Origin of the sequence: Spirillospora sp. NPDC047279 (genome assembly GCF_040643285.1) — a bacterium.
Taxonomy (GTDB): domain Bacteria; phylum Actinomycetota; class Actinomycetes; order Streptosporangiales; family Streptosporangiaceae; genus Spirillospora.
Genome location: NZ_JBEYUA010000018.1, coordinates 1 through 57671 on the forward strand (window position 1 = coordinate 1; position 57671 = coordinate 57671).

Consider the following 57671-nt stretch of genomic DNA (forward strand, 5'->3'; position numbering starts at 1 on the left):
ACCGCCCGCGGTGTTCGTGCGATCAGATCTGATCGCACGAACACCGCGGGCGGTGCGGTTTGCGGCCGCCCTCCCGGTTTGCGCTGCCGATTCGGAGGGCGGCCGCAAGCTCGCTCAGCCGGGCCTGGGGCGGCTCAGCTCGCGCGGCGGCCCGCGGCGGCGGCCCCGCGCGTACCGGCCGGGTGGCCGGTCGCATGGGTGGCGCCCGGTGGGCCGGTGCGGCGGACGCCTCCTTGGCCGTCCATCGGGGGGCGGTTCTGTTGCGGAACGTGTACCGGGGGAAGCGGACGGACGAGGCCCATCGCGATGACCTCGTTGGCCAGCCGGGTCCGGCGGTTGGCGCCCTCGGGGATGCGGAACTTCTGGTAGAGGCGCAGCAGGTGCTGCTTGACCGCGGCCTCGGTCACCACGAGGTCGGCGGCTATCTCGCGCGCGGTGGCGGGCGCGACGAAGGCCTCGTCCGAGAGGGCGGGGCGGCAGAGCGAGGTCAGTACGTCGACCTCGCGGCGGGTGAGTTCGGGAGCCACGGCACGCCGCAGCTCGACGTCGGGATCGACCTCCTCGCGGGGGATTCCCCCCATACGGCAGCGCGCCGTGCCGAAGCTCACGACGTCACCGTCCTCCAGTACGCGACGGGCGATCGGCCGGCCATTGACACGGGTGCCGTTCCGCGACAGGCCCATGTCGACCACGTATACGTACGGGCCGCGCCGAACGATCTCTGCGTGCAATCGGGACACACTCGGGTCCTCGAGGCGAATATCGACTCCTCGCCCTCGACCGACCGTCGTGACGTCGGGGCGCAGCGGCATCACCAGCCCGCTGTCCTCGATCCGCATGAACGGCCCCTCCACGGCAGTCCTCCCAGCTAGTTAGCGACCCCTGTCTGCCGGGTTACCCGGGCGCCCCCCGGTCACACCCTCCTACTGGCGAGTAGGGACTGTGACACAAGGCTTTTCGTGTCCATCGGGACACTTCGGATCCCCTCCGTAACGCCTCTGCCGTGAGTCGTTGCCGTCAGGAGCCCTCAGTAAGGGAGGAATGTGCGTCACGGGACGCGTCGTTCGGCTCCGCGGCGGGCTGCCGCTACCGTGGGAGGGAGATCCCGCGACCCGCAGAGCGAGGGCCATGAGCACGGAGTTGCACCGGCGCCGGCGGAAGGCGCCGAAGAGGCGCGGAGCCACGCCGCACTGGCTGGGCCAGCTGCCCTATGTGATCGTGCTGTGCGGGGTCGCGGGCGGACTGGTGTTGTGCTCGTTCAACTATTTCCGCAAGGGTTCGGCTCTCATCGCCGCCGCGGTGCTCTTCGGGGCCCTGGCGCGGCTGGTGCTTCCCCCGAGTCAGGTCGGGATGCTCGAGACCCGCAAGAAATGGGTGGACGTGGTCACCATGACGATCTTCGCGACGGCGATCGCCGTGGTGGCCTGGGTCGTTCCCGACTGACAAGTAACACCGGTCAGTAACAAAGTGTCCAGCACGTTTGGCGCCACCTCTTTGTCATGGGCCGATGAATCACCAGATATCTTGATATCGAGCAATGGCGCATCGTGAATAGAGGGAGTGTCCCGGGTGACCGACTCGACCATCATCTACACGCACACCGACGAGGCCCCGGCCCTCGCCACCTATTCGTTCCTGCCGATCATCCAGGCGTACGCGTCGACCGCCGGGGTCACGGTGGAGACCCGCGACATCTCGCTGGCGGGCCGCATCATCGCCGTCTTCCCCGAGTTCCTGGAGGAGGGCCAGCGCATCGACGACGCCCTCACCGAGCTCGGCCGGCTCTCCGAGACCCCGGACGCCAACATCATCAAGCTGCCGAACGTCTCCGCCTCGATGCCGCAGCTGAAGGCCGCGATCGCCGAGCTGCAGTCCCAGGGGTACGCGCTGCCGGACTACCCCGACGACCCGCAGACCGAGGAGGAGCGCGACATCCGCGCCCGCTACGACAAGGTCAAGGGCAGCGCGGTCAACCCGGTGCTCCGCCAGGGCAACTCCGACCGCCGGGCGCCCGCGTCGGTCAAGGCGTACGCGCGCAACCACCCGCACCGCATGGGGGCCTGGACGACGGAGTCCAAGACCAACGTCGCGACGATGACCGGTGACGACTTCCGTTCCACCGAGACCTCCGCCGTGGTCGCCGCCGACGGCTCCCTGCGCATCGAGCTCGACACGCCCAACGGCGGCGTGACCGTGCTGCGCGAGTCGGTGCCCGTGCTCGCCGGCGAGGTGGTCGACGCGTCGGTGATGCGAGTATCCGAGCTCAACACGTTCCTCAGCGCCCAGGTGGCCCGTGCCAAGGCCGAGGGCGTGCTGTTCTCGGTGCACCTCAAGGCGACCATGATGAAGGTCTCCGACCCGATCATCTTCGGTCACGTGGTCCGCGCGTTCTTCCCCAGGACCTTCGAGGAGCACGGCGCCACCCTCACCGCGGCGGGGCTGTCCCCCAACGACGGCCTCGGCGCCATCCTCGCCGGCCTCGACGACCTCCCCGAGGGCGCCGCGATCAAGGCCTCCTTCGAGGCCGAGCTGGCCGAGGGTCCCGAGCTCGCCATGGTCGACTCCGACCGCGGCATCACCAACCTGCACGTGCCGAGCGACGTGATCGTTGACGCCTCGATGCCGGCGATGATCCGTACCTCCGGCCACATGTGGGGCCCGGACGGGGAGGAGGCCGACACCCTGGCCGTCATCCCCGACTCCAGCTACGCCGGCCTCTACCAGGCCGTCATCGACGACTGCCGGGCCAACGGCGCCTACGACCCGGCCACCATGGGCTCGGTGCCCAACGTCGGCCTGATGGCGCAGAAGGCCGAGGAGTACGGCAGCCACGACAAGACCTTCGAGATCCCCGCCGACGGCACCGTCCGCGTCGTCGACGAGGCCGGTCAGGTCGTCCTGGAGCAGCCGGTCTCGGCCGGCGACATCTTTCGGATGTGCCAGACCAAGGACGCGCCCATCCGCGACTGGGTCAAGCTGGCCGTGGGCCGCGCCCGCGCCACCGGCGACCCGGCCGTGTTCTGGCTCGACGAGAGCCGCGCCCACGACGCCCAGCTGATCGAGAAGGTCAGGGCGTACCTGCCCGAGCACGACACCGAGGGCCTGCGGATCGAGATCCTGGCGCCGGTCGAGGCGACCAAGCTCTCGCTGGAGCGCATCCGCCGCGGCGAGAACACCATCTCGGTCACCGGCAACGTGCTGCGCGACTACCTCACCGACCTCTTCCCGATCCTGGAGCTGGGCACCAGCGCCAAGATGCTCTCGATCGTCCCGCTGATGGCGGGCGGCGGCCTGTTCGAGACCGGCGCCGGCGGTTCCGCGCCCAAGCACGTGCAGCAGCTGGTCAAGGAGAACTACCTCCGCTGGGACAGCCTCGGCGAGTTCTTCGCGCTGGCCGCCAGCTTCGAGCACTTGGCCACGTCCACGGGCAACGCTCGGGCGCAGATCCTCGCCGACACCTTGGATCGTGCCACCGCCACCTTCCTCAACGAGAACAAGTCGCCGACCCGCCGCCTCGGCGGGATCGACAACCGCGGCAGCCACTTCTACCTCGCGCTCTACTGGGCGCAGGAGCTGGCCGCGCAGACCGACGACGCCGAGCTGGCCGCGGCGCTGGCCCCGCTGGCCGCGAGCCTCGCCGAGCAGGAGCAGACCATCGTCGACGAGCTGCTCGCCGTTCAGGGCGCGCCGGTCGACCTGGGCGGCTACTACCAGCCCGACCCGGCCAAGGCTGAGGCGGTCATGCGGCCGTCGGAGACCTTCAACAAGGCCCTCGCGATCCTCGCCTGACCCTTGCCCGGCCCTCGCGCGGGCACCTGACGTCGGAGGCGGTCCCGGTGATCCGGGGCCGCCTCCCGCGTTCCGTGCGATCACCCGGGGACGCGGGCGGCGGGCGCCATGCCGGTCGGCGCACCTGGGGGATGTGGCACGTCGGCCGCGCGATAGCCTGGCAGCTGGAAATATCTCGACAACGAGAGAAACCTCGCGGCGGCTCCGATTTCGGATCTCGAACCCGACCGCCTGAAGGACGGCCGCCTGAGCCCCTCAGGCCACAGCAGGAGATGAAGAAGGCAATGGCTCGCACCCCAGTCAACGTCACCGTCACCGGCGCCGCCGGCCAGATCGGCTACGCGCTGCTGTTCCGCGTCGCGTCCGGTCAGCTCCTCGGCGCGGACACGCCCGTACGCCTGCGCCTGCTGGAGATTCCGCAGGCGGTCAAGGCCGCCGAGGGCACCGCCATGGAGCTGGACGACTGCGCGTTCCCGCTGCTCGACGGCATCGACATCTTCGACGACGCCACCCAGGCGTTCGCGGGCGCCAACGTCGGCCTGCTCGTCGGCGCCCGCCCGCGCACCAAGGGCATGGAGCGCGGCGACCTGCTCGAGGCCAACGGCGGCATCTTCAAGCCGCAGGGCGAGGCGATCAACGCCGGCGCCGCGGACGACATCAAGATCCTCGTCGTGGGCAACCCGGCCAACACCAACGCCCTCATCGCCCAGCAGCACGCGCCGGACGTCCCGGCCGAGCGCTTCACCGCGATGACCCGCCTCGACCACAACCGCGCGCTGGCGCAGCTGTCGAAGAAGGCCGGCGTCTCGGTCTCCGACATCAGGAAGCTGACCATCTGGGGCAACCACTCGGCCACCCAGTACCCGGACCTCTTCCACGCCGAGATCGCCGGCAAGAACGCCGCCGAGACCGTCAACGACCAGGCCTGGCTGGAGAACGACTTCATCCCGACCGTGGCCAAGCGCGGCGCCGCGATCATCGAGGCCCGGGGCGCGTCCTCGGCGGCCTCCGCCGCCTCGGCGGCGATCGACCACGTGCACACCTGGGTCAACGGCACCGCGGACGGTGACTGGACCTCCATGGCGGTCGTCTCCGACGGCTCCTACGGCGTGCCCGAGGGCCTCATCTCGTCCTTCCCGGTCACCACGGCGAACGGCACCTGGCAGATCGTCCAGGGCCTGGAGATCGACGACTTCTCCCGCGCCCGCATCGACGCCTCCGTCGGCGAGCTGGCCGAGGAGCGCGACGCGGTCCGCAAGCTGGGCCTCATCTGATCGCACCGGATCTGATCGCACCGGATCTGATCGCACCGGATCTGATCGCACCGGTCGCCACGAGCCCCGGGTCGCACGACGGCCCGGGGCTCGCGCCGTAATTGCCGGGGATGTCCTGCATGGAGTCGATAAGGTGACTGGTCAGCCACGGGGGCCAATGTCGGAGGGCGAGCGGGTGGAGCAGGCGTTTCAAGTCGATCTTCGTGGCGTGGTGGATCTGCTCAGCCGCCATCTCTACTCCAGCCCCCGGGTCTACCTGCGCGAACTCCTGCAGAACGCGGTCGACGCCATCACGGCGCGCGGCGAGGGACCCGGCACGGTCACGATCGAGACCGGGGACGGGCTGCTGTGCGTCCACGACGACGGGATCGGCCTCACCGAGGACGAGGTGCACCGGCTGCTCGCCACCATCGGCCGCTCGTCCAAGCGCGACGAGCTGGGCTTCGCCCGCCACGACTTCCTCGGCCAGTTCGGGATCGGCCTGCTGTCGGCGTTCCTCGTCGCGGACGAGATCGAGGTCGTGACCCGGTCCGCCAGGGGCGGCCCGGACGCCCGGACCGTCCGCTGGACCGGCTTCGCCGACGGCCGCTACCGCGTCGAGATCCCGGGCCGGGACGACGACGGCTCCGGGGGAGACCCCGCCGCCGGACGCGAGACGCCCGGCACGTCGGTCACGCTGCGGCCCCGTCCGGGCTCGGCCGACCTGCTCGCCCCGGCCACCGTCGCCGAGCTGGCCCGCGCGTACGGCTCGCTGCTGCCGACCGCGCTCACCGTGGACGGCACGCCGATCACCGGCGACGGCCCGCCGTGGCGGGCCGCCCACCCCGATCCGGCGCGCCGCCGCCGCGCGCTCGACGCCTACTGCCGGGAGCTGTACGGGTTCGAGCCGTACGACGTCATCGACCTCGACGTGCCCGAGGCGGGCCTCACCGGCGTCGCGTTCGTCCTGCCGCAGGCGGTCACGCCGAGCGCCCGGAGCGCGCATCGGGTCTACCTCAAGCGGATGTTGCTGGCCGAGAGCGTGGACGGCCTGCTGCCCGAGTGGGCGTTCTTCGTCCGCTGCGTCGTCGACGCGGGCGAGCTGCGGCCGACCGCGAGCCGCGAGGCGCTGTACGAGGACGAGCTGCTGGAGTCGACCCGGCACGCGCTCGGCGAGCAGCTGCGGCAGTGGCTGGTCCGGCTGTCGGAGACCGACCCGGCGCGGCTGCGCGGCTTCCTGCGGCTGCACCAGCTCGGCGTGAAGGCGATGGCCCTGCACGACGACGACATGCTCCGCATCGTCGACCGGTGGCTGGAGTTCGAGACCTCGGCCGGGCCGATGACACTGGCCGAGTTCCGCACGCGCCACTCCGCCGTCCGCTACACCACGAGCGTCGAGGAGTTCCGGCGCCTGTCGGCCGTCTCGTCCGCGCAGGGCGTCGGCCTGGTGAACGGCGGCTACGTCCACGACACCGAGATCATCGAACGGCTGCCCGGCATCGACCCCGACGCCGCGGTGCGCCGGCTGGACCCGGCCGAGCTCACCACCCACTTCGGCGTGGTCGACCCGGCCGCCGAGCTGGCGCTGCGGCCGTTCCTGGCCGCCGCGCAGCGCGCCGTCGACCGGCTCGGCTGCGAGGTCGTGCTCCGCGACTTCGACCCCGCGTCGCTGCCCGCGCTCTACCTGACCAGCCGCGCCGCGCGGCACCAGGCGGAGCTGGAGGAGGCCCGCGAGCTGGCCGACGACCTCTGGAACGACGTGCTCGGCGCGATGAACAGCGAGGTCGAACGGGACCGCCCGCAGCTGGTCCTCAACCACCGCAACCCGCTCACGCGCCGCGTCACCGCCCTGGCCGAGGACGGTCTCGTCGAGCTGGCCGTCCAGGCGCTGTACGGGCAGGCGCTGCTGCTCGGCCACCATCCGCTGCGCGCCGCCGACACCGCCGTCCTCAACCGTTCCTTCATCGGCCTGCTCGACTGGGCCGTCCATGACCCGGGGGCGGCTGACCGGTGACCGGAATGGAGCGCAGCGGAATGCGGGTCGTCGGTCAGCCGGCTTTTGCCGGGGAGGTCTGGGGGGTCGTCCTCCTGGAGGGGGCACAGTGAGCGTTGACGATGTCTATGACCTGATGGCGCGTGCGGGGGAGCTCCCTTACGGGGAGGCGCGGACGGTCCTGGTGGAGGACGCGCTCAGGCAGGCCGAGGCCGCGGCCGAGCCGGAGCTGGCGTTCCGGGTGCGCATGGAGCTGACCACCGCGTACCAGTACGGCGGCGAGCCGGCCAAGGCGTTCACCACGTTCAGCCGCTGCCTGTCCGAGCACGACCGCGAGCCCGGCCGGTACGGCGAGGAGCACCGCCTGCTCTGGCACTTCAAGTGGATGGTGAACTCGCTCACCCTGTTCCCGGAGATCCCGCTCGACCGCACGCACGCCGTCCTCGACGACATGGAGCGGCGCTACCGGCTCGGCGGGCACAGCCTCCAGGCGGTCTTCCACTACCGGCACGTGGTGGCCCGCCACGTCGGCGACGCCGCGGGGGCCGACGAGTGGTACGCGCGCTGGCGCGCCGCGCCGCGCGACGACCTGGCGGACTGCGCGGGGTGCGACCCGACGGGCATGGTGCACCACCTGGCCGTGCTCGGACGGGACGAGGAGGCGCTGGCGATCGCCGCGCCGGTGCTGAGCGCCGAGCTCAACTGCACCGAGCAGCCGCAGGGCATCCTGACCGCGCTGCTGCCGGTCTACCTGCGGTCGGGACGGCTGGACGAGGCGCGCGACGCGCACCGCCGCGCCTACCGGATCATGCGTTCCACCATCGCGGACTTCGCCGACGTCGCCGAGCACGTCGAGTTCTGCGCGCGGACCGGCAACGAGGCCCGCGGGCTGGAGATCGTCCAGCGGCATCTGGGGTGGCTCGACCGTGCGCCCAGCCCGCATTCGGCGATGCGCTTCGCGGCGTCCGCGGCGCTGCTCCTGCGGCGGCTGGAGGAGGCGGGCGCCGGTGCGGAGGTCACCCTCCGCCGCCCCGCGCACGCCGACCGCCCGGCCGCCGAGGTGACCGCCGCCGAACTGCGCGCCGACCTGGAAAGGGCGGCGACCGAGCTCGGGGCGCGGTTCGACGCCCGCAACGGCACGTCCCGGCAGGGTGACCGGGTCCGCGAGATCCTCGCCGCGGAGCCGCTCGTCGATCATCTGCCGCTGACCGCGCACGACCGCCGCCCGCCCCGGGCGACCGCCGCCGAGGCCGTCGCCCAGGCCGGTGGCGCGACCGAGGCCGGACGGAGCCGCCCGGTCGCCGACCACGGCGCCGACGACGACCTGGACGTGCTCCTGGACGCGGCCGACGACCATTGGACGGAGCAGGACGTCGCGTCGGCCTCCGCCGCCTGGCGGCGCTTCGACGAGGTGGCCGAGGCGACCGGCGCGGAGCTCACCACGGCCCAGCGGGCGCGGCGCGGCGACGGCCGCGGCCTCGAACTGTTCATGAACGGCGACCCCGAGGCGGGCCTGGCGGAGTGGCGCCGGGCCGCCGAGCTGTACGCGGAGGCGGGCGACACCGTCCTCCAGCACTCGGTCCTCAGCCGGATCGGCGGCCTCCTCGCCGGGCTCGGCCAGGCCGAGGAGGGGCTGACGCTGCTGACGGAGGCCGTGGCCTTCCTCGACGAGCACGCGCCCGGCACCCGGCGTGCCCGGTCGGCGCGGCTGCGGCTGAGCGGCCACCACCTGGAGTCGGGCCGCCCGGACGAGGCGATCGTGGTGCTGGCGGGCCTGGAGGCGACCGAGCCGCGCGAGATCGGCGACCTGGAGCTGCACCGGGCCCAGGCGCTGGCCCGGATCGGCCGCCACGAGGAGGCGGTCGCGGCCGTCCGGCAGGCGCTCGAGGCGCTGCGCACGCTCGACGACCCGGACGCGCGCGGCCAGGCGGCCTTCCTGCTCGGCCAGCTGCTGTCGCACGCCTCCGGCGGGCCCGAGGTCGTGGCCGAGGCGCTCGCCGCGTTCGACGAGACCCTGGCGCACGCCGGGCAGCCCAGGCTGCGCCTGGCCGCGCACGCCGAGCGCGGCACGCTGCTGCTGTCGGCCGAACGCGCCGCGGACGCCGTGCCCGACCTGGTCGAGGCGGTGGCCGGGATGACCGCGGCCGGCGCGCACGCCCCGGCCGCCCACGCGCGGGTGGAGCTCGCCGCCGCCTACTACACGACCGGGCGCCACTTCGAGGCCGCCGAGGTGGCCGAGGAGGCGATCCCGGTGCTCGCGCGGGACGACGACCCGATGCCCCACCGCCGGGTTCGCTTCATCCTCGCCCACTCCCAGCGCGAGCTGGGCGAGGCGCAGGCCGCCGAGACGTTCGCCGAGCTGGCCGGTGAGGAGGACCACCCCGGCGCCGCCGGTCAGCTGCTGGAGACGGCCGCCGAGCTGCTCACCGCGCTCGACAAGGACGCGCTGGCGGCGGACCGGTTCGCCGAGTCGGCCGCGTCGTTCGCCGCCGCCGAGGACGTCTACGGAGTGGTGCGGACCCGCCGCCGCGGCGCGTTGTGCCTGCTGTGGGCGGGCCGCGGGGACGAGGCGGTGGAGGAGATGTCCCGGGCCAGGGCCGCGCTGGCGGAGCTGCCGGGCGACGGAGCCGACGAGCAGGCCGCCCGCACCTGGGAGACGTCGATGGTCGCCTACGACGAGGCGCGCCTGCTGGCCAACCTCTCGCGCTACGACGAGGCGCTGCGCAGCGTCGGCGAGGCCATCGCGGGCTACACCGCGCTGGGCGAGAACGAGGCCGCCGAGGCGGCCGCCCGCCTCCAGGAGAGCATCAACGACGAGCTCTCCTGACCGCAAAACTCTCCTGACCTGCGAATTCGGCGTGTCAGCCACGATCGATGACACACCGCGTCCAATAGACTCCACTCCGTACACAACAGCAGAGTCGCAGTCGGAGTGGATCTTCCATGCGTCGGGTTCTGGTCGCGCACGGCTCAGCCGGCGCCGCCCTGTTGATCGCGGCCGCCCCCGTCCAGGCCGCCGAACGGACGCCGCCCCCCAGGGCCGACCTGCGCGTCGATCTGACCGGGCCGGAGCGCCGGGTGAAGGCCGGCGACGTCGTCGGTTACCGGGTGCGGCTCCGCAACGCCGGGCCGTCGGCGGCCGGGAGGGCGGTGACCACGATCCGGCTCCCCCGGGGGCTCGCCGTCGTCGCCGTCTCCGACCCCGGCTGCCGCGACCGGGGCCGTGTCCTCCGGTGCCGCACGGCGGCGCTCGCCGCCGGGATGTCGCGCACCCTCCACATCCAGGGGATCGTGAAGCCGGCCGCCCGTGGCGTTCACCGTGCGCGCGCCCGGGTGACCATCACCGGCGCCGTCACTGACCCCGACCTCCACGACAACGCGTCGGTCCTGATCACACGGGTGATGCCGAGCACCGACCTCGCGGTGCGGCTGATCGTGCCGCGCCGGGTTCGCCCGCGCGGTTCGTTCCTGCTCGCCGCGGCCGTCGTCAACCGCGGGCCGCGGGCGGCGCGCGGTGTCACGCTCCACCTGGGCGCGCACGGCGCCCGCATGGCCGTGTCACGGCGTTGCCGGTCGACCGGCGAGCGGGACGGCGGCCACTTCCTGCGGTGCTCGCTCGGCAGGCTGGCGGTCGGTGATCAGCGCACGTTCTACGTGCCGGTGCGCGCGACGGCCGAGCGGGGGACCGCCCAGAGCTTCGCCGTGACCGTCTCGACCGCGCTCGGTGACCGAAGCCCGGCCGACAACACCGCCATCGCGCGGGTACGCGTCACCCGCGGCGGCTGAGACCGCGCCGCCCGTGGCCGCGGCGGCTGAGACCGCGCCGCCTGGAGCCGTGCCGGGTCCGGTCGCGCCGCGACTCAGCTGACGCGGTGGGCGCCGCGCGCCGGGGCCGGCGCCGAGATCACCGGGGCCGTCCAGCCGCGCGCCGCGTAGGCGCCGGTGATCGCGTCGCGGACCGCCGCGGCCCGGTCGGCGGCGACCAGCACGATCACCGAGCCGCCGAACCCGCCGCCGATCATGCGACCGCCCCGGGCGCCGGTCCGCAGCGCCTCCTCGACGGCCACGTCGGCCTCCGGCCACGACACCTCGTACTGGTCGCGCAACGAGAGGTGGGAGGCCGTCAGCATCGATCCCAGCTCCGCGACGGCCCCGGCGCGCAGCAGCCCGGCGGCGGCCTCGACCCGGTGGTTCTCGGTGACGACGTGCTGGACGCGGCGGCGCAGCACCGGATCGGCCAGCGACCCGAGCGCCGCCGCCAGGTCCTTCACGTCGCGCAGGGCGGGCACGCCCAGCAGCCGGGCGGCCTCCTCGCACTCGGCCCGCCGCCGCGCGTACTCGCCGTCGCCCAGGGCGTGCTCGGCGCGCGTGTCGACGACCAGCAGGGTCAGCCCGGCCGCGCCCGGCGCGAACGGCACCTGCCCGGACAGGCCCGAACGGCAGTCGAGGAGCAGCGCGTGGCCGTCCTCGCACAGCAGCGAGGCCGACTGGTCCATGATCCCGCAGGGCACGCCCACGTAGTCGTTCTCGGCCCGCTGGGCCAGCGCGGCCAGCTCCCGGCGGCCGATCTCGACGCCGTACAGCTCGCACAGGGCCAGGGCCGTCGCGCACTCCAGCGCGGCCGAGGACGACAGCCCCGCCCCCGCGGGCAGGTCGGAGTCGATCAGCAGCGAGGCCCCGCGGACGCCGTGCTCGCGCAGCAACGCCGCGACGCCCGCCGGGTAGGCCGCCCAGCCCGGCACCCGGTCGCCGGGCCGGACCTCCACGCCCTCGTCGGCGGCCTGGAGCGACCGGACGTGCAGGACGTCGTCGTCGCGGCGCGCGGCGGCCACCGAGACGCCGAGGCCGATGGCGAAGGGCAGCACGAGGCCGTCGTTGTAGTCGGTGTGCTCACCGATCAGGTTGATCCGGCCGGGCGCGTGCCAGACGCCCTCGGGCGCCCGCCGGTAGGCCTCTTCGAAGGCGGCCGCGGGGTTCACCGGGTGGTCTTGATGAAGGTCCACGCGTCGGTGACCATCGTGCGCAGGTCGCGTTCCGGCTTCCAGCCGAGCGCGGACTGGATCTTGTCGGAGGAGGCCACCAGCACCGCCGGGTCGCCGGCCCGGCGCGGGCCGACCACGGCCGGGATCGCATGCCCGGTCACCTCGCGGCAGACCTCGACGACCTCGCTGACCGAGTAGCCGCTGCCGCTGCCCAGGTTGAAGATCTTGTGCTCGCCCGGGGCGCCGTCCGCGCCCGGCGCGCAGGCGTCCAGCGCCAGCAGGTGCGCCACGCCCAGGTCGACCACGTGCACGTAGTCGCGGACGCAGGTGCCGTCCGGCGTCGGGTAGTCCTCGCCGAACACGTTGACCGACTCGCGCTGACCCAGCGCGACCTTGAGGACGTTGGGGATCAGGTGGGTCTCGACGGTGTGGCGCTCGCCGAACGTCCCGTGCGCCCCGGCCACGTTGAAGTAGCGCAGCGAGACCCCGCCGATGCCGAACAGCCGCGCGTACTCCGCCAGCGCGGTGTCGATCGCCAGCTTGGACGCGCCGTACGGGTTGGTCGGCCGGGTCGGGTCGGTCTCCAGGATCGGCGTCGACTCCGGCTCGCCGTAGGTGGCCGCGGTCGACGAGAAGACGATCTTCGATACGCCGGTCCGGCGCATCGCGTCCAGCAGCGCCAGCGACTCGCCGAGGTTCTTGTCCCAGTAGAGCCCGGGCTTCTCCACCGACTCGCCGACCAGCGACTTGGCCGCGAAGTGCAGCACCGCGTCGAACCCGGCGCCGTCGAGGATCCCGAAGGCCTCGTCGCGCAGCGTCCCCTCGACCAGGGTGGCGCCCTCGGGTACCGCGTCCCCGTGCCCGGTGGACAGGTCGTCCAGCACGACGACCTCGTGGCCGGCCTCCAGGAGCAGCGCGGTGACGACGCTGCCGATGTATCCGGCACCTCCGGTGACGAGCAGCTTCACGGGCGGGTCCTCCTGGAAATTGGGCTCTGGGCGCGGCGGGAATGTCGGTCCAGGCTATCCGTAAGGCCAACCCGGAAAGGCTGAACGAATGGACCTCACGCGGCAGGTCGCGCCGCGCCGGCCCCCTCGGCGGGTCGCGCGGCCGCTGGTCTGGCTGTTGTCGAAGTCGACCGACCTCGCCGTGCGGCTGGGCGGCGGCGACCCCGAGGCGCTGCGCGAGGAGATCACCGCCGAGCGCATGCGCGCCATGGTGGCGAAGAACACCCAGCTCACCGCCGAGGAACGGGCACTGATCGAGGAGGTCTTCGCGGCCGGGGAACGCCCGCTGCGCGAGGTCCTGGTGCCGCGGACCGAGGTGGAGTTCCTGGACGCGGCGCTGCCGCTGGCGGCCGCCGCGCGCGTCGCGGCGGTCAGCCCGCACTCGCGGTTCCCGGTCTGCCGCGTCTCGCACGACGAGGTGATCGGCTTCGTGCACATCCGCGACCTGCTCGTGCCGGAGGTCGCCGACCGGTCCGTGCCGGTGGGCGAGCTGGTCAGGCCGGTGCTCTACCTGCCGCCGTCCCGCCTGGTGCTGCCGGTGCTGTCGGAGATGCGGCGTGAGGGGCACCATCTGGCGATCGTGATGGACGAGTACGGCGGGACGCTGGGGATCGTCACTCTCGAAGACCTGGTCGAGGAGCTCATCGGCGACATCCGCGATGAATATGATGTGAAGGACGCGCAGGCGCGCCGCCTGCACGGCGGGGTGGTCGAGGTGGACGGCCTGCTCAACCTGGACGACTTCGCCGCCGAGACCGGCATCCGGCTTCCCGCCGGGCCGTACGAGACCGTCGCCGGGCACATCATGGCGGCCCTCGGGCGGGTGCCCGCCCAGGGCGACTGGGTGGAGGCCGCCGGCAGCCGTCTCGCGGTCGCCCGCATGGACGGGCGGCGGGTCGAGCGGGTCCGCGTCAGTCCGAACACCCCCGCCCGCGGGGGCGTCCCATCGGAGGGGGAGAGCGGAGACGGCTCCGCCCCAGCCACCGACGACGCCGCCTCGAGCGAGGCCTGAGAGAATCGGTCCGTGCACATGTCCGAAGCGCCCCAGCAGCCCACCGCCGCGCAGCCCAGCGCGCAGCCCGGCACGCAGTCCAGCACGCGGTCCAGCGCCGAGCGGCCCGCCGCCGCGCAGTCCGCGCCGCGCGTGCTGTCCGGGATCCAGCCCACCGCCGACTCGTTCCACCTCGGCAACTACCTGGGCGCGGTCCGGCAGTGGGTCGCGCTGCAGGAGAGCCACGACGCGTTCTACTGCGTCGTCGACCTGCACGCGATCACGGTCCAGCACGACCCGGAGGCGCTGCGCCGCCGCTCCAAGGTCGCGGCCGCCCAGCTGCTGGCCATGGGCCTCGACCCCGAGCGGTGCACGCTGTTCCTGCAGAGCCACGTGCCCGAGCACGCCGAGCTGGCGTGGGTGCTGGGCTGCATCACCGGCTTCGGCGAGGCCGGCCGGATGACGCAGTTCAAGGACAAGTCGGCCAAGCAGGGCACCGCCGCCACCACCGTCGGCCTGTTCACCTACCCGGTGCTGATGGCCGCCGACATCCTGCTCTACACCCCGGACGTCGTCCAGGGCGGGCAGGAGCTCCAGGTCCCCGTCGGCGAGGACCAGCGGCAGCACCTGGAGCTGACCCGGACGCTCGCGCAGCGCTTCAACCAGCGGTTCGGCGAGACGTTCGTGATCCCGGAGGCCTTCATCCCCAAGGCCGCCGCCAAGATCACCGACCTCCAGGAGCCGACGGCCAAGATGAGCAAGTCGGCCTCGTCCCCGCAGGGCATCATCGACGTCCTGGAGGACCCCGGCCCGATGCGCAAAAAGATCATGCGCGCGGTCACCGACACCGGCTCCGAGGTGAGGTTCGACGAGGCGGAGAAGGCCGGCGTGTCCAACCTGCTGCGCATCTTCGGCGCGCTGGAGGGCACCGAGATCGGCGACCTCGAACGGCGCTACGAGGGCGCGGGCTACGGCCAGTTCAAGAAGGACCTCGCCCAGGTCGTCCTCGACACGTTCGAGCCGATCCGCGAGCGCACCCAGAAGCTGCTGAGCGACGAGGACGAGCTCGACCGCATCCTCGCGCGCGGCGCCTCCCGGGCCGGCGCGGTCGCGGCGCGCACCATGGAGGTCGTGCGCGATCGAGTGGGATTCGTGGGACGTGGCCGCTAGGCCCCCGTCGTCTTCGGCCGTCCCGCACGGGGGCGGCGCGCCGGCGCCCGTCCGGGACGGCGCCCGGACGATCGGGGTGGCCATCCCGATCCCCGAGCCCTACGGCTCGGAGCTGCAGCGCCGGCGGGAGTCGTTCGGCGACCCGCTGGCCGCGGCGATCCCCACCCACATCACGCTGCTGCCGCCGACCGAGGTCGCCGCCGGCGGTCTCGCCGTCATCGAGGAGCACCTGCGGACGATCGCCCGGGCCGAGCGCGGCTTCCGCATCCTGCTGCGCGGCACCGGCACGTTCCGGCCGCTGTCGCCCGTGGTGTTCGTCGCGGTCGCCGACGGCATCGCCGGATGCGAACGGGTGCAGCGGCAGGTGTTGTCGGGGCCGCTCGGCCGCGACCTCGACTTCCCCTACCACCCGCACGTCACCGTCGCCCACCACCTTCACGACGAGGCCTTGGACCGTGCCTTCAAGGAGCTGGCGGCCTACGAGGCCGAGTTCGAGGTGGGGGGCTTCGCGCTCTACGAGCACGGAGCGGACGGCGTCTGGCGTCCCCGGCGCCACTTCGTCTTCGGCGCGGCGCCGTCCCGGTGACCTGCCCCTGCACAAAGTGATCACCTGACTGCGCATCGAATCGATGCCAAGGGGTACGTGCTGTGCATGCGCCAGGTGATCGCCCGGGTGCGGCGGTTCTTCGACCACGTGCAGGACACGAGCAAGGAGCGGCTCGGCGGGCTGCGGTCCCGCTGGGCCGCGTTCGACCACGTCGCCCGCGCCTACGAGCGCTACCAGGACCGGCGCGGCGACCGGCTGGCCGCCGCCCTCACCTGCTACGGCTTCCTGTCGTTCTTCCCGCTGCTGGCGCTCGCCTACGCGCTGCTCGGCTACGTGGTGAAGTTCAGCGAGAAGGCGCGCGACTACTTCGTCGAGGCGGTCAACTCGCTGCTGCCGGGGCTGTCCGACCAGCTGCAGCTGGAGCAGATCGTCAACTCCAAGACCGCGGTCGGGCTGATCGGCCTGGTCGGCCTGCTGTTCACCGGTCTGGGCTGGGTGTCGGTGCTGCGCGAGTCGCTCCGCGACATCTGGGGCAACGACCCGGCCGGTGACACCAACTTCATCCTCAAGAAGGTCTACGACGCCGCCGTCCTGCTGTTCCTGGGCATCACGCTGATCCTCTCGGTGGCGGTGTCGACCGTCGCCAACCGCGCCACGCACACCGTGCTCGGCTGGATCGGGATGGAGGAGGTCACGGGCGCGGGCACGGCGCTGCGGCTGCTGTCGCTGGCCATCGCGGTCGCGTTCAACACGCTGATCTTCCTGGTGCTGTTCTCCCGGCTGTCGGGCACGCGCGCCCCGTGGCGCCGCATCATCAGGGGCGCGCTGATCGGCGCCGTCGGGCTCGAGGTGCTCAAGCAGACCGCCTCGCTGCTGCTGTCGCGCACCACCGAGAACCCGTTGTACGCCTCGTTCGCGGTGCTCGTCGGGCTGATGGTGTGGATCAACATCACGTCCCGGTTCATGCTCGTCGTCGCCGCCTGGACCGCCACCCGCAGCGTCGTCCTGGACGCCGACGAGCAGGCGCCGGACGAGCCCGAGCCTGGAGGCCCCGAGCCGGACGGCGGCCCCGGCGCCGCCGACGGCGACACGAGCCGGGACAAGAAGCAGGAGCAGGGACAGGCGGCCTGACGGGCCGCGGGCCAGGGCCGGGCGGGTCAGGGCCGGCGCGGATCAGGGCCGGGCGGGCCGGGACACCGACGGGTCAGGACCAGAAGGCGTCGTCGGCGTACTGGTCCTCGGCGAGGGTGCGGATCTCGGTGATCAGCCCGTGGTCGAGGCTGAAGACGTCGACCGCGCGCGAGTCGAGCACCCGGCCGGGGCGTTCGGCGTACGTCTGGACCAGCGCGACGCCGTGCCCGTCGTCGGCCATGACCGCGTAGGGCTCGGTGCGGAACGTGCCGCCGGACAGCTCGAAGAGCCGGACGTAGAACCCGAGGATCTCCTCAGGGGTGCGGTATTCGCCGCAGAGCGGCCCGCGTCCCGGCACTCGATGGACCACGTCATCGGCCAGGACGCCGCGGATGAAGTCCATGTCTCCCTTGGCGAAGGCGGTGTAGCCGTCGCGCAGCAGGGTCACGTTGGGGTGTTCGGAGGTCGGTGGCGCATAGGAACGGCGATATGACACGACGCTTCCTCCCTGGGCGCCGGTCCGCCGTCCAGCCTGCGGCGCTGCTGACCGGCGTCATCCGCGAGGGTAGCCCCGAGATCCGGGCACGGCCAGTGAGGGAAGCCTTACTGCGCCCCTACCTGCGCCGTGTCGTCACCGGCTCTGATCGTCGTAGTGCGGCGGGTATTCCTCGAGCGTCTCCGACGGGAGGTGGCCGTGCGGGAAGCCGGGCCCGCCGGCGTCGCCAGGACGGCCCGAGCCGCCGGCGGTGGGGGTGGCGTGCGCGGGCGCCTCGTGGCGGCGGCGCCGCAGCACGAACGCCAGGACGCCCGCGGCCAAAACCGCGCCGGCCGCGCCGCCCCCGATCACGGCCCAGTCGCCGCCGGAGTCGTCGCCCGGGAGCACGTTCACGGCGGGGAGCCCCTTGGGACCCGTCTTGGGCGTGGGCTTGGGGGACGGGTCGCCCGGCGCCACGAGGGTGCCGACCGGCTTGACCTTGCCACGCGCCTTGAAGCCCCAGTCGAGCAGCTGCTTGGCGTAGACCGACGGCGGCATGTCGGCGCGCATCAGCGAGATGATGATCGTGTGCCCGCCGCGGCGGGCGGCGGCCACGAAGGTCTGCCGCGCGTTCTCGGTGTAGCCGTTCTTGCCGCCGATCATCCCCGCGTACTCGTTCCGCTGGCCGTCCAGCATGCGGTTGTGCGTGTGGATCGGGTATCCGCCGGTCTTCTTGCCCTTCTTGCGCTGCGCCTTGGTGGGCGGCGCCGGGAACCAGTGGTCGATCTTCTGCGTGTAGCTGCGGAACGCCGGGTTCTTCAGGCCCTCGCGCAGGATCAGCGCCAGGTCGTACGCGGAGGTGTGCTGGGTCTTGACGGTGAGGCCGAGGTCCTTGTCGAGACCGTTCGGCGAGCCGGCCAGCGTGTCGCGGGCGTTGATGCGCCGCGCCTCGGCGTTCATGTCGGCGAGCGTCTTGGCCATGCCGCCGTTGGCCTCGGAGAGGGCCACCGCCGAGTCGTTGGCCGACATCATCATGAGCGCGTAGAACAGGTCGGACACCTTGTACTGCATCTTCGGCGTCATGCCGACCTTGGTGCCCTCGACGTCGCAGGCCTTCTGGCTCGGCCGCACCATCCTGTCGGGGTCGAGCCTGCCGACGAGCGCCAGCGTGGTGAGGGTCTTGAGGGAGCTGGCGGGCAGGTAGTGGCCGTGCGGGTCCTTCGCCGCCAGCACCTCGCCGGTGTCGCCGTCGGCGATGAGCCACGACGAGGCCTTGATCCGCGGCGCCCCGGCCACGCCCGCCTGCGGGTTGAGCACCACCCCGCGGCCGCCCAGCTGCGGTCCGCCCACGGGGTCGGCGGCCAGGTTCGTCTCGCTCGCCGAGGACGTCGACGCGATCCGGGACGCGGTCGCGGCGGCCGCGCTCGCGGCGGCGGCGGGGCCGGCGGGAACGGCGATGACGGACGCCGTGACGAACGGCACGGTGAGCGCGGCGGCGGCGCGGCGACGTCCGCCCATGATTGGTGTGCTCATGATTCCCCGAAGACTAGGCGACAGGTCCCGCGATCGGTACTTGTGCGCGACGTGTCGGACCGGTGTGACGGACGGTCACGATGAGGCACATGTCCCTGGGGGAGCACTGTCACAATGGGTGACCAGTGCACTTTTGGGGCGGGTGGAACTAGTTCGTTCGGGTGGGGCCCAGTCGGGTGGAAGTGACCGAAAAGGGTGACAGGCCGTGATCGGTCGCCGCCCGTACGAGTCAAATGATCCGCAAAGGGCATGGACCCCGGCAGGTGCCGGGCACAGCGCGCCATGATGGAGGGAAACGCCGACCTGGCCCGGCGTTTGTCCAGGCTTAGGGACCCGCTGGCTGAATTGCGCCACGTGCCACGCATCGACCTGCAAAGATTGTGGACGGAGGTTGGCCGTGGCCATTGACTTCAACCCATCCCGCGGAGCGACGCTGGGCGTGGAGTGGGAACTTCAGCTCGTCGACGCGGAGACGATGCACCTTCGGCAGGACGCGCGCGAGGTGCTGGCCGCGCTGCCGTCACTCAGCGAGGGCGGCGACAACCCCAAGATCCGACATGAGCTGATGGAGTCCACCGTCGAGATCGTGACCGATATCAGTCACACCGTCGGCGAGGCGAAGGCCGATCTGGCGGCCACGATCGCCGAGCTGCGCACGGCCGCCGCCGCGCGCGGCATCGCGCTGGCCTGCCAGGGCACCCATCCCATCAGCGACTGGCGCGACGCGGTCATGGCGCCGATCCAGCGCTACGCGGAGCTGATCGAGCAGATGCAGTGGCTCGCCCGGCGGATCCAGACGTTCGGCGTCCACGTCCATGTGGGTGTGCGCAACGTCGACAAGGCGATCCCGATCGTCAACGCGCTCTCCGCGTACCTTCCGCACTTCCTCGCCCTCACCGCCTCCAGCCCGTTCTGGAGCGGCAGCGACACCGGCCTGGCGTCCAGCCGTGCCGTCGTCTTCGGCCAGCTGCCGACGGCCGGTCCACCCCACTTGCTGGACGACTGGGCGGCGTTCGAGGATTACATGGACACCTTGCTGCGCGCCGGCACCATCCGGAGCATCAAGGAGGTGTGGTGGGACATCCGCCCGCATCCCGACTTCGGCACGATCGAGATCAGGATGTTCGACGGCATCCCCACCATGCGGGAGCTCGGCATGGCCGCCGCGCTCTGCCAGAGCCTGGTCACCCTGTTCGACCAGCAGCTCGACCGCGGTTACACACTGCCGCGCCCGGCCGCCTGGGTGGTCCGCGACAACAAGTGGCGCGCCACCCGCTATGGCCTCGACGCCACCGTCATTACCGATGACACTGGAAGCACCGCCCCGCTGCGCGATGATCTCTACGAGCTGATCCGCGAGCTGGAGCCGGTCGCCGACCGCCTCGGCTGCGCGGAGGAGCTGAAGGTGGCCGGGGAGGTCCTCGAACACGGGGCACCGTACGAACGCCAGCGCGCGATCCGCGCCGAGGGCGGCACTTTGGAGCAGGTGGTCGGCGCCGCGATCACGGAATTCGCAGAGGACAGATTTGTCACCCTGGGGGAGGTAGCACATGTCGGGACCTGAGGAACCCTCCGGCGACCCGAAAACCCCCCGCGAAATTCCGGCCGACGGCACGGAATCCACGACGGAACCCACCAACGAACAGACCATGGGGCGGAGGCCGTTCGGCTCCGCCATGGCGCAGGGGGCGCACATGACACAACCGGGACCCGGGGTGATGCCCGGCCTTGAACCACCGACCGCCCCAGGGGCGGCGGCCGTCACGCTGGGCGGGGAAGCGCTGCAGTTGCAGCTCGACTCCTTCCTGGCCGGGCACGAGGACGACCTCACCCTCTTCCGGCGTGATCTGCACATGCACCCGGAGCTGGGATACGCCGAGCACCGCACCACCCAGCGGATCGTCGAGCGGCTGACCGCCGCCGGGCTCCGCCCGCAGGTGCTGCCGCGCGGTACCGGCCTGTTCTGCGACATCGGCCCGGAGGACGGCCCCACGGTCGCCCTGCGCGCCGACATCGACGCCCTGCCGCTGCAGGACGAGAAGGACGTCCCGTACCGCTCCACGGTGCCGGGCGTCGCGCACTCCTGCGGCCACGACGTGCACACCGCGATGGTGCTGGGCGCGGGCCTCTTCCTGGCCCAGCAGGCCGCGGCCGGCCTGCTGCCGGGCCGGGTCCGGCTGCTCTTCCAGCCCGCCGAGGAGACCCCCGGCGGCGCCCTGGACGTGATGGCGGCCGGCGGCATCTGCGGCGTCGACCGGGTGTTCGCGCTGCACTGCGACCCGCGCATCGAGGTGGGCCAGCTGGGCCTGCGCACCGGGCCGATCACCGCGGCCTGCGACAAGGTCTACGTCAAGGTCACCGGCCCCGGCGGCCACACCGCCCGGCCGCACCTCACCGCCGACCTGGTCTACGCGCTCGCCAAGATCGTCACCGAGCTGCCGGCGGCGTTGTCCCGCCGGGTCGACCCGCGGTCCAGCCTGTCGCTGGTCTGGGGCCGCGTCTCGGCCGGTTCGGTCGCCAACGCGATCCCCGACGACGGCATCGCCGAGGGCACCGTGCGCTGCCTGGACGACGAGGCCTGGCACCGGGCGCCGGAGATGATGAAGTCGCTGCTCCAGTCGGTGGCCGCGGCCTACGACGTCGAGGCCTCGCTCGAGTACGTCCGCGGCGTCCCGCCCACGGTCAACGAGGCGACCAGCGTCCAGATGTTCCGCGACGCGTCCGCCGAGGTGCTGGGCGAGGAGGCCGCCGTGCCGACCCCGCAGAGCCTCGGCGGCGAGGACTTCGGCTGGTACCTGGAGTCGATTCCGGGTGCGCTGGCCCGTCTGGGCGTTCGCACCCCGGGCTCGGTCGGCGAGTACGACCTGCACCGCGGCGACTTCGACGTGGACGAGAGCTGCATCGGCGTCGGCATCCGCGTCCTGTCCGCCACCGCGCTCACCGCCCTCTGGGACGGCGGCCGTTCCGGCGACACCGAGCCGATGGAGGGCGCCGCGCTCGCCTGATCGAGATGATCACCCCGCACCCGGGACCGGCCGAGGTCGCCCAACCACTTCCGGCATCCTCTGGTGTCCGGGCATGATCGTCGATGAGCGCGCACGACACGCCCGTGGCCCGGCCGAGCTTCCCTCGGCCGGGCCACGGGCGTTCCGGGACGTGGGTCAGGGGTGGGGGCGGACCTGGGTCCGGGGGACGGGCGGGACGTGGGTCCGGGAGTGGCCCGGCACCTGCGCGGAAGGTGGTTAACGATCATGAAATCTGTCATGATCGAATTCCGTTTCACGGCTGTGACCTGTGGCGATATGTGTACGCGTTGGTAACGACCGCATTGCGAAACGGTGCACGTGGGATGTTTTGGTCTACGTGCGAGGTAGCGTCCAGTCGATTTGAGTGGCCGGTTTTGGCCGCAATGCCTGGGTGGGGAATGGAAGGAGCGCTACCTTGCGCCGTGGACTGAAGATTTCGCTCGTCACGCTGACGGGCGCAGCGCTCACGCTGAGCGCCTCCGCGTGCGGTGGCAAGAAGGCCGAGACGGGCGGTGGCAGCAGTGGCGGCGAGAAGAAGACCGTCAAGGTCGGCCTCGCCTACGACATCGGCGGCCGGGGAGACAAGTCCTTCAACGACGCCGCGTACGCCGGGCTCGAGAAGGTCAAGTCGAACCTGAACCTCGACATCAAGGACATCGAGGCCACCAAGGGTGAGAGCGACAACGACAAGGTGCAGCGGCTCGACCTGCTGGCCAAGTCGGGTTACAACCCGGTGATCGCGGTGGGCTTCGCCTACGCGGGCCCGCTGGGCAAGGTGGCCAAGAACCACCCGAACACCAAGTTCGCCATCGTCGACGACAGCTCGATCAAGGCCCCGAACGTGGCCAACCTGGTCTTCGCCGAGGAGCAGGGCTCCTTCCTGGTCGGCGCCGCCGCGGCGCTGAAGTCCAAGACCGGCAAGATCGGCTTCATCGGCGGCGTCGACACGCCGCTGATCAAGAAGTTCGAGGCGGGTTACGTCGCGGGCGCCAAGAACGTCAAGCCGGACGTGAAGATCGACATCAAGTACATCTCGCGCGGCACCGACTTCTCCGGCTTCACCGACCCGGCCAAGGGCAAGACGATCGCCGAGGGTCAGTACGACGCCGACGCCGACGTCGTCTACCACGCCGCCGGCCTGTCGGGCGTGGGCCTCTTCCAGGCCGCCGCGGCCAAGAAGAAGTACGCCATCGGCGTGGACTCCGACCAGTACCTCACGGCCGAGGCCGCGCAGAAGCCGTTCATCGTCACCTCGATGCTCAAGCGCGTCGACACCGCGGTGTACAACTTCGTGGAGGGCGCCAGCAAGGGCGCGGCGCAGTCCGGTCCGGTGACCTTCGACCTCAAGAACGAGGGCATCGCCTACTCGACGGCCAACGCCGCCGAGATCAAGGACCTGCAGGCCAAGCTGGACGAGCTGAAGCAGCAGATCATCGACGGAAAGATCACCGTTCCCACCAAGTGACGGTACCGGTCCGCCGCGTCCGGCCCGGGAGGATGACCCGTGCGGTCACCCGACCGGGCCGGACGTGCGCGGTCGGTCCTCCGGGGCCGCCGGCCCCTCCGACACTGCGTAGGAGAGCAGGGGATGTCCTCCTCCACTGAGCGGCCGGTGGCCGCCGCCGCGCCCGCCATCGAGCTCCGCGGCATCACCAAACGTTTCCCCGGCGTCGTCGCCAACCGCGACATCGCCCTCACGGTCGCCGCCGGAACGGTGCACGCGATCGTGGGTGAGAACGGCGCGGGCAAGTCGACCCTGATGAAGATCCTCTACGGCATGCAGAAGCCGGACGAGGGGACGATCAGCGTCGGGGGCGAGCCGGTCGCCTTCGGCTCGCCGGCCGACGCGATCGCGCGCGGGATCGGCATGGTGCACCAGCACTTCATGCTGGCCGACAACCTGACCGTTCTCGAGAACGTGGTGCTCGGCGCGGAGAGGCTCCACGGCATCGGCGCCAAGGCGCGCCGCCGCATCGAGGAGCTGGCCGAACGGTTCGGCGTCCGGCTGGATCCCGACCGGCTGGTCGAGGACCTCGGCGTCGGCGACCGGCAGCGCGTGGAGATCCTCAAGGTGCTCTACCGGGGCGCCGAGATCCTCATCCTGGACGAGCCGACCGCCGTGCTGGTGCCGCAGGAGGTCGACGAGCTGTTCGACAACCTGCGCGAGCTCAAGCGCGAGGGCCTGACCGTCCTGTTCATCTCGCACAAGCTGGACGAGGTGCTCTCGGTCGCCGACGCGATCACGGTGATCCGGCGGGGCAGCACGGTCAGCGACAACGTGGACCCGCGCGAGACCTCCGCCCGCGAGCTGGCCCGGCTGATGGTCGGCAGCGAGCTGCCCGTTCCGGAGCTGCGCGAGTCGACGGTCACCGACCGGCCGGTGCTGACCCTGGCGGGCCTGACGGTCAAGGGCGCGGGCGGCCGGCCGGCGGTGGACGACGTGAGCTTCACGATCCACGCCGGTGAAGTCCTCGGCATCGCCGGCGTCGAGGGCAACGGCCAGGCGGAACTGGTCGAAGCGATCATGGGGATCCGTTCCCCCGACGGCGGGACGATCCGCCTCGGCGAGGAGGAGATCACCGCCTGGACGACCCGGCGGCGCCGGGAGAGCGGCATCGGCTTCATCCCCGAGGACCGCCACCGGCACGGCCTGCTGCTGGAGTCCTCCCTCTGGGAGAACCGCATGCTCGGCCACCAGACCCGGAAGCCCAACGTCAAGGGCCCCTGGATCGACCGTTCCGGCGCGCGCGCCGACACCGAGCGGATCGTCCGCGACTACGACGTGCGGACGCCCGGCATCGACGTCACCGCGGTCGCGCTGTCGGGCGGCAACCAGCAGAAGCTCATCGTCGGCCGGGAGATGTCGGGCGAGCCGAAGTTCCTGATCGCCTCGCATCCGACCCGCGGCGTGGACGTCGGCGCGCAGGCCGCCATCTGGCAGCACCTGCGCAACGCCCGCGCCGAGGGCCTGGCGGTGCTGCTCATCTCCGCCGACCTGGACGAGCTCATCGGAATGTCGGACACGCTGCGGGTGATCCTGCGCGGCCGCATCGTCTCCGAGGCGGACCCGACGACCGTCACGCCCGAGCAACTCGGCTCGGCCATGACCGGCGCGTCCCCGGAGGGGGAGTCGTGAACAGGCTGAAGACCTCGCCCCTGGCGCTGACCGTCATCGCGGCGGCGGTGGCCCTGGCCTTCTCGATCATCGTCACCTCGATGGTGTTGTCGATCAGCGGGTTCAACCCGCCGTCGACGTTCCAGGCGATGATCGAGTTCGGTACCGAGCCGGACAGCGTCGTCAACACCCTCAACCGGGCGTCGACCTACTACCTGGCGGCCATCGCGGTGGCGATCGGCTTCCGGATGAACCTCTTCAACATCGGCGTGGACGGCCAGTACCGTCTCGCGGCGATGCTGGCCGCGGCGGTGGGCGGCGCGTGGGCGCTGCCGGCCGGCCTGCACCAGGTCGTGATCATCGGGACCGCCATGCTGGTGGGCGCCATGTGGGCCGGCATCGCCGGCATCCTCAAGGTGACCCGCGGCGTCAGCGAGGTCATCTCGACGATCATGCTGAACTTCATCGCGACCGGGATCATCGCCTACCTGCTCCAGTCGGACAAGCTGGGCACCCAGGTCGCGGGCAGCGACAACATCGGGACCAAGCCGATCGCCCCCTCCGGGCAGGTCGCCGGCATCCCCTACCCGGGCGCCGGGCTGGAGATCTTCGGTCTGATCATCCTGGCGGTCGTCGTCGGCGTGGTGTTCCACATCGTGATCAACCGGACCCGGTTCGGGTACGACCTGCGCGCCACCGGGCTCTCGTCCAGCGCGGCGGTCGCCAGCGGCGTGGACGCCAGGCGCATGGTCGTGGTGGCCATGGTGCTGTCCGGCGCGGCGGCCGGCCTGATCGGCATGCCGCAGCTGCTCGGCTCGTCCCACTCGTACGGGCTGGACTTCCCCGGCGGCCTCGGCTTCATCGGCATCGGCATCGCGCTGCTCGGCCGCAACAACCCGATCGGCATCGCGTTCGCCGCCCTGCTCTGGTCGTTCCTCGACCAGTCCTCGCAGATCCTCGAGTTCAACGAGATCCCCAAGGAGATCGTGGCCATCACCCAGGCGGCCGTGCTGCTGTCGGTCGTGGTGGTCTACGAGATCGTCCGCCGTCTCGGGTTGCGCTGGCAGCAGCAGGCGGTGGCCGCCGAGCTCGCCGAAGGCAGCCCCGCTGGCAAGGAGGTGGCGGCATGACCACGCTGACCGAGGCCCAGCCGACCGGCGACAAGCCGAAGCCGGTCGAGCGCAGGCACCCGGCGATCCGGATTCTGATCATCCTCGGCGGGATCTTCGCCGGCCTGGTGGTGCTGCGCGTCCTCACCGGCGAGGAGGCGATCACCTCCAGCGGGACGGTGAGCACCACGCTGGCGCTCGGCGTCCCCATCGGCATGGCCGCGCTCGGCGGCCTGTGGTCCGAACGGGCCGGCGTGGTCAACATCGGGCTCGAAGGCATGATGATCTTCGGGACCTGGGGCGGCGCGTACGGGGCCTACTTCAGCGGCAACGCCTGGGCCGGGCTCGCGATGGGCGTGGCCATGGGCGTCATCGGCGGGCTCCTGCACGCGCTGGCGACGGTGACGTTCGGCGTCGACCACATCGTGTCCGGCGTGGCGCTCAACATCCTCGCGCCCGGCGTCGCGCGTTACCTGTCGACGATGTTCTTCGTCGGCGAGCAGGGCGGCGGCGCCACGCAGTCGCCGCCGCTGCCGGACTTCCCGACGCTCAGCGTGCCCGGGGTCGACGGCCCGCTGGGCGACCTCGAAGAGCACCACTGGTTCCTGATCTCCGACCTGGCCGGGCTGGTGCGCGGGCTGACCACCAATCTCTCCGCGCTCACGATCATCGCCCTGGCGCTGATCCCGCTGACCTACTACCTGCTGTGGCGGACGGCCTTCGGGCTGCGCGTCCGGTCGTGCGGCGAGAACCCGTACGCCGCCGAGTCGCTCGGCGTCCGCGTCTACACGATGAAGTACGTCGCGGTCGCGATCTCCGGCGGCCTGGCGGGCCTGGGCGGCGTCTTCCTGGCCATGGTCGGGTCCTCGCAGTACCAGGAGAACCAGACCGGTGGACGCGGCTTCATCGGCCTGGCCGCGATGATCTTCGGTAACTGGCGTCCCGGCGGACTCGCCGCGGGCACCGGGCTCTTCGGCTACACCGACTCGCTCCAGCAGCGCGGCGCCACCGGCGCCGTCCACGCGCTCCTGCTGGTCATCGCGGTGGCGCTGTTCGGGTACGCGATGTGGCGGCTGGTCCCCGGGCGCCGCGGGATCACCGCGCAGGTCGACCTGGAGACGTCCGCCGACCGGCGCCGCCGCGGCTACTACCAGGCGGCCGCGGCGGTCGTCGTGGGCGGCCTGCTGCTGACCTGGTACCTGGCGACGGACGCGCTGCCGAAGGAGATCGTCACCTACACCCCGCACCTCACCACGCTCCTGGTGTTGTCGCTCGCCTCCCAGCGGCTGCGGATGCCGGCCGCGAACGGCCTGCGCTACCGCCGCGGCGAGGGCCACTGACCGCCGGCCGGACGTGCCCGGGACGCGCGGGCGCAGCCCCGCCCGTCCCGGGCACGTCCCGGCTCGGCGAAGATGGACCTTGTGATGAACGAGATCGACTGGAAGGCGCTGCGCACCGCGGCCCAGGGGGCGATGAGGCGGGCGTACGCGCCGTACTCGGACTTCCCGGTGGGGGCGGCAGGGCTGGCCGACGACGGGCGGATCCTGACCGGCTGCAACGTGGAGAACGCCTCGTACGGGGTCGGGCTGTGCGCCGAGTGCAGCCTGGTGAGCGCCCTGCACGGCCCGGACAAGGCCGTGGACGGCGAACGGCCGCGCCTGGTGGCCGTGGCCGTGGTCGACCGCCACGGCGAGCCCCTGATGCCCTGCGGGCGCTGCAGGCAGCTGTTGTGGGAGCACGGCGGACCGGCGATGTTGCTGGAGACGACCCGCGGCATCCTGCCCATGTCGGAGGTGCTGCCGGACGCGTTCGGCCCCGACGACCTGATCAACCGAGCCTGAACGAGAGGACGACGTGGACGCCATCGATGTCATCCGCGTGAAGCGGGACGGCGGAACGCTCACCCCCGAGCAGATCGACTGGGCGGTGGACGCCTACACCCGCGGCGCGATCGCCGAGGAGCAGATGTCCGCGCTGGCCATGGCGATCCTGCTGAACGGCATGGAACGGTCCGAGGTCGCCCGCTGGACCGAGGCGATGATCCGTTCCGGCGAGCGCATGGATTGGTCCGCCCTGGACCGGCCGACCACCGACAAGCACTCCACCGGAGGGGTCGGCGACAAGATCACGCTGCCGCTGGCGCCGGTCGTGGCGGCGTGCGGCGCGGCCGTGCCGCAGCTGTCGGGCCGCGGGCTCGGCCACACCGGCGGCACCCTCGACAAGCTGGAGTCGATCCCCGGCTGGCGCGCCTCCCTCTCGCCCGGCGAGATGCTCGGCGTCCTGCGCGACACCGGCGCGGTCGTGTGCGCGGCGGGCGGCGGGCTGGCCCCGGCCGACCGCAAGCTGTACGCGCTGCGCGACGTGACCGGCACGGTCGAGTCGATCCCGCTGATCGCCTCGTCGATCATGTCCAAGAAGATCGCCGAGGGCACCGGCGCCCTGGTGCTCGACGTCAAGGTCGGCTCCGGCGCGTTCATGAAGACCGTCGAGAACGCCCGCGAGCTGGCCGAGACCATGGTCGGCATCGGCACCGACGCGGGCCTGCGCACGGTCGCGCTGCTCACCGCCATGGACCGGCCGCTCGGCCGCGCCGTCGGCAACGCCGTCGAGGTCGCCGAGTCGGTCGAGGTGCTCGCCGGCGGCGGCCCCGACGACATCGTCGAGCTGACCCTGGCGCTGGCCCGCGAGATGCTCGGCGCCGCGGGTCTCTCCGGCGGCAAGGACCCGGCGGACGCCCTCCGCGACGGCTCCGCGATGGACGTCTGGCGCCGGATGATCTCCGCCCAGGGCGGCGACCCCGACGCGGCCCTCCCGGTCGCGAACGAGACGCACGTGGTGACCGCCCCGTCCGACGGCGTACTTACGCGGTTGGACGCCTACGGCGTGGGCGTCGCCGCCTGGCGGCTGGGCGCCGGGCGGGCCCGCAAGGAGGACCCGGTCTCGTTCGGCGCGGGCGTCATCTGCCACGCCAAGCCCGGCGACAAGGTCACCGCCGGGCAGCCGCTGCTCACCCTCCTCGCCGACGACCCCTCCCGCTTCGAGCGCGCCCTCGAGTCGCTCGACGGCGCGTTCAAGATCACTGAAGCGAGTGCGGCGGCCGGCGAGCCGGGCGCCCCCGACCGGCTGCCCTTGATCATCGACCGCGTCACCTGATCCCCGCCCGCCTCCCGATGGCCTCGTCCGTGCGGTTCACGGCCGGGGCCATTGGCACATGTTGACGGCGATCAACCCTTCTGACCGGGGGTAAGTTCAGGAGATGGAAGAACGTCCGACTCTTGATGCGATCAGGCGCGCGCCCAAGGTGCTGCTGCACGACCACCTGGACGGCGGGGTGCGCCCCGAGACGATCGTGGACCTCGCCCGTGCCGGCGGGTACACCGATCTGCCGACCACCGACCCCGGCGGCCTGCGGACCTGGTTCGCGGAGGCGTCCAACTCGGGGTCGCTGGAACGTTATCTGGAGACGTTCTCGCACACCGTCGGCGTGATGCAGTCGACCGAGGCGCTCACCCGGGTCGCCTACGAGTGCGCCGAAGACCTGGCCAAGGACGGCGTCGTCTACGCCGAGGTCCGGTACGCGCCCGAGCTGCACACCAGCACCGGCCTGTCGCTGGAGCAGGTCGTGGAGGCCGTTCTGGAGGGCTTCGCGGCCGGTGGCCGTGACCACGGCATCCGGGTCGGCACGCTGGTGACGGCCATGCGCCACCAGGCGCGCAGCATGGAGATCGCCGAGCTGGCCGTCCGCTACCGGGACGTGGGCGTCGTGGGCTTCGACATCGCGGGCGCCGAGGCCGGCTACCCGCCCACCCGCCACCTGGACGCGTTCGAGTACCTCCAGCGCGAGAACGCGCACTTCACCATCCACGCCGGCGAGGGCTTCGGGCTCCCGTCGATCTGGCAGGCCATCCAGTGGTGCGGCGCCGACCGGCTCGGCCACGGCGTGCGGATCATCGACGACATCGGCGTGGACGGGGGAGCCCCGGAGCTGGGGCGGCTGGCCGCGTACGTCCGCGACAAGCGCATCCCGCTGGAGATGTGCCCGACGTCCAACATCCAGACGGGCGCCGCCAAGTCGATCGCCGAGCACCCGATCGGGCTGCTGCGGCAGCTCAGCTTCCGGGTGACGGTCAACACCGACAACCGGCTGATGAGCGGCACCACGCTGTCGGAGGAGTTCGCCAAGCTGGTCGAGGCGTTCGGCTACGGCTGGGACGACCTGCGCTGGTTCACGGTCAACGCGATGAAGTCGGCGTTCATCGGCTTCGACGAGCGGCTGGAGCTGATCAACCGCGTGATCAAGCCGGGCTTCGAGGAGCTCAAGCGGGCCTGACCAGGCGGGACCGCCTGGCATGATCGGAGTCATGACGTCCGGGTCCCCGCAGCTGAAGTTCCGGTCCACCGCCGCACGGGTGGGCGCGTGGGCGTGGGTGGTGTTCGCCGCGCTCAACCTCGTCGACATCGGGTGGCGGGGCCGGGACACGACCTCGGCGGTCCTGGCCGCCGTCCTGGTCCTCGGCTGCGGGGTCGCCTACGTCCTCGGGCTGCGCCCGGCCATCCTGGGGGACGAGTCGGAGCTCACGTTCCGCAACCCGCTCCGTGACGTCCGGGTGCCGTGGGGCGCCGTCCGCAAGATCGAGGGCACCGACTCGGTGAAGGTCACCTACCGCGGCGCGGGCGGCGGCGACTTCACCTCGCGCGCCTGGACGTTGCAGAGCTCGCCGCGGGCCCAGGCCAGGGCGCGGGCTCGCGCCGAAAAGGACGCCCGCAACCTGCCCGCGGGCGCCGCCGCCGTCCTCAAGGAGCGCTCGCCGACCGCCTACGCCGCGCAACAGCTGAACGAGATGGCCGGCCGGCACCGCCCCAAGGCCGCCAAGTCCGGCGATCCCAGCAAGGGCACCACCGACAAGGAGAAGGCCTCCGGCTCGGTCACCTGGTCGCGCACGGCCCTGGCCGCCCTGGTCGTCCCGGGCGCCGCCGTGCTGGTCGCCGTCCTGCTCGCCGTCCTCACCTGAGCGGAGTCCCCGCGTTCGCTACGTGCTGTTGGTGGCGGGCGGCTGATCGGCCAGGACGGTGGCGATCTGCGCGGGCGACGAGAGGCCCAGCCGGCCGAGGATGTCCTCGATCCTGGCGTCGAGGGTGCGCCGCGAGATCAGCAGCCGCTCGGCGATGTCCCTCCTGCCCATGCCCTCCACGAGGAGCCGCGCGATCTGCCGTTCGGTGTCGGACAGCTCGTTCCAGGCGTACAGCTGCTGGTCGTCGACCCCGGTGGTGATCGCTCGGGCGACGGCCTCGTCGGTCGGCCGCTGGAAGCCGTGGAGGTGGACCTCGGCGTAGCACGCCTCGCCCAGGTCGTCGCGTGCCAGGCGTTCGGCCTCCTCGTGGAAGCCGTCCAGCAGCGCGAACCCGAACCTCGGGTGGCCGACCTTCTCCCAGATGGCCTCCGCCGCCCCGATCAGCCACGCGCTGCGCCGGTGCCCGCCCTGATGCGCACCGACCCAGGCGAGCACCTCCAGGACGAACCCGGTCCCCACCAGATCGCCGAACTGGTGTTTCATCATCAGGCAGTCGCGGGCCACCTGACCGCACTCGTCGACCCGGCGCCCGGCCATGAGGGCGAACGACTTCACCAGCAGCCCGTACGACCGGTGGAACCGCTCGCCGCTGGAGCCGAGCAGGTCGAGGGCCTCGTCGGCGAGAGCCGCCGCGCCCTGGATGTCGCCCGTGGCCGTCGCCAGCGGGCTCCGGTGGTAGCTGTTGATGGAGAGCCCCACCCTGTCGTCGAGCTTGTGGAACAGGGCCGAGGCCTCGCCGAAGTTCCGGAGGGCGGGCTCCGGATCGATGAGCAGCATGTACGTGGCGGCCAGATATTGGGTCGCGTACGCCTGCGTGGAGGTGTCGCCGATGCGCTCGGCCAGAGCGCGGGCCTCCTCGAAGTACGGGATCGCGAGGGCGTGTTCCCCCTGCATGCTGCGGATGAAGGCGGTCATCCACAGGGCGCGGGCCCGGGCCGAGGTCTCCTCCCGCGTGCCGTCCAGGCACTGGTCGAGCCAGCGGCGGCCCTCGTTGAGGCGCCCGCGCGCCAGCCAGTAGCCCCACAGCGAGGAGGCCATGTCGAGCCCGGTCTCCTCCTGGCCCGGCGTCTTCTGGCAGTACTCCAGTGCGACGCGCAGGTTGGAGAGCTCGCGTGCGATCCGCAGGAACCAGCCGACCTGGTCGGTGCCCTCCCACTCGGCGAAGAAGTCCCGGGCGAGCCGCAGGTAGTGGTCGCGGTGCCGGGTCAGGACGGCCTGCTCCTGGCCGAGGTTGACCAGCCACTCGCGACCGTACTCCCGCAGCGTGTCCAGGAGCCGGTAGCGCACCCCCGCCTCGTCCTGGCTGCGGAGCACGATGGACTTGTCGACCAGGCCGATCAGGTGGTCCAGCACCGCGTCGGCCTGGATCTCGCCGTCGCAGCAGATCTCGTCCACCGCCGCCAGGTCGAAGTCGCCGCGGAACACCGAGAGCCGGGCCCACAGCAGGCGTTCGGGCGGCGAGCAGAGTTCGTGGCTCCAGCCGATGGCGGTGCGCAGGGTCTGGTGCCGGGGCAGCGCGGCCCGGCTGCCGCTGTCGAGCAGCCGGAACCGGTCGGTGACGCGCTCCACCACATCGCCGAGGGAGAGCGCGCGCAGCCGGACGGCCGCCAGCTCGATGGCGAGCGGAATGCCGTCGAGCCGGCGGCACAGGACACCGGCCAGCGCGGCGTTCGCGCCGTCGAGCACGAAGCCGGGCCGCACGGCGGCGGCGCGGTCGGCGAACAGCCGCACCGCCTCGTACTGGTCGCAGACCTCGTCGTCCTCCTCCGGCACGGTGAGTGGCGGGACGACGAGCAGGTGCTCGCCGGGGGCGTCGAGCGGCTGCCTGCTCGTGGCCAGCACGCGCAGTTCGCTGGTGGTGCGCAGGAGCACCTCCGCGAGCATCGCGCAGGCGTCGATGAGGTGTTCGCAGGTGTCCAGGACCAGCAGGGCCCTCCGGGTCGCCAGGTAGTCGGTGAGCAGGTCGATGGCGGGGCGCGCGGTCTGCTCGGGCAGGCCGATCGCCGCGGCGACGGTATGGGGGAGCAGGCCGCCCTCCTGGAGCCCGGAGAGCTCCACGAGGAACACCCCGTCGGGAAATCCGGCCTCCAGGTCGGTGGCGGCCCGCAGCGCGATCCTGGTCTTGCCGACCCCGCCGGTGCCGACGAGCGTCGCCAGCCTGCTCCTTTTCAGCAGCCCCTTGACGGCACGGAGTTCGCGTTCGCGTCCGACGAAGCTGGTCACCTCGGACGGCAGTTCTCTCGGCATCGTCACATTCCCTCCGGTGGTCGGGTCAGGGGTTCCGCCCGGTGAAGCGCGCCACGAGCAGGGTGGCGTCGTCGTCCTGTCTTTCCTGGGACACGAGCCCGGAGATGACCGCGTCGCACAGATCCGGCAGCGGGGCGGCGGGGGCGTCGAGCAGCCCGCGCAGCTCGGCGAGGCCCTCGGCGAGCCCGCGGCCGCGGTGCTCGATCAGGCCGTCGGTGTAGAGCACCAGGATGCTGCCGTCGCGCAACTCCACCTCGCGGACCTCGAACTCGCGGAGCCGGTACTCGGGCAGGCCGAGGCCGATCGGGGTGTTCGCCGGAAGGTCGAGCGGGGCCGCGGTCCCGTCCGGCTGGATCAGGATCGGCGGCGGATGCCCGGCGCTGACCAGCCGGCAGGTCCGGTCGTCGGGGTCGTAGACGAGGTACGCGCAGGTGGCGAGATGATGCTCGTCGAGGCCGCCGGTCACCTGGTCCAGTTCGCGGACCACCGCGTCGGGGTGGAGCGGGAAGGCGGCCAGCGCGCCGACCAGGTTGGCGCAGCGGCGCATGATCTCGGCGGCCCGCGCGCCGTGCCCCACGACATCGCCGATCACGAGCGCGATCCGGCCGTCGTGCAGGAGGAAGGCGTCGCACCAGTCCCCGCCGCCCCTGCCGTTCCGGCCGCCGTCGAACGGCTGGTGGCGGGCGTGGACCTCGGCTCCGGGCAGGAGGACGCCGCCACTGGGCAGCCCGCCGCGCGCCCCGCCCAGGAACCGGGACGCCGAACGGGCCAGGCCGCAGGCGGCGGCGACGTCCGCCGGGGACAGGGCCACATGACGTTCCCCGCCGATGATCCGCGCGTAGCCGGCCAGCCGGTGGTCCTGGCCGATGATCGGGACGACCAGCAGATGCCTGTTGACCAGCTCGGCCGCGACGCGCGGCTCACCCAGCTCGGCGGCCAGGTGGTCGGCGGTGAACGCGTCCACGTGGTCCACGGACACGTGCTCGCCGCGGCGCAGGGAACCCAGCACGGTGCCGGCCGCGTCCGGCCGGACCACCTTTCCCGGCCGGTGGATCCAGATGGCCGGCCGCCGCCGGCGAGCCTGGCAGGTCGCCACCAGCCGGAAGATCGCCTGGCTTCGTGGCCCATCGGCACGCGGGGGATCGGCGGGCAGGTGCTCGTCGCGGAGCAGCACCGTGACGTCGGAGGACAGCTGGACCGCGAGGACCTCCGCCAGATCGGCGGCCACCAGGTCGGGATCGTGCGTGTTCACCTGGAGCGGCGACCAGGCCGCGCCGTGGCCCGCGGGCACGCCGGTCGTGGTGTCCTCGGGGAAAGTCGCCATGAAGGACCTCCGGCCGACTGGCACGCACCAATTCGTGAAAGCCGCCACGGCTTGTACGCAAGAAGCTACATCGTGTGAGAACCGGAGAAAGGCGGAATTGACATCCCATCGGGTATGCGAGCGGCCGGACGCCGCGACGCACGGCCGCCCGGCCGTTCCGGGCGCATGGACGTCCGGGACGCATGGACATCCGGGCGGGCGCTCTAGCCGAGGTCGAGGGCCGTGGACAGGTCGGTGCGGAGGGCTTCGAGGTCGGTGGCGGCCCGGGCGCGCACGGTGGCGAGGTCGCTGTCCGGCGGTACGGGCAGGACGACCTGGAGGTAGCACTTGAGCTTGGGCTCGGTGCCGGACGGGCGGACCACGACGCGGGCCGAGCCGCCCGAGCCGCTCGCTGAGAGCGTGAAGCGCAGGGCGTCGGTGGGCGGGAGGCCGCCCGCGCCTCCGGCCAGGTCGTCGAGGCGTTCGACCGTACGGCCGCCCAGGGCGGTGGGCGGGGCGGCGCGCAGGCGGGCCATCGCGTCGGAGATCAGCGACAGGTCGGCGACGCGGACCGACAGCTGGTCGGTGGCGTGCAGGCCGTGGCGGCGCGCCTGGTCGTCCAGGATGTCCTGGAGCGTGCGGCCGTCACGCCTGGCTCCGGCGGCCAGGGCGGCGATCGTGAGGGCCGCGCCGACGCCGTCCTTGTCGCGGACGATCACGCCGTCGTCGCCGCCGACGCTGTAGCCCAGGGCCTCTTCGTAGCCGTAGACGAGCCGGTCGCCGGGCGCGCCCGCCTTCATGATCCATTTAAAGCCGGTGAGCGACTCGGCGAAGCGCACGCGGTACTCCCGCGCGATCTCGCCGAGGAGGGACGAGGAGACGACCGTGGTGACCGCCAGCCGGTCGTCGCCCTTGGTGTGGCGGAGCACCTGCTCGGCGAGCAGGCCGCCGACCTCGTCGCCGGTGAGCATGCGCCAGCCGTCCCCGGCGGGGACCGCGACCGCGCACCGGTCGGCGTCCGGGTCGTTCGCGATCACCAGGTCGACGGCGGCGCCGGCGGCCAGGGCGAGCGCGAGGTCCATCGCGCCGGGCTCCTCCGGGTTGGGGAACGCGACGGTCGGGAAGTCGGGGTCGGGCTCGGCCTGCTGCGGCACGACCCTGGGCGCGGGGAACCCGGCCCAGTCGAACGCCGCCAGGAACGTGTCGCGGCCGACGCCGTGCAGGGGCGTGTAGGCGATCCGCACGTCGCGGGCGTCGCCGAGCGGCAGGTGGGAGAGGGCGTGCAGGTACGCCTCGACGATCTCCTCGCCGAGGACCTGGTGATCGCCGCCGAGGGGGAGCCGGTCCACCCGGCCCACCGCGTCGATGGCGGCGGAGATCTCGGCGTCGACGGGCGGCACGATCTGCGCCCCGTCGTGCCAGTAGACCTTGTAGCCGTTGTCGCGGGGCGGGTTGTGGCTGGCGGTGACCATGACCCCGGCGGCCGTGCCCAGATGCCGTACGGCATAGGCCAGGACGGGCGTCGGCAGCGTCCGGGGAAGGAGGTACGCGGGGATGCCGGCGCCGCTCATCACCGCGGCGGTGTCGTAGGCGAACCGCTCGGAGTTGTGACGGGCGTCGTAACCGATCACCACCCCGCGCCCGACCGGGGGGTCCTCGGCCGTGAGACGGGCCGCGAGGCCGGCGGCGGCGCGCATGACCGTCACGCGGTTCATGCGGTTGGGGCCGGCGCCCAGCTCGCCGCGCAGGCCCGCCGTCCCGAACTCCAGGCGGGCCCCGAACCGTTCGGCCAGGGCCGCGTCGTCGCCCGCGTTCAGGAGCGCGTGCAGCTCGGCGCGGGTCTCGGGGTCGGGGTCCTGGGCCAGCCACTCCCGGGCTGCCTCGCGGTGGCCGCTCATAGCTTCGAGATCACCGTGTGCAGGAGGGACCCCATGCGGGAGGCCGCCGCCCTGCCCGCGGCGAGCACCTCCTCATGATCGAGGGGCTGGTCGGAGAGCCCCGCCGCGATGTTGGTGACCAGCGAGATGCCGAGGACCTCGGCGCCGCCCTCGCGGGCCGCGACCGTCTCCAGGACGGTGGACATGCCGATCATGTCGGCGCCCATCGTGCGGAGCATGCGGATCTCGGCCGGCGTCTCGTAGGTGGGGCCGCGGAACGCCGCGTACACGCCCTCCGACAACGTCGGGTCGACCTCCTTGGCCAGCGCCCGCAGCCGTCCCGAGTAGGCCTCGGTGAGGTCGAGGAACGTCGCGCCCGTCAGCGGGTTGGCGCCGGTCAGGTTGAGGTGGTCGGAGATCAGCACCGGGTCGCCGACACGCTGGTGCTCGGGCCGCAGGCCACCCGCGGCGTTGGTGAGCACGACCGTCCGGACGCCCGCGGCCAGCGCCGTCCGGACGCCGTGGACGACCGGATCGACCCCGCGCCCCTCGTACAGGTGGGTGCGGCCGAGGAAGACCAGCGCCCGGCGGCCACCGGTCTCGACCACCCGGATGCGGCCGGCGTGGCCCTCCACCGCGGGCGGCGCGAACCCCGGCAGGTCGGTCACCGCCAGGTCGGCGACCGGCGTGCCGAGCGCGTCGGCGGCCGGGACCCAGCCGGAGCCCATCACCAGGGCGACGTCGAAGGAGTCCAGAGAGGTCCGGGCGCGCAGCTCGCCGGCGGCCGCCCGTGCCAGTGCAGAAGCGTCGTTGCTCACGCGGCCGACACTACCGCCGGGTCAGTCTCCGAGTGACTTGCAGGGCCGCTCGCGCAGGCCCTTGACGTAGTCGTCGGGCGCCCCGGCGGCCTCCGCCGCGTCGGCCAGGATGCCCAGGTAGCGCGCCGAGGGCAGCCCGCCCTCGTAGTCGTCGAGCACGTACAGCCAGCAGAGCTGGTCGCCGTCGAGCGTCTCGACCCGGATCCTGATCTTGCGGTAGACGCCGAGGGCAGCCCCCTCCCAGCCGTCCAGCTCCTTCTCGTCCCACTCGGGGACGTCGTACATCACGACGAAGACCTGCTCGCCGTCGTCCTCGACCACGGTCGCCAGGGCCCCGTCCCAGCCGCGGTCCTGGCCGCCGAAGGTGAGCCGCCAGCCCGACAACCAGCCGGTGCCGCGCATGGGCGAGTGCGGGGCCCGCGAAGCCATCTGCTCGGGGTCCATGTTGGAGGCGTACGCCGCGTACAGTGCCACGGTCGCCTAGCGTACGCGTATTTGCCGCGGCGGCGGGCGGGGCCCGGCCGGGCGGGGGCGGCGAGCCGCCGGCGGGCGTGACCGGTCAGGTCACTGCCTAACGTAGGAAACAATGGAAACCGTGACGACCCGCATCGTGATCATCGGAGGAGGCCCAGGCGGCTACGAGGCCGCCCTGGTCGCGGCGCAGCTCGGCGCCGACGTGACCGTGGTCGAGCGCGACGGTCCCGGCGGGGCGTGCGTGCTGACCGACTGCGTGCCCTCCAAGACGCTCATCGCCACCTCGACCCGCATGGCGGTGATGTCGGAGTCGGCGGCGCTCGGCCTCCGCTTCAGCGGCGGCCCCGACGGCATCGTCGGCGGCCTGGAGGCCGACATCGCCACCGTCAACAAGCGGGTGAAGGAGCTGGCGCGGGCCCAGTCCTTCGACGTCGCGGAGCGGCTGGCCTACGAGGAGGTCAAGATCGTCCGCGGTGAGGCGCGGCTGGTCGAGCCGCACGTCGTCGCGGTCGGCGACCGCCGCCTGCGCGCCGACATCATCCTGCTGGCCACCGGCGCCACGCCCCGCGTGCTGCCCGGCGCCGAGCCGGACGGCGAGCGCATCCTCAACTGGCGCCAGCTCTACGACCTCCAGGAGCTCCCCGAGCACCTGATCGTGGTCGGCTCCGGCGTCACCGGCGCCGAGCTCGCCGGAGCCTACCTGTCCCTCGGCTCCAAGGTGACCCTCGTCTCGTCCCGCGACCGCATCCTGCCCACCGAGGACGCCGACGCGGCCGCGGTCCTCCAGGAGGTCTTCCTCCGCCGCGGCATGAAGGTCATGTCCCGCTCCCGCGCGGGTGCCGTGGAGCGGTCCGGCGAGGGCGTGATCGTCACTCTCGAGGACGGCACCAAGGTCGAGGGCTCGCACTGCCTGATGACCGTCGGCATGGTCCCCAACACGCGCGGCATCGGCCTGGAGAAGGCGGGCGTACGCCTGAGCTCGCACGGCTTCGTCGAGGTCGACAAGGTCTCCCGCACCAGCGTCCCGCACATCTACGCCTCCGGCGACTGCACCGGCGTGCTGATGCTCGCCTCCGTGGCCGGCATGCAGGGCCGCATCGCCATGTGGCACGCGCTCGGCGAGGCCGTGCAGCCCCTCAAGCTGGGCTGGGTCTCGTCCAACATCTTCACCGACCCCGAGGTCGCCTCGGTCGGCGTGTCCCAGAAGATGGTCGACGCGGGCGAGGTCAACGCCCGGACGGTCATGCTCCCGCTGTTCAGCAACGCCCGCGCCAAGATGCAGGGCTTCGAGGACGGCTTCGTCAAGCTCTTCTGCCGCCCGTCCACCGGCATCGTCCTCGGCGGCGTCATCGTGGCCCCGCGCGCCAGCGAGCTGATCCTGGGCCTCTCGATCGCCGTCCAGCAGCACCTGACGGTCGACCAGGTCGCGCACACCTTCGCCGTCTACCCGTCCCTGTCGGGCAGCATCACCGAGGCCGCCCGCCGCCTGATGACCGAGCACGCCTACTGACGGCCGAGCACGCCTACTGATCGAGGCCGTGCTTGCGCAGCCGCGCCCGGCGTAGATCGTCCGCACTGATCGCCACGGTGAACGTGCTGGTCAGCAAGGCCAGCAGCACGACCATCACCCGCAACCACCACGCCCCGGGCAACAACGCGAGCGCCGCGCAGAACGGGACCATGACCCCCAGGTGCCGTCCCACCATCCGCCAGCGCCACCCCGCGTCGGTGAGGTCGTGCCGCACCCAGTCGCGGTTCTCCGCGGGCAACCGAAACCCCACCGCATAACGAGCACGCCCCCAGACCCCCGGATCTCCGGCCAGCCGAGCCACGGGGGAGTCATTCCCAGGGGAGGACCCGGCATGCGCGGAGGTGGTCGAGCCATTGGCGGACGGCGGTCCGCTGGAGGCGGCTGCGGGGGTTGAAGACGAGTTCGGGGTGGCGTTCGCCCAGGCCGTACTCGTCCAGGAAGCGGAGCGGGTCGTCGTGCAGGGGGCGGAGGCGGTTGGAGGGGGCGGGTTCGAGGCCTGCGATCCGGCCGGTGCCGCGGTGGAGCAGGAGGTCGGCCTTGCGGTGGTAGCCGCCCACGGCGAACCAGTCGCGGGCGTCGTCGGCGTCGAGGCCGAGCTTGGTGAAGCGGCGGTGCAGCGTTCTGGTCCGGTCGAGCATGTGGCCCTCGGCGTGGAATCGGATCGCGCCGAGGGCGCTGGTGCCGAGCATCCGGTGGAGGCGCCAGAGCCACTCCGAGGGTTCGGGGGACTCGACCAGGCGGGCGCCCTCGGTGACGTGGAAGCCGGTGTGGTCGAGTGGTCCACAGTCCTACAGCCCGCACGGCCCGAGCCCGCGGCGTTCGCCGGAAATGTGGCGTGAGCGCGCCACCGCGGGGCGAGATCGGGGCGCTTGACCCGGGCTTGGGGAAGGCTTTGGGCGATCATGGCGGGACGGGTGCGCTGGCACGGCCTGGGAGTTCATAGCGTGGCGGGTATGTGCGATCTGGGAGCCGAAGGTGCCTGAGGTCAACGGACATGCCCCGGGGTGGCCGTCGTTCGCGGAGCTGGCGACTCCCGACGTCAAGGCGTCCGTCGGCTTCTACCGGAGCCTGTTCGGCTGGTACGCCTACACCATCGCCGTCGCGGACCTCGGCGACTACGAGGTCTTCAGCATCGGCGACGTCCAGGGGCCCGAGGTCGCCGGGATGCAGACGCTCGCCGACGACGCCCAGCGGCCGTCCTGGGCGTGCTACTTCCGGACCGACGACGTCCAGGGCACCGTCGACCTGATCAAGGCGGAGGGCGGGCACGAGCTCGTCCCGCCGCTCGACGTCTCCGACCTCGGGCAGATGGCGCTGTGCGCGGACAGCCAGGGCGGCGAGTTCGCCCTCTGGCGGCCCGGCAACATGACCGGCGCGGGGGTCGTCGACGAGCCGTGGGCGATGTGCTGGGTCGAGCTGGCCTGCCGCGACGTCGAGGAGGCGCGCCGCTTCTACGGCCGGGTCTTCGGCTGGAAGCCCCTGGACCGCGACTACCACGACTCGGTCTACACCGACTTCACGCTCGGGGACTGGCCGGTGGCGGGCATGGTCCAGATGGACGAGCGCTGGCCGGCCAGCTACCCGGCGCACTGGATCCCGTACTTCTGGGTCGAGGACTGCGACGTCTCCGCCGGCCGTGCGGTCGAGCTCGGCGGCAAGATCAGGATCCCGCCGACCGACATCCAGCCCGGCCGGTACGCGATGCTGACCGACCCGACCGGCGCCCGGCTCGGGATCATCACCCCCACCCCGGGCCTGCGTCCCCCCAGGCCCGGCGTCTGAGGCGCCGTTCTCGGGTCGGCGTCTTCTGGTCATGGAGGGGGATCTGATCGCTGACGTCCCCGCAGGCGCCATAACCTCTCCCTGCCACGTGCCCACGATGAGCAGAGGTCCCTCGGGCCGGAGGAACGGCGGGCCCTGCACGACGACCCGTGGCTGAGCACCGCCGGGATCATGGACCTGTTCGACGACCCTGGCGCCCGGCCGCAGAAGCGCCAGGCCTGAGCCCGTCACTGAGCCCGTCACTGAGCCCGTACTGAGCCCGCCGCCGGGCCGGACGGCGGAAGGGCCCCACCTCGCCGTTGAGGTGGGGCCCTTCCCGGTCTTCAGGTGCCGGTGGCCGGGTCAGAAGCCGCCGAAGTCGCCGCCCCCGCCGCCGAAGTCGCCGGAGCCGAAGTCCCAGCCGCCGCCGACGTCGCCGCCGTCGCCGCCGAAACCGCCCGCGCCCACGTCGGCGTAGCCGCCGCCCCAGCCGCCCATCATCGAGCCGAGCATGGTGCCGATCATCATGCCGCTGAGGAGGTCGAGGCCGCCGTATCCGGCGTAGTAGCCGCCCGCGTACGGGGCGTACGCCGGTCCGGCGTTGTAGTAGGGGCGCCGGCCGCCCTCGTACGGGACCATCCGGACGTCGGGCTCGCCGCCGCTCAGCACCGCCTGGGCGTCGGCCTCGCAGGCGGGGACCGAACGGGGCATGCCGCCGGGCGGGGACCACATGACGTCCTGGGTGGACGGGCCGTGGTTGGGGTTGAAGAAGCACGGCGCGCGCTTCTCGGGCACCGGCTCGCCGGACAGGCGGGCCCGGGTGGCGATCATGTAGTAGCGGCCGTCCGCCAGCGCCGTGGTGACCTTCTCCATGTCCTGCGGCCTGGCCGCCCGCGCGGTGGCGGTCTTGGCGTCGTCGTAGGAGTTCATGGCCCGCTCGTAGTCCGAACGGGTGTCGGGGTCGAGCCCGTGGTCCATCACGTTGAGGTCGAGCGCGGCGATGTCCTCGCCGAGCAGGGTCACGTCCTCCTCGACGCCCTGCTTGAGCTCGGCCATCTGCCGCTCCTCGCGCTTGCGCCGGTTGCTCCGGACGACGAGGAACGCGGCGAACGCGCCCGCGAGGAGCAGGACGATCACGCCGAGCGTGACGAACGCGCCGATCATGCTGGACCGGTTCTGCTCGTCGGCCTTCTTCTCGGCGAGCGAGCCGAACTGCACCAGCCGGGACTTGAGCGTTCCGCCGGAGGTCTGCGCGATCAGCTGGTTGATCTCGTTCTTGGAGAGATCCTTGGAGACGCCGACCATCTCGCGGCCGTTGGCGTCGATGGCGACGTAGGTCTTGCCGTCGCCGACCCGGTCGCCGACGGCCTTGAGCATCTGGCCGAGCCGTTGCTGGGAGATGCCGGGGCGGGTGACGACGGCGCGCACGTCGGCGTCCGGGTCCTGGCCGAGCGCGGCGTTGATCTCCGCCTTGTCGGCGTCGGTCAGCTGCGCGCCGGACTCGGTCGTCACGTACAGCCGGGAGTTCGTCAGGCCCTTGGCGATCTGGGAGACGTCGTCGGCCTGGGCGGGCGCGGCGAGGCCGACGCCCAGAAGCAGTGTCACGACGGCGCCGATCATCGCGGGCACCGCCACCAGGCGTGCCCGGCGCCGCTTGGTCCTCAACGCGGAACTCATGATTACAGTCTGCCTCCTCACCTGGTAAGACGAGTTCGCGGCACTCTCCGTTCCCCCCGCGGACGGCGGAGCGCCCCCCGCCGGGCGGCGAGGGGCGCTCGATGACCGGGTCAAGCGCGGGTCAGGAGTCCTTGATCTCGCAGATCACCGCGCCGCTGGAGACCGTCTGGCCGACCTCGGCGGACAGCCCGGTGATCGTTCCGGCCTTGTGCGCCGTGAGGGGCTGCTCCATCTTCATGGCCTCCAGCACGACGATCGTGTCGCCGGCCGCGACGGTGGCGCCGTCCTCGGCGACGAGCTTGACGATCGTGCCCTGCATGGGGCTGACCAGCGAGTCGCCGGAGGCCTGCGCGCCGCCGCCCTTCTTGCCGCCGCGCCGCTTGGCCGGAGCGCCCTTGCCTGCGGCGCCGGCCGCGGCGGAGGCGCCGAGACCGGCCGGGAGCACGACCTCGATGCGCTTGCCGCCGACCTCGACGGTGACGCGCTCGCGCTCGCCCACCTCGGGCTCGTCGGCGACGCCCGCGTCGTACGGCGGGATCCGGTTGTCGAACTCGGTCTCGATCCACCGGGTGTGGACGGTGAACGCCGCGTTCGGGTCGGCGGGGACGAACGCCGGGTCGTCGAGCACCGCCTGGTGGAAGGGGAGCACGGTCGGCATGCCCTCGATGGCGAACTCGGCCAGCGCGCGGCGGGAGCGTTCGACGGCCTGCCGCCGGGTCGCGCCGGTGACGATCAGCTTGGCGATCAGCGAGTCGAACGCCTGCGGCACGGTCTGGCCCTCGACGTAACCGGAGTCGAGGCGCACGCCCGGGCCGGACGGCGGCTCCCACCGGGTCAGGGTGCCGACGGCGGGGAGGAAGCCGCGGCCCGCGTCCTCGGCGTTCAGCCGGAACTCGATGGAGTGGCCGCGCAGCTCCGGGTCGCCGTAGCCGATCTCCTCGCCGTCGGAGACGCGGAACATCTCGCGGACCAGGTCGATGCCGGCGACCTCCTCGGTGACCGGGTGCTCGACCTGCAGCCGGGTGTTGACCTCGAGGAACGAGATCGTGCCGTCCTGGCCGACCAGGAACTCGCACGTCCCGGCGCCGACGTAGCCGGCCTCCTTGAGGATGGCCTTGGACGAGGTGTAGAGGAGCTCGACCTGCTCGTCGGACAGGAACGGCGCGGGCGCCTCCTCGACGAGCTTCTGGTGGCGGCGCTGGAGCGAGCAGTCGCGGGTCGAGACGACCACGACGTTGCCGTGCCGGTCGGCCAGGCACTGGGTCTCGACGTGGCGGGGCTTGTCGAGGTAACGCTCGACGAAGCACTCGCCGCGGCCGAACGCGCCGACGGCCTCGCGCACCGCCGACTCGTACAGCTCGGGCACCTCGTCCAGGGTGCGGGCGACCTTGAGCCCGCGGCCGCCGCCGCCGTACGCGGCCTTGATCGCGATGGGCAGGCCGTGCTCCTCCGCGAACGCGACGACCTCGTCCGCGCCGGACACCGGGTTCTTGGTGCCGGCGACCAGCGGCGCGCCGACCTTCTGCGCGATGTGGCGCGCCTGCACCTTGTCGCCCAGCGCGGTGATCGCGGCGGGCGGCGGGCCGATCCAGGTCAGCCCGGCGTTCTCGACCGCGGCGGCGAAGTCGGCGTTCTCGGCCAGGAATCCGTAGCCGGGGTGCACCGCGTCCGCGCCCGCCTCGACGGCGATCTTCAGTAGCTTCTCGATGTCCAGGTAGCTGTCGGCGGCGGTGGAGCCCCCGAGCGCGAACGCCTCGTCGGCCACCCGAACGTGCAGGGCGTCCAGATCGGGCTCGGCGTACACCGCGACACTGGTCAAACCCGCATCGCGGCAGGCGCGGGCAATACGAACCGCGATCTCACCGCGGTTGGCGATCAGGACCTTGCGCACGTTGGGTCTCCTCCCTCAACCTCGCACGCAGTCTAGATAATCACTTTCCGACGCCTTCGTAAGCCCCTCCTTATTGCGGTTTCGTCCTGGTCAGCGAACCTTCGGAGCCTCGCTCGCCGAGCCTCCACTCGCGTCCGATCGACCGCAGCAGCGGCGGATAGACCAGCAGGTACCGGAACGGCAGGATCGCCGCCATGTAGGCCTTCCCGAACCACCCGTTCGGCTTGACCAGCACGGCCATCTGGCCGCGGTGGCCGCCCGATCCGTCCGGCACCCAGCCGATGTGCATCACGCCGTGCACGGTCTTGTTGGCGAGCTCGGCGGCCCACTCGTCGTGCGTCTGGAATACCGAGGTGAACGGGAGCGTCGGCAGGTCGGGCCCGCGTTCGCCGTCGCGGAGGTCGGCGGGCAGCCGGTCGCGCAACGTCGCCACCCGGGTGCCGACGCCGCTCCCGTCGCGGTCCCAGCCGAGCAGGGCGCCGATCTTCCAGCGGAGCTCCATCGGGATCCGGACGGGCGCGGGGAGCCGGCGGTCGCCGGTGGGCGGGGCGGCGAACTGGCGGACGAGCCGCGCGTGGTCGTCGGGGCCGCCGGGGGTCGGCAGCGCCCAGACGTCCTCGACCCGGAAGTCGGGGGCGATCTCGTGGATGCGCCAGGGCCGGGACGTGTGGGCGCTCGTGGGGAGTCTCATCGTCGAACCTCCATCCATACGGTGGCGTATGGATGGAGGTTAACGCTATCCATACGGTGGCGTATAGATACGTGGAGACGTGAGGAGGGACACATGGCGGTGGCTCGTACGCCACGTGCCGCGTGGATCGAGGCCGGCCTGCGGGCGTTGTCGGCGGGCGGCCCCGACGCCGTGCGCGTGGAGTCGCTGGCCCAGGCGCTCGGCGTCAGCAAGGGCGGCTTCTACTGGCATTTCGGCGACCGGGCCGCGCTGCTCACCGAGATGCTCGACGCCTGGGAGAGCGAGGTGACGGCCGAGGTCATCAGGCGGACCGAGAGCGGCGGCGGGGACGCCAGGACCAGGCTGCGCCGGCTCTTCGGCACGGCCGTCGAGGGGCTGGTCACCGACGTCACCACCGACCTGGCCATCCGCGACTGGGCCCGCCGCGACGAGGCGGTGGCCGAACGGCTCCGGCGCACCGACACCACGCGCATGGACTACCTGCGGTCGCTGTTCCTGGAGGCCGGCGCCGGCGCGGACGAGGCCGAGGCGCGCAGCATGATCGCCTTCTCGGTGTGGATCGGCGACCACCTGATCCGTGCCGACCACGGCCCGCACAGCCGCGCCCGCGTTCTGCAGCTCGCGTTCCAGCAGCTCATGCGGTAACCGCCGGGCCGTGCCCGCGCCGCCTCCGGCCGCCTCCCCATCGCGTTCGATCCGCCCGTCCCGGCACGGATCCGGACGGGGTGGCCGGCCGTCTGATCGGTACCCCCGGGACCGATCGCCCGGCGGCTGAGAGGAGCGTGGTCGTGGCGAACAAGGATGAGGCCGGCGCGCGGGGGGCTCGCCGGTCCCGGACGCCGAGCCGGCGGAACGCGATCATCATCGCGGTCGTCCTGGTCCTGGTGGGCGGGCCGTTGCTGAACGGCCTGCTCAGCGGGTACGAGCGGACGGGCGGAGGCGAGATCGCCATCGTCCGCAACGGCGGCTTCTTCGACAACAACCGGATCCGCCAGGTGGTCGACCCCGGCTCCAGCCGGACGTGGATCGGCCTGTACTCCAAGGTGCACAAGTACCCGGCGCAGCAGCGCTTCTACACCATCACCTCGAACGCCTCGCAGAAGGAGCGCGACGGCGTCGACGTCGTCACCGTGCCGAGCTCCGACGGCGTCAACATGGGCATCGAGGGCACGCTCTACTTCACGCTCAACCTCGACCACGCCACGCTGCGCTCGTTCGACGACAAGTTCGGGACGCGCAAGTTCCGCAGCGTCGACGGCGACTCCTACTTCGCATGGGAGGGCGACAAGGGATGGTCGGCGTTCCTCGGCCAGATCGTCCGGCCGGTGATCGACAACGACCTGCGCAGCCAGATCAACAGTTTCCGGTGCGCCGAGCTGGTGTCGTCGTGCGCCCTCGTGCAGAACGCCTCCCTGCCCGGCTCGCAGGTGAAGCCGCAGGCGGGCGCGCCGGCGCAGAGCAACAACGCCAACATCGCCAAGGTCCAGCAGGCGATCAACACCAGCCTGGCCGCGGATCTGAAGAGCACGCTCGGCGGCGACTTCGTCACCAACATCCACTTCAACCTCGTCCGGATCACGCTGCCGGAGAAGGTGCAGGACGCCGTCGACCGGGCACAGGCCGCGTTCGCGCAGGTCAGCGAGGCGCAGGCGCGGGTCGCCACGGCGAAGGCCGAGGCCGCCGCCAACAAGGCCCGGCAGGACGGCTACAACAGGTGCCCGACCTGCGCGAGGATCGAGGAACTGCGGGCGTTGCCGCAGGGCATCACCGTCTACGCGCCCGGCAACCCCAACGGTGCCCTGCTGCCGAGGAGGTGACCTGGTGAGATTCCTCATCCTGCTCGCGGCCGTGGCGCTGATCGCCGTGGTCGTGGTCCTGCTGCTGTACGGCCTGCGGGGCGGCGCCGGCGAGGCGCGGCCGGCGTCGCGGACGGCACGCTGGGAGCCGGCGTCGGAGTCCGCCGACGGCGTCACCACCGTGATCGTCCACCAGGTCGACGCGGCCGGCGGAGAGCTTCAACGCCAGGTCATCGCGGCGATACAGGACGGCGACCCCGAGTGGGAGCCGCGTTACCACGAGGCCATGGCCCAGGCCCGTTCGAGGGTGGCCGCGCTGGAGAGCCAGGCCGAGTGAAGGCGGCCTGTGCGAAGGCGCGCGGAGTACGCGCCGAGTAAAGGCAGGCCCATGTGCGCCGGGCGACGGGAACGCGGGGTGCCCGGCGCGCACGGGAATCTGCGGAGGGGCGGCGGCAGCCGGCCGCGGCTTCAGCCGCGGGTGCGGCCGGAGTACCGCCGGTTGAACTTCTCCACCGCGCCGGTGCTGTCCATCACGCGGCTCTTGCCCGTGTAGAACGGGTGGCTCGCGGACGAGACCTCCACGTCGACGACGGGGTAGGTGGCGCCGTCCTCCCACTCGACCGACTGCGTGGTCTCGGCGGTCGACCGGGTGAGGAAGGCGAATCCGGCGCCGCGGTCGCGGAAGACGACGGGGCGGTAGTCGGGGTGGATGCTCTTCTTCATCGTTCCTCCCGGTAGGTCACGTGCCGGCGCACGATCGGGTCGTACTTGCGCAGGGTCATGCGGTCCGGGTCGTTCCGGCGGTTCTTGGTGGTCACGTAGGTGTGACCGGTGCCCGCGGCGGACTTCAGCCTGACGACCGGACGGAGCTCGTTCCTGGCCATGCCACCTCCTGTCGGGTACGGATGCTCGATGGTGTGAACATAACGATAACCATTTTCATTCCCAGCCCTGAAGAGGCCGTTCTGGACAGGTTCGAGCCCTCCCGCACCGGGTTGTGCCGGTGTATGTTCGCGACTGATCAGCAGAGGAGTCCGATGGCGCGCGTTCTCCGTTCCGGGCCGGCGGTGGTCGTCATCGCCGGTTGCGTGGTGCTGCCCTCCTCGGCCCCGCTGGCCGGTGGCGCGCCCACGGTGGACGACGAGACGACCCGGCAGCTCACCGTCGCCGCCAGATCGCTGCTGGAACGCCGGTCGGAGGCGCTGGTCCAGACACCGCGCCGCCGCGCCCGGCAGCACGCGCCGTCCGAGATCCTCGGCATCCGCATCGCGCCCGGGGTCGCCCGTGCCCAGGACCGCGCCGTGCGCGAGCTGTCGAACCGCAACCGCGCGCCCGTCGAGGGCGGCCCCGCCTACACCGGCGCCCGCACCCGCCTCAGCGCCGACCGGGCCGTCCGCAGCGGCGACCGCATCACGCTCGAGGCCACCGAGCACACCGAGGTGCGGTACGAGAACGGGAGGCTCACCCAGTCGGTGCGCCGCCGCTTCGAGTTCACCGCGCGGGGAGAGCAGATCACTCTGGTCGCCGAACGTGTCCTGGACCCGGCCGCGCACCCCCTGAACGACCCCGGCCACCACTGAACGACCCGGCCCGCCGCCGGACGGCCGGTGGGGCTAGCCGAGCGTGCGGCCGACCCCGCCCAGGCTGACGAGCTCGTGCGCCTCGTCCACCGGCTCCTCGTCCGGCCGCCAGCGCGTCACCGGGACGATGCCGGGCTCCAGGATCTCCAGCCCCTCGAAGTAGCCGGCGATGCGCTCCGGGGCGCGCGGCACGTAGGGGACCGCGCCGCTCCCGGTGTTGTAGCGGCGCATCGCCTCGACGTACATCGGGTCGGTGTCGGTGCCGTCGTAGATCGCCAGATAGCTGCCCGGGGGCAGCGCCTCCACCAGCCGCCGGACGGTCGAGCGGGCCTCGTCATAGTCGGGGATCAGGCCCAGCAGCCCCATGAGCGTCAGCGCCACGGGCTGGGCGAAGTCGAGCGTCTTGCCCGCCATGTGCACGATGAGGTCGGCGTCCCGCGCGTCGGCCCCGACGTAGTCGGTCGCGCCTTCGGGGGAGCTCGCCAGCAGGGCCTGCGCGTAGGCCAGCACGAGCGGGTCGTTGTCGACGTAGACGACCCGGCATTCGGGGGCCGTGCGCTGGGCGACCTCATGGATGTTGTCGACCGTCGGGAGCCCCGTGCCAATGTCCAGGAACTGCCGGACGCCCGCCTCTCCGGCCAGATGGCGGACCACCCGGGTGAGCATCTGCCGGGAGTTGCGGCTGACGGTCGTCATGCCGGGAAAGATCCCGCAGAGCATGTCCGCGGCGAGCCGATCGACGGGGTAGTTGTCCTTGCCGCCCAGGAGGTAGTTCCAGACCCGCGCCGAGTGCGGCACCGTGCTGTCGATCTGCGGAATCGTGCTCATCGCGGGCTCTCATTCTCGTTGCTGCCACGAGATCCTTGCACTCCGCGCGCACGTTTGGCCACGCCGGGACAACGGGAATGCTCATTTCTTCACCCCCTTATCTAGGCCGCTCATGAATTGACGCACGGTAATGTTATTCGTCAAACAACTGCGGAGAGTAACGGTGATCGGCGCCCGCCCTGACCGCATCCGGCCAGCTCGGCCCCTCGGTTAATCGCCATAATCGGCAGGTGCGGGGTGCCACAAGGGTGGCTTGCCGAGATCTGTGAGGCGTAGGCTTCTGCCATTCTTCGCAGGGCGGCGAAAGGGGACGGGGCAATGAGCGGTGACAAGCGCGGCGCCAGCATCGGGGCGATGGAAGACCTGTCCCGGACGTTCAGCAAGCACTCCAGGAACCTGGACGCCCTGATCAAGGACCTCAACGGCCGTACGGTCTCCAGCAACGAGATCTGGTGGGGGCCGGGCGCCGACCGGTTCCGTGCCGCCTGGATGGAGGCCAAGGCCGCGTTCGACAAGATGGCCGTGGCGCTCGAGCAGGGCGGCCAGGACATCAAGCGCTCCCAGCAGAACATCGAGGCGGCCACGCGCTGACGCCTCCCTGGACCGCGGGTCCCGGCCCATCCCCCCGAGGCCGGGACCCGCGCTTGACCCTCCGTGATGAACGCCGGCGTTCGCGCCTCACGCCGAGCCGGTGAATAGGTGCGGCCAGATCTTCGATGCCGCCGTAACTTCGATGCGGCCACGGTCCCGACCGTGGCCGCATCTTTCGTCGCCCGGGGCCTGAAATCGTGCAATCTGACGGACTTGTGTCAGGTAGTGGGCTTTTGTGTGGTCTGCGGGGGCGTGGGGCCGTAACGTCCGCCGGGTGAGGATTCGGCAACTGAACGTCTTTCCGGTCAAGAGCGCGGGCGGCACGTCGGTGCCCGAGGCCGAGGTCGTCGCGACCGGGCTGAGGCACGACCGGGAGTTCATGGTGATCCGCCCCGACGGGCGGCACCTGTCGCAGCGGGAGGTCCCGCGGCTCGCGCTGGTCCGCCCCTCGTTCGACGGGGTCAAGCTGGCTCTCCGGGCGGGCGGCGAGACGCTGGTGTACGAGGTGGGGGACGGGGCCGAGCGGCCGGTCACCGTTCACGGCCAGGAGTGCTCCGGGCTGGACCAGGGGGACGAGGCGGCCGGATGGCTCGCCGGGGTGCTCGACGTGCCCTGCCGGCTCGTGCGGTTCGCCGGCGAGCGGCGGGCCCGGCGCGGCGGGCTGATGACGTACGCGGACGGGGAGCCGCTGTCGGTGCTCTCGGTGGAGTCGCTGGACGACCTGAACGCGCGGCTGGAGTCGCCGGTCGGGCTCGACCGGTTCCGTCCCAACCTGGTCCTGGAGGGGCTCGGCCCGTACGCGGAGGACGGGCTGCGGGTCGTGCGCGTCGGGGAGGTGGAGATCGAGCTGATCCGGCCCACCGGCCGGTGCGTGATCGTCAACACCGACCAGGAGACCGCGCGGCGCGGGCGCGAGCCGCTCAAGGTGCTCGGCTCCTACCGGGCGCGCGACTTCGAGGGGCAGCGATCGATCATGTTCGGCCGGCTCGGGGTGCCGCGGCGGGGCGGGGTGATCCGGGTGGGAGACGAGGTCTCGGCCTGACCCGCCGCGCCTCGCTCCCGCCGGGCCCCCGCCCGCCGCCGGTCAGGCGCCGGGCATCCCGGCGGCGTGCAGCCGCGCGCGGATCGACTCCCACGACGGGTCGACGGCCTCGAGGGGATGCTCGCCGACGCCGACGTCCTTGAAGCCGCTGGACGTGGCGACGCACACCACCGGGCCGTCGAACGTCTCACCGGATCGCCGCAGCCCGGCGAGGCCCGCGGCGGAGGAGAGCTCGTACCACAACCCGGCGCGGGCGAGATCGTGCTGGGCCGCGCGCATCTCGTCGTCGGTGAGGCTCAGCCCCGCGCCGCCGCTCTCCTTGATCGCCAGCACGCCGCGGTAACCGTTGAAGTCGCAGTCGATCGCGTAGGCGCTGGTCGGCCCGGCCTTCAGGTGGACGGCCGGGACGCCCTCGGCGACCGCGCGCGCCAGCGGGGCGCCCGCCGCGGGCTCGCACGAGAACATGCGGGGCGTGCGGTCGGTCAGGCCCAGCCGCCGCAGCTCGGCGAACCCCTTCCAGACCCCGAAGAACGCCTCGCCGTACCCGGTCGGCACGAAGACCGCGGCCGGGACGCCGATCTCGGTGAAGATCTCGTACGCGATCGTCTTGTAGCCCTCGGGCCCGTAGGCGTGCCCGGTGTGCGTGTCCGTCAGGTTGCTCAGCGGGTGGAAGCCGAGCTCGTCCACGATGCGGCGCATCAGCGGCCGGCGTTCCTCCTTGGCGACCGGCAGGACCGCGGCGCCGTACGCGCTGACGAACGTGCCGACGGCGGGCGGCGTGTCCGCGGTGGCGAGCACGACGCAGGGCAGGCCCGCGCGGGCGGCGAACGCGGCGGCGGACGCGCCGTGGTTGCCGGACGACGCGACGACCACGCCGGGGGCGCCGATCGTCGTGGCCGCGCTGACGGTGCACCGGTTGATGCGGTCCTTGTGGCTCCAGGTCGGGTTGCGGGACTCGTCCTTGACGAAGATCCCGTCCTCGAGCTGGATCAGCGGCGTCCCGCCCTCGCCGAGCCCCGGCGCCGCCAGCGGCGGCAGGAGCGGCGCCCACTGGTCGAGGCCGCCCGGACGCTGGTCGAACAGCTCGCGCGGCACGCGGTCGTAGTCGTAGTCGACCTCGACGGGGTAGGCGACGTCCGCCGTGCTCGTCTTGGGGCAGCCCAGGGTGAGCGGCGGGGTCAGCGGATACCGGACGTCCCTGTCGAAGAGGGAACGCTGGCCGTTGGCGAGAGAGCTCAAGGTCATACGCCCGGAGTCTATGAAACCCGAGCTGGGAGCCCCCGCCCGCGGGCCGCTGACCTCGCGGGCTACGATCCGGAACGTGGACGAGAACGACCGGCTGGCGGAGCGCTTCGAAGGCCACCGCACCCACCTCAAGTCGGCGGCGTACCGGATCTCGCGGCCCGCGACCGTCAACGGCAAGGTCGTCGCCATCGACATCCTCGCCGACCGCGAACGCCTCGCCGCTCTCGACATCACCCTCTGAGCCCGCCCGGCGCCGGGACACGCCCTACTCGCCGCGGTCGCCGCCCACCGGCGGCGGCAGGGCCACCTGGATCTGCGTCGTGGCACCCACGGCGACCAGCAGGCCGCGGCCGGTCGGGCCGCCGAGCGTGGCGTTGCGCGGCAGGCGCAGGCCGAAGAGGTCGCCGTCCTCGGGGCTGTCGACCGACAGCAGCAGGCCCGAACGGGACCGCCGCGTGTCGGACAGGAAACCCCGGTAGCCGCGGCCGAGGTCCTCGGTCGTGCCGCCGAGGACCACCGCGTGCTCGCCGTCGCGTGCGGTGCGCAGGACGTTGCGCAGGGCGTCGTCGAGCTCGGTCTCGTCCAGCAGCTCGGCGTCGTCGACCACGACGACGTAGCGGTGCTCGTCGCCGATCGCGGCGGTGAGGTCCTCCTCCTCGGCGTCGGCGGTGAGCACCCCGAGGACGCCGGGACGGCCGTCGAGCAGCCGCAGCGGCGACCGCCGCGGCGTGACCAGGACGACCGGGCAGAGGCCGCCGGCGACGGCCGGGTCGAGCAGCGACTGGACGATGGTGCGGAGCGTGGTGGAACGGCCCGACCGCGCCGGGCCGGCGACCACGAAGCCGGGACCCTCGTTCAGCAGGTCGACGCCGACCGGCGCGAGCGTGTCGCCGCCCACGCCGACCAGCGCCCACAACGCGGACGGCGCGAGGTGCTCCTGGTCGAGCGCCATCGCCTCGCGGTAGGTCACCCGCACCGGGAGCTCGTCGACGTGCAGCGGCCGCTGCTTGCGGGGCAGCCGGCCGTAGCGGGTGACGCACGTACGGGCGATGTCCTGCAGCGCGGCGACCTGGGCGGTGCCGGACGGGTCGTCGCCCAGCAGGCCGATCTGCGACTCGCGCGGCGGCGCGGCGGGGCCGGTCGCCTCCAGCGCGCGGCCGGGCGGCATCGCGGCGGGCACCTGCTTCTCCTGAAGGCCCGCGTAGCCGTAGTCGTTCGGGTCGGCCATGCGCAGGATCAGGCGGCGGTCGAACACCGTGGACACCTGCCCGGACAAGCCGGAACGGTCACCGGTGAAGACGGCGCGCAGGCCCACCGCCGCGCCCTCGCGCAGCAGCCGCAGCACGGCGTCCACCAGCCGGCCGTAGTCGTAGTGCTCGAACGCGCCGACGAAGCCCTCCCAGCGGTCGAGCAGCAGCACCATCCACGGGAGCCGGTCGGGTGCCGCGACCGCGGCGCGCTGCTCGGCCAGGGAGGAGAACCCCGCCTCGGCGAGGAGCTGCTGGCGGCGCGCGACCTCCGACGACAGCGCGGTGACGAGGCGCTCGACCCGGTCGAGCTGGTCGCGGCCGACGACCGCGCCGCAGTGCGGCAGCGAGACGATCGGCATCAGCGCGTTGGCGCCGCAGTCGATGGCGTAGAGGTGCGCGTCGTAGGGGGAGCAGGCCCCGGCCAGCGATCCCGCGATCGTGCGGAGCGCCGTCGAGCGCCCGGACTGGGCGGATCCGGCGATGTAGAGGTGGCCGCCGCGGGCCAGATCCAGGATCAGCGGCTCGCGCGACTGGACGGCGGGCAGGTCGGTGATGCCGAACGGGATCGGCGCGACGTCCACGACCGAGCCGCCCGCGGCCGTCCGCGGCGTCAGCCGGATCTTGTCGGGCAGCGGCGTCAGCCACGGCGACGGCTGCCGCTCGACGCCCTCGCGGCGGGCCGCCTCGGCGATCGCCTGCACGAGGACGCTCAGGTCGGTGACCATCCCCGCGTCCGCGTCGTCCGGCGCCTCGCGCGGGGTGGGCAGCGGGCGGCCGAGGCCCTGCCACGGCACCGGCAGGACGGTCGCGGACGGCGCGGAGGTGGCCGGCCCGGTGCCGGGACGGCGCCCGCCGATCCGCGCCGACTGCACCGCGTGCAGCGAGGACGCGCCGGAACGGATGTAGCAGCGGCCGGGCGTCGCCTTGGAGATCTGCGCGGCGTCGGGGGCGTCGAGCACGTCGGTCGACTCGTCCGGGTCGGTGACCCGCAGCGCGATGCGCAGGTTGGTGTTGGCGCGGATGTCGGCGGTCACGACGCCGGCCGGGCGCTGCGTCGCCAGGATCAGGTGCACGCCGAGCGACCGGCCCCGGCGGCCGATGTCGACCAGCCCGGTCACGAAGTCGGGCAGCTCGGTGACCATCGCCGCGAACTCGTCGATCACCAGGACGAGGCGCGGCATCGGCGCGAGGTCGCTGCGCGTGAACGAGTGGCCCTGCTCGGGGTGGGCCTTCATGGTGCGCAGGTCGTTGTAGTCCTCGATGTCCTTGGCGCCGACGCCCAGCAGGATCTCCTCGCGGCGCCGCAGCTCGGCCGAGAGGGACTCCAGGGCGCGCTCGGTGGCGTGGCCGTCGAGGTCGGTGACCATGCCGACGGTGTGCGGCAGCTTGGCGCAGTCCTTGAACGCGGCGCCGCCCTTGTAGTCGATGAGCACGAACGTCATCTCGTCCGGCCGGTTGGCCAGGGCGAGCGAGGCGATGAGCGTCTGCAGCAGCTCGGACTTGCCCGCGCCGGTCGTCCCGGCGATCAGGCCGTGCGGCCCGTCGGCGCTCAGATCGATCGCGTGCGCCCCGTCGGTGCCGACGCCGATCGGCACGCGGGTGGAACGTCCTCCGGTGGAGGTCCAGGCGCGCAGCACGTGCTCGGGGGTCGGATCGGACATGTCGAGCAGGTCCAGCAGCCGCGCCTCGGCCGGGATGGCCTCGGCGGAGTCCTCGCGCGACACGTCCCGTACCGGCGCGAGCGCGCGGGCCACCCGGTCGGTCCACGCGGGCGGGACCTGGTCGGCCAGGACGGGGCCGAGCACGTCGAGGCCCTGGCCGCGCAGGCGCAACGTCTCGGGGCGTTCGGGGTCCCACGCGGCGACGGCCCGGCACTCCTCGGGCAGGAGCCGTTCCTCGTCGTCGACGCAGATCGCGTACAGCCCGTACTCCGAGCCGCGCTGCAGCAACATCGGCATGCCCGGCGAGCGCCGCAGCTGCCGCGCGCCGTCGAGCACGATGAGGACGTTGTACGGGACCGCCTCCGGCGGCCTGCCCTGGCCGAAGAACCCCGAGGACGAGGCGGCCTGGGCGGCGCGGCGCCGTTCGGAGACGCGGATGGCGAGCTCGGTGATGCGGTGCGCGACCGACTCGGGGTCGGTGCCGACCAGCGCCGTGCACTCCTCGCCCTCGCGCGGCGCGGCGTGCGGGAGCCAGCGCACCCAGTTCCACTCCTCCTCGGCCGCCGGGTCGGCGCACAACACGACGATGGACAGGTCGCGGGGGCTGTGCAGGGCGGCGGCCTGCGCGACGAGCCAGCGGGCCAGGGCCCGGGAGGCCGGCCTCGACTCGGCCGACGCGCCGGTCAGGCCGATCACGCCCAGGTCGGGCAGCGGCAGCGCGACCGGGACGAGCCGTGCCGTCGGGACCGAGATCTCGCCGGTCTCGGGGCCGGCGGACTCCAGCCCGGCCAGCTCGACGCGCGCGGGCAGGTCGGCGAGGCCGAGCCGCAGGTGCAGGACGTCGGGGTCGTCGGCGCGGCGTTCCCAGAGGCGGCGGCGCGGCCCGGTCGCGGTCAGCAGCACCTCGGCGGGGTCGGGGTGGACGGCGCGGCGCTCGTCCTGGTCCTCCCGGCGCAGCCGGTCGAGCTCGCCGCCGAACTCGGCGTTCTTGCGCTGGTACTCCTTGAGCGCCTTCTTGTACGACTTGCGCCCGTGCATCCGGTCGCCGATCCACTCGCCGACCGTCATCACCGGCCAGGCCAGCGCGAACAGCGCCCACCACCACTGGCCGAGCCCGAACGCCATCACGAGCCCGAACGCGGAGAACAGCAGCGCGCCGAAGAGCCGCAGCCGCTCGCGCGGGTTGCGCTCGGGCCGCTTGGGCACCTCGATCCGGCGCGTCCGGTGCGCCGGGTGCAGCCGCGGCGGCCGGTTGAACGCCAGGCCGCCCTCCGGCAGCGGTTCGAGGTGGGTGTCGGGCGCCGCGCTCCGCGCCAGCGTGAGGACGCTGCCGCCGAGGGCGAGCATGCCGCCCTGCGGCCAGGTGGTCGGGACGGTCAGCGCCTCGCCGTCGAGCACGGCACCGCGCGACATGGTCTGGGTGGACGCCTCGACGGTGACGGCGTGCGGCTCGACGGTGATCCGCAACGACCGGGCCGGGACGGCGGGGTCGTCGAGCGCGACGTCGACGTCGTCGCCCGCCCGGCCCGAGCCGAGCGTGGTGGTGCCGAGGCCGAGCCGGTGCACCGATCCTGCCGACGGGCCGCTCACCACCCGCACCTCCACCAGCCCGGTCGGCTCGGCCAGCACGGTGGCGGCGGCGGTGCGCTGCTCGACGGTGACGACCGCGCCGTCGCGCAGCTCCTTGAGGGCGGGCGCCTGCGGGTCGAGCATCCGCCCGTTCATCCACAACGAGTGCCGCTCGCCCTTGCGGGTGTCGGCCCGCGGGGCCGGGACGCGGGTGGCGGCGGTCTGCGCGACCGTGGCCTCTTTGGAGAAGCGCGGCGTGTACGCGGACGCGGCGTCCAGCGTGGTGCCTGCGTCCAGCGTGGTGCCTGCGTCCCGCGCGGGGCCGGGGGAGGAGGCGCCGCCGTTGTCCAGGGTGGCGGCGAGCGACCGGGCGACGCCGTCCACGGTCGCGTCGGAGTCGACGTCGACCACGACATCCCGGGGTCCCTGACCGGTCAGCGCCGTGAACGAGATCCGCATTCAGCCCCTCCAGAGTGCGCCGCCCCGCTTCCGGGGCGGCGCTGCCGTTCGGGGGTCAGCTTAATTACAGACGCCCTGACAACGGTCCGGGACGACACGGACGGCACGGGTCGGGCCCTTAAGCCGCGGCGATGACCGCCCTAAGCCCGTCGTCGAGCGGGGTCGGCCTGACTCCGAAGGTGGTCTC

General features: G+C 72.4%; 50 protein-coding genes (1 of these 50 running past the window's edge). 29 read left to right on the forward strand and 21 right to left on the reverse strand.

Annotated features, from left to right (window positions below):
• Positions 1–134: 134 nt before the first annotated feature.
• On the reverse strand, positions 135–854 hold the full coding sequence (locus tag ABZ810_RS36715) for an FHA domain-containing protein (RefSeq protein ID WP_358411194.1): 720 nt from the start codon (positions 852–854) through the stop codon (positions 135–137).
• Between the two features lie 274 nt (positions 855–1128).
• Between ABZ810_RS36715 and ABZ810_RS36720 the strand changes: the two genes are divergently transcribed.
• The 6 genes from ABZ810_RS36720 (at position 1129) to ABZ810_RS36745 (ending at position 10821) form a co-directional block, all read left to right on the forward strand.
• A complete protein-coding gene (locus ABZ810_RS36720) occupies positions 1129–1443 on the forward strand; it encodes a DUF3017 domain-containing protein (RefSeq protein WP_358411196.1) in 315 nt (104 codons plus the stop codon).
• 126 nt (positions 1444–1569) lie between these two features.
• On the forward strand, positions 1570–3789 hold the full coding sequence (locus ABZ810_RS36725; RefSeq protein WP_358411198.1) for an NADP-dependent isocitrate dehydrogenase: 2220 nt from the start codon (positions 1570–1572) through the stop codon (positions 3787–3789).
• Positions 3790–4073: 284 nt separating this feature from the next.
• Positions 4074–5063, forward strand: a complete 990-nt coding sequence (locus tag ABZ810_RS36730; protein ID WP_358411199.1) for a malate dehydrogenase — start codon at positions 4074–4076, stop codon at positions 5061–5063.
• Between the two features lie 157 nt (positions 5064–5220).
• Positions 5221–7056, forward strand: coding sequence for an HSP90 family protein (locus ABZ810_RS36735; protein ID WP_358411201.1), 1836 nt, complete (start codon positions 5221–5223; stop codon positions 7054–7056).
• Between the two features lie 88 nt (positions 7057–7144).
• On the forward strand, positions 7145–9862 hold the full coding sequence (locus ABZ810_RS36740; RefSeq protein WP_358411203.1) for a hypothetical protein: 2718 nt from the start codon (positions 7145–7147) through the stop codon (positions 9860–9862).
• Positions 9863–9978: 116 nt separating this feature from the next.
• Entirely contained in the window at positions 9979–10821 is an 843-nt protein-coding gene (locus ABZ810_RS36745) for a hypothetical protein (protein WP_358411205.1), read from the forward strand.
• Positions 10822–10895: 74 nt separating this feature from the next.
• Here ABZ810_RS36745 and galK read toward each other — a convergent pair whose 3' ends face one another.
• Together galK and galE are read right to left on the reverse strand one after the other, a co-directional pair.
• Positions 10896–12014: a galactokinase gene (gene galK, locus ABZ810_RS36750; protein ID WP_358411521.1), complete on the reverse strand. Its 1119-nt coding sequence runs from the start codon at positions 12012–12014 to the stop codon at positions 10896–10898.
• Positions 12011–12985 carry a UDP-glucose 4-epimerase GalE gene (gene galE / locus ABZ810_RS36755; RefSeq protein WP_358411207.1) on the reverse strand — a complete coding sequence of 325 codons (975 nt, stop codon included), beginning with the start codon at positions 12983–12985 and terminating at the stop codon, positions 12011–12013. The genes galK and galE overlap by 4 nt, the downstream gene beginning before the upstream one ends.
• 88 nt (positions 12986–13073) lie before the next feature.
• Here galE and ABZ810_RS36760 point away from each other — a divergent pair, with 88 nt between their 5' ends.
• The 4 genes from ABZ810_RS36760 (at position 13074) to ABZ810_RS36775 (ending at position 16863) form a co-directional block, all read left to right on the forward strand.
• Positions 13074–14036, forward strand: a complete 963-nt coding sequence (locus ABZ810_RS36760) for a hemolysin family protein (protein WP_358411208.1) — start codon at positions 13074–13076, stop codon at positions 14034–14036.
• 12 nt (positions 14037–14048) lie between these two features.
• A complete protein-coding gene (gene trpS, locus ABZ810_RS36765; RefSeq protein WP_358411209.1) occupies positions 14049–15185 on the forward strand; it encodes a tryptophan--tRNA ligase in 1137 nt (378 codons plus the stop codon).
• Positions 15175–15771, forward strand: a complete 597-nt coding sequence (locus tag ABZ810_RS36770) for a 2'-5' RNA ligase family protein (RefSeq protein WP_358411211.1) — start codon at positions 15175–15177, stop codon at positions 15769–15771. Before trpS ends, ABZ810_RS36770 begins: the two co-directional genes overlap by 11 nt.
• 66 nt (positions 15772–15837) lie before the next feature.
• Positions 15838–16863 (forward strand): YhjD/YihY/BrkB family envelope integrity protein, encoded by a 1026-nt coding sequence (locus ABZ810_RS36775; RefSeq protein ID WP_358411214.1) that lies wholly within the window; start codon positions 15838–15840, stop codon positions 16861–16863.
• Between the two features lie 73 nt (positions 16864–16936).
• On the opposite strand, the gene ABZ810_RS36780 is transcribed toward ABZ810_RS36775, so the two are convergent.
• Positions 16937–17359, reverse strand: a complete 423-nt coding sequence (locus ABZ810_RS36780) for a nuclear transport factor 2 family protein (protein ID WP_358411215.1) — start codon at positions 17357–17359, stop codon at positions 16937–16939.
• Between the two features lie 135 nt (positions 17360–17494).
• Positions 17495–18871: a D-alanyl-D-alanine carboxypeptidase gene (locus ABZ810_RS36785; protein WP_358411218.1), complete on the reverse strand. Its 1377-nt coding sequence runs from the start codon at positions 18869–18871 to the stop codon at positions 17495–17497.
• Positions 18872–19268: 397 nt separating this feature from the next.
• On the opposite strand from ABZ810_RS36785, the gene ABZ810_RS36790 reads away from it, so the two are divergent.
• The 10 genes from ABZ810_RS36790 to ABZ810_RS36835 all read left to right on the forward strand — a co-directional run bounded on the left by ABZ810_RS36790 (position 19269) and on the right by ABZ810_RS36835 (position 31133).
• On the forward strand, positions 19269–20435 hold the full coding sequence (locus ABZ810_RS36790; protein ID WP_358411220.1) for a glutamate--cysteine ligase: 1167 nt from the start codon (positions 19269–19271) through the stop codon (positions 20433–20435).
• Positions 20436–20565: 130 nt separating this feature from the next.
• On the forward strand, positions 20566–21876 hold the full coding sequence (locus tag ABZ810_RS36795; RefSeq protein WP_358411221.1) for a M20 family metallopeptidase: 1311 nt from the start codon (positions 20566–20568) through the stop codon (positions 21874–21876).
• 436 nt (positions 21877–22312) lie between these two features.
• Entirely contained in the window at positions 22313–23362 is a 1050-nt protein-coding gene (locus ABZ810_RS36800; protein WP_358411223.1) for a BMP family ABC transporter substrate-binding protein, read from the forward strand.
• A gap of 123 nt (positions 23363–23485) precedes the next feature.
• The gene (locus ABZ810_RS36805; protein ID WP_358411225.1) at positions 23486–25033 is read left to right on the forward strand and encodes an ABC transporter ATP-binding protein; all 1548 of its coding nucleotides are present in this window, start codon (positions 23486–23488) and stop codon (positions 25031–25033) included.
• Positions 25030–26142 (forward strand): ABC transporter permease, encoded by a 1113-nt coding sequence (locus ABZ810_RS36810; protein WP_358411227.1) that lies wholly within the window; start codon positions 25030–25032, stop codon positions 26140–26142. The genes ABZ810_RS36805 and ABZ810_RS36810 overlap by 4 nt, the downstream gene beginning before the upstream one ends.
• Positions 26139–27461 carry an ABC transporter permease gene (locus tag ABZ810_RS36815; protein WP_358411228.1) on the forward strand — a complete coding sequence of 441 codons (1323 nt, stop codon included), beginning with the start codon at positions 26139–26141 and terminating at the stop codon, positions 27459–27461. The genes ABZ810_RS36810 and ABZ810_RS36815 overlap by 4 nt, the downstream gene beginning before the upstream one ends.
• An 84-nt stretch (positions 27462–27545) precedes the next feature.
• On the forward strand, positions 27546–27962 hold the full coding sequence (locus ABZ810_RS36820; RefSeq protein WP_358411229.1) for a cytidine deaminase: 417 nt from the start codon (positions 27546–27548) through the stop codon (positions 27960–27962).
• A 13-nt stretch (positions 27963–27975) separates the two neighbouring features.
• Positions 27976–29274: a thymidine phosphorylase gene (locus tag ABZ810_RS36825; protein WP_358411230.1), complete on the forward strand. Its 1299-nt coding sequence runs from the start codon at positions 27976–27978 to the stop codon at positions 29272–29274.
• Between the two features lie 103 nt (positions 29275–29377).
• Positions 29378–30451 (forward strand): adenosine deaminase, encoded by a 1074-nt coding sequence (locus ABZ810_RS36830; protein WP_358411232.1) that lies wholly within the window; start codon positions 29378–29380, stop codon positions 30449–30451.
• Positions 30452–30482: 31 nt separating this feature from the next.
• Entirely contained in the window at positions 30483–31133 is a 651-nt protein-coding gene (locus ABZ810_RS36835) for a PH domain-containing protein (RefSeq protein ID WP_358411233.1), read from the forward strand.
• An 18-nt stretch (positions 31134–31151) separates the two neighbouring features.
• Here the strand turns inward: ABZ810_RS36835 and ABZ810_RS36840 are convergent, their stop codons facing one another.
• From ABZ810_RS36840 to ABZ810_RS36860, 5 genes are all read right to left on the reverse strand, one after another.
• Complete coding sequence (locus tag ABZ810_RS36840) at positions 31152–33440, reverse strand: LuxR C-terminal-related transcriptional regulator (protein ID WP_358411235.1); 2289 nt, start codon at positions 33438–33440, stop codon at positions 31152–31154.
• A 25-nt stretch (positions 33441–33465) separates the two neighbouring features.
• Positions 33466–34764 carry a PP2C family protein-serine/threonine phosphatase gene (locus ABZ810_RS36845; protein WP_358411237.1) on the reverse strand — a complete coding sequence of 433 codons (1299 nt, stop codon included), beginning with the start codon at positions 34762–34764 and terminating at the stop codon, positions 33466–33468.
• 203 nt (positions 34765–34967) lie between these two features.
• A complete protein-coding gene (locus tag ABZ810_RS36850) occupies positions 34968–36641 on the reverse strand; it encodes a phospho-sugar mutase (protein WP_358411239.1) in 1674 nt (557 codons plus the stop codon).
• Positions 36638–37438 (reverse strand): purine-nucleoside phosphorylase, encoded by an 801-nt coding sequence (locus ABZ810_RS36855; RefSeq protein WP_358411240.1) that lies wholly within the window; start codon positions 37436–37438, stop codon positions 36638–36640. Before ABZ810_RS36855 ends, ABZ810_RS36850 begins: the two co-directional genes overlap by 4 nt.
• Positions 37439–37459: 21 nt before the next feature.
• Entirely contained in the window at positions 37460–37912 is a 453-nt protein-coding gene (locus ABZ810_RS36860; protein WP_358411242.1) for a gamma-glutamylcyclotransferase, read from the reverse strand.
• Between the two features lie 121 nt (positions 37913–38033).
• On the opposite strand from ABZ810_RS36860, the gene ABZ810_RS36865 reads away from it, so the two are divergent.
• Positions 38034–39422 carry an NAD(P)H-quinone dehydrogenase gene (locus ABZ810_RS36865; protein WP_358411244.1) on the forward strand — a complete coding sequence of 463 codons (1389 nt, stop codon included), beginning with the start codon at positions 38034–38036 and terminating at the stop codon, positions 39420–39422.
• A gap of 13 nt (positions 39423–39435) precedes the next feature.
• Here ABZ810_RS36865 and ABZ810_RS36870 read toward each other — a convergent pair whose 3' ends face one another.
• Both ABZ810_RS36870 and ABZ810_RS36875 read right to left on the reverse strand, forming a co-directional pair.
• Positions 39436–39744, reverse strand: a complete 309-nt coding sequence (locus ABZ810_RS36870) for a DUF5313 family protein (RefSeq protein ID WP_358411246.1) — start codon at positions 39742–39744, stop codon at positions 39436–39438.
• A 7-nt stretch (positions 39745–39751) separates the two neighbouring features.
• Complete coding sequence (locus tag ABZ810_RS36875; protein ID WP_358411247.1) at positions 39752–40132, reverse strand: hypothetical protein; 381 nt, start codon at positions 40130–40132, stop codon at positions 39752–39754.
• Between the two features lie 286 nt (positions 40133–40418).
• Here ABZ810_RS36875 and ABZ810_RS36880 point away from each other — a divergent pair, with 286 nt between their 5' ends.
• A complete protein-coding gene (locus ABZ810_RS36880) occupies positions 40419–41225 on the forward strand; it encodes a VOC family protein (RefSeq protein ID WP_358411250.1) in 807 nt (268 codons plus the stop codon).
• Between the two features lie 342 nt (positions 41226–41567).
• On the opposite strand, the gene ABZ810_RS36885 is transcribed toward ABZ810_RS36880, so the two are convergent.
• The 3 genes from ABZ810_RS36885 to ABZ810_RS36895 form a co-directional block, all read right to left on the reverse strand.
• Positions 41568–42881, reverse strand: a complete 1314-nt coding sequence (locus tag ABZ810_RS36885) for a hypothetical protein (RefSeq protein WP_358411252.1) — start codon at positions 42879–42881, stop codon at positions 41568–41570.
• 121 nt (positions 42882–43002) lie between these two features.
• Positions 43003–44772, reverse strand: a complete 1770-nt coding sequence (locus ABZ810_RS36890) for a biotin carboxylase N-terminal domain-containing protein (RefSeq protein WP_358411254.1) — start codon at positions 44770–44772, stop codon at positions 43003–43005.
• 70 nt (positions 44773–44842) lie between these two features.
• Positions 44843–45463, reverse strand: coding sequence for a DUF2867 domain-containing protein (locus ABZ810_RS36895; RefSeq protein WP_358411256.1), 621 nt, complete (start codon positions 45461–45463; stop codon positions 44843–44845).
• Positions 45464–45556: 93 nt separating this feature from the next.
• Here ABZ810_RS36895 and ABZ810_RS36900 point away from each other — a divergent pair, with 93 nt between their 5' ends.
• The 3 genes from ABZ810_RS36900 to ABZ810_RS36910 all read left to right on the forward strand — a co-directional run bounded on the left by ABZ810_RS36900 (position 45557) and on the right by ABZ810_RS36910 (position 47596).
• The gene (locus ABZ810_RS36900) at positions 45557–46108 is read left to right on the forward strand and encodes a helix-turn-helix domain-containing protein (RefSeq protein WP_358411258.1); all 552 of its coding nucleotides are present in this window, start codon (positions 45557–45559) and stop codon (positions 46106–46108) included.
• Positions 46109–46251: 143 nt separating this feature from the next.
• Positions 46252–47280, forward strand: a complete 1029-nt coding sequence (locus tag ABZ810_RS36905; RefSeq protein WP_358411260.1) for an SPFH domain-containing protein — start codon at positions 46252–46254, stop codon at positions 47278–47280.
• A gap of 4 nt (positions 47281–47284) precedes the next feature.
• Positions 47285–47596: a hypothetical protein gene (locus tag ABZ810_RS36910; protein WP_358411262.1), complete on the forward strand. Its 312-nt coding sequence runs from the start codon at positions 47285–47287 to the stop codon at positions 47594–47596.
• A 131-nt stretch (positions 47597–47727) separates the two neighbouring features.
• On the opposite strand, the gene ABZ810_RS36915 is transcribed toward ABZ810_RS36910, so the two are convergent.
• Together ABZ810_RS36915 and rpmG are read right to left on the reverse strand one after the other, a co-directional pair.
• Positions 47728–47982 carry a type B 50S ribosomal protein L31 gene (locus tag ABZ810_RS36915; RefSeq protein ID WP_358411264.1) on the reverse strand — a complete coding sequence of 85 codons (255 nt, stop codon included), beginning with the start codon at positions 47980–47982 and terminating at the stop codon, positions 47728–47730.
• A complete protein-coding gene (gene rpmG, locus ABZ810_RS36920) occupies positions 47979–48143 on the reverse strand; it encodes a 50S ribosomal protein L33 (RefSeq protein WP_358411266.1) in 165 nt (54 codons plus the stop codon). The genes ABZ810_RS36915 and rpmG overlap by 4 nt, the downstream gene beginning before the upstream one ends.
• A gap of 153 nt (positions 48144–48296) precedes the next feature.
• Here rpmG and ABZ810_RS36925 point away from each other — a divergent pair, with 153 nt between their 5' ends.
• Positions 48297–48839 (forward strand): hypothetical protein, encoded by a 543-nt coding sequence (locus ABZ810_RS36925; protein ID WP_358411268.1) that lies wholly within the window; start codon positions 48297–48299, stop codon positions 48837–48839.
• Positions 48840–48872: 33 nt separating this feature from the next.
• On the opposite strand, the gene ABZ810_RS36930 is transcribed toward ABZ810_RS36925, so the two are convergent.
• A complete protein-coding gene (locus tag ABZ810_RS36930) occupies positions 48873–49667 on the reverse strand; it encodes an SAM-dependent methyltransferase (RefSeq protein ID WP_358411270.1) in 795 nt (264 codons plus the stop codon).
• Positions 49668–49985: 318 nt separating this feature from the next.
• On the opposite strand from ABZ810_RS36930, the gene ABZ810_RS36935 reads away from it, so the two are divergent.
• Together ABZ810_RS36935 and ABZ810_RS36940 are read left to right on the forward strand one after the other, a co-directional pair.
• Positions 49986–50258: a WXG100 family type VII secretion target gene (locus ABZ810_RS36935; protein ID WP_358411272.1), complete on the forward strand. Its 273-nt coding sequence runs from the start codon at positions 49986–49988 to the stop codon at positions 50256–50258.
• Between the two features lie 274 nt (positions 50259–50532).
• Positions 50533–51300: an MOSC N-terminal beta barrel domain-containing protein gene (locus ABZ810_RS36940; protein WP_358411274.1), complete on the forward strand. Its 768-nt coding sequence runs from the start codon at positions 50533–50535 to the stop codon at positions 51298–51300.
• A 42-nt stretch (positions 51301–51342) separates the two neighbouring features.
• On the opposite strand, the gene ABZ810_RS36945 is transcribed toward ABZ810_RS36940, so the two are convergent.
• Positions 51343–52545, reverse strand: a complete 1203-nt coding sequence (locus ABZ810_RS36945) for a pyridoxal-phosphate dependent enzyme (protein ID WP_358411276.1) — start codon at positions 52543–52545, stop codon at positions 51343–51345.
• Positions 52546–52621: 76 nt separating this feature from the next.
• On the opposite strand from ABZ810_RS36945, the gene ABZ810_RS36950 reads away from it, so the two are divergent.
• Positions 52622–52786, forward strand: a complete 165-nt coding sequence (locus ABZ810_RS36950) for a hypothetical protein (protein ID WP_358411278.1) — start codon at positions 52622–52624, stop codon at positions 52784–52786.
• Between the two features lie 24 nt (positions 52787–52810).
• Here ABZ810_RS36950 and ABZ810_RS36955 read toward each other — a convergent pair whose 3' ends face one another.
• Together ABZ810_RS36955 and ABZ810_RS36960 are read right to left on the reverse strand one after the other, a co-directional pair.
• Positions 52811–57484 carry an FtsK/SpoIIIE domain-containing protein gene (locus tag ABZ810_RS36955; RefSeq protein WP_358411280.1) on the reverse strand — a complete coding sequence of 1558 codons (4674 nt, stop codon included), beginning with the start codon at positions 57482–57484 and terminating at the stop codon, positions 52811–52813.
• Between the two features lie 118 nt (positions 57485–57602).
• On the reverse strand, positions 57603–57671 hold the final stretch of the coding sequence (locus ABZ810_RS36960) for an NAD-dependent epimerase/dehydratase family protein (RefSeq protein WP_358411282.1). The gene runs 852 nt beyond the window's last position; the window shows 69 of its 921 coding nt (coding positions 853–921); the start codon falls outside the window, past its right edge; the stop codon is at positions 57603–57605.

Bases quoted from the DNA above. Each gene is read 5' to 3' on its own strand.
- ABZ810_RS36720 (WP_358411196.1), top strand. From the start codon at position 1,129: ATGAGCACGGAGTTGCACCGGCGCCGGCGGAAGGCGCCGAAGAGGCGC.
- ABZ810_RS36730 (WP_358411199.1), top strand. From the start codon at position 4,074: ATGGCTCGCACCCCAGTCAACGTCACCGTCACCGGCGCCGCCGGCCAG.
- ABZ810_RS36735 (WP_358411201.1), top strand. From the start codon at position 5,221: ATGTCGGAGGGCGAGCGGGTGGAGCAGGCGTTTCAAGTCGATCTTCGT.
- ABZ810_RS36745 (WP_358411205.1), top strand. From the start codon at position 9,979: ATGCGTCGGGTTCTGGTCGCGCACGGCTCAGCCGGCGCCGCCCTGTTG.
- ABZ810_RS36760 (WP_358411208.1), top strand. From the start codon at position 13,074: ATGGACCTCACGCGGCAGGTCGCGCCGCGCCGGCCCCCTCGGCGGGTC.
- ABZ810_RS36775 (WP_358411214.1), top strand. From the start codon at position 15,838: ATGCGCCAGGTGATCGCCCGGGTGCGGCGGTTCTTCGACCACGTGCAG.
- ABZ810_RS36785 (WP_358411218.1), bottom strand. From the start codon at position 18,871: ATGAGCACACCAATCATGGGCGGACGTCGCCGCGCCGCCGCCGCGCTC.
- ABZ810_RS36795 (WP_358411221.1), top strand. From the start codon at position 20,566: ATGACACAACCGGGACCCGGGGTGATGCCCGGCCTTGAACCACCGACC.
- ABZ810_RS36805 (WP_358411225.1), top strand. From the start codon at position 23,486: ATGTCCTCCTCCACTGAGCGGCCGGTGGCCGCCGCCGCGCCCGCCATC.
- ABZ810_RS36815 (WP_358411228.1), top strand. From the start codon at position 26,139: ATGACCACGCTGACCGAGGCCCAGCCGACCGGCGACAAGCCGAAGCCG.
- ABZ810_RS36820 (WP_358411229.1), top strand. From the start codon at position 27,546: ATGAACGAGATCGACTGGAAGGCGCTGCGCACCGCGGCCCAGGGGGCG.
- ABZ810_RS36830 (WP_358411232.1), top strand. From the start codon at position 29,378: ATGGAAGAACGTCCGACTCTTGATGCGATCAGGCGCGCGCCCAAGGTG.
- ABZ810_RS36835 (WP_358411233.1), top strand. From the start codon at position 30,483: ATGACGTCCGGGTCCCCGCAGCTGAAGTTCCGGTCCACCGCCGCACGG.
- ABZ810_RS36840 (WP_358411235.1), bottom strand. From the start codon at position 33,440: ATGCCGAGAGAACTGCCGTCCGAGGTGACCAGCTTCGTCGGACGCGAA.
- ABZ810_RS36845 (WP_358411237.1), bottom strand. From the start codon at position 34,764: ATGGCGACTTTCCCCGAGGACACCACGACCGGCGTGCCCGCGGGCCAC.
- ABZ810_RS36850 (WP_358411239.1), bottom strand. From the start codon at position 36,641: ATGAGCGGCCACCGCGAGGCAGCCCGGGAGTGGCTGGCCCAGGACCCC.
- ABZ810_RS36875 (WP_358411247.1), bottom strand. From the start codon at position 40,132: ATGCTCGGCACCAGCGCCCTCGGCGCGATCCGATTCCACGCCGAGGGC.
- ABZ810_RS36885 (WP_358411252.1), bottom strand. From the start codon at position 42,881: ATGAGTTCCGCGTTGAGGACCAAGCGGCGCCGGGCACGCCTGGTGGCG.
- ABZ810_RS36895 (WP_358411256.1), bottom strand. From the start codon at position 45,463: ATGAGACTCCCCACGAGCGCCCACACGTCCCGGCCCTGGCGCATCCAC.
- ABZ810_RS36900 (WP_358411258.1), top strand. From the start codon at position 45,557: ATGGCGGTGGCTCGTACGCCACGTGCCGCGTGGATCGAGGCCGGCCTG.
- ABZ810_RS36915 (WP_358411264.1), bottom strand. From the start codon at position 47,982: ATGAAGAAGAGCATCCACCCCGACTACCGCCCCGTCGTCTTCCGCGAC.
- rpmG (WP_358411266.1), bottom strand. From the start codon at position 48,143: ATGGCCAGGAACGAGCTCCGTCCGGTCGTCAGGCTGAAGTCCGCCGCG.
- ABZ810_RS36925 (WP_358411268.1), top strand. From the start codon at position 48,297: ATGGCGCGCGTTCTCCGTTCCGGGCCGGCGGTGGTCGTCATCGCCGGT.
- ABZ810_RS36930 (WP_358411270.1), bottom strand. From the start codon at position 49,667: ATGAGCACGATTCCGCAGATCGACAGCACGGTGCCGCACTCGGCGCGG.
- ABZ810_RS36935 (WP_358411272.1), top strand. From the start codon at position 49,986: ATGAGCGGTGACAAGCGCGGCGCCAGCATCGGGGCGATGGAAGACCTG.
- ABZ810_RS36945 (WP_358411276.1), bottom strand. From the start codon at position 52,545: ATGACCTTGAGCTCTCTCGCCAACGGCCAGCGTTCCCTCTTCGACAGG.
- ABZ810_RS36955 (WP_358411280.1), bottom strand. From the start codon at position 57,484: ATGCGGATCTCGTTCACGGCGCTGACCGGTCAGGGACCCCGGGATGTC.